The following is a 56423-nucleotide window of genomic DNA, read 5'->3' as shown; positions in this document are numbered from 1 at the left end:
CGCCCTCGGCGACGGCTCCTGCCTCATAGAGGTGTCCGACGAGGGCCGGCTGGAGCCGCGGCTGCGGCTGGTCGGCGAGGGGGAGGAACACGGCCGCGGCCTGCACCTGGTGGAGCACCTCGCCGCCGCATGGGGCGTCTGGGCCAGGGGCCGCCACGGCAAGACGGTCTGGGCCCTGATCACGCCCCCGGGCCTGGGAGCCCACGCCTAGCGCCTTCGGCGGCGGTGGACCCTCAGGGGCAGATCTTCGGGCGTGTCGGCAGTTCCACCGTCACTTCCAGGCCCTCGCCCCGTGCCGTGCGCACGCTCACCTCGCCGCCGTGGGCCTCGACGACGCCCTGCACGATCGCCAGGCCCAGCCCGCTGCCCGCGCCGCCGCCGGCCCGGAAGAAGCGGTCGAACACCCGCGCCGCGTCCTCCGCGCCCAGCCCCGGCCCCTTGTCCTGGACCGACAGCCGTACGACCCCGTCCACGCGCTCCGCCCCGAGCCGCACCGGCACATCGACGGGCGTGTGGGTGCGCACGTTGGCGACCAGGTTGCCCAGCACCTGCCGCAGCCCCGACTCGTCGGCCCGCAGCAGCAGCGCCCCGTCGGCCTCGACCGTGACCGGCCGCTCGGGCTGCTGTGCCCGCAGGTCCTGCGCCGCGTCCCGCATCAGCCGGCTCACGTCCACGTTGCGCAGCCGCAGCTCGGGCCGCTGGTCGAGCCGGGCCAGCGTGAGCAGCTCGTCGACGAGCCGGCCCATGCGGCCCACCTCGCCGTTCATCCGGTCCCAGGCGCGCTGCCGCTCGTCCGGCTCGACCAGCATCCCCTGGTCGTACAGCTGGAGATAGCCGCGGATCGCGGAGAGCGGGGTGCGCAGCTCGTGCGAGGCGTCGGCGACGAACCGGCGCAGCTGTGCCGCGCTGCGCTCGCGCGTGCGGTACGCCGACTCCACCTGGTGGAGCATGGAGTTCAGCGCGACCCGCAGCTGCTCCACCTCCTGGGTGGGATGGTGGCTGGAGGGCACCCGCCGGGTCAGATCCCCCTCGGCTATCGCCGTCGACGTCTCCACCATGTCCTCCAGCGGCCGCATCCGCCGTCTCACGCTCCACATCGTCAGACAGGCGAGCAGGGCCAGCAGCAGGGTGCCGACCGCGAGGTCGAGCTTCAGGGCCCGCGCTATGCCCTTGTCGAGGGCGTCCGTGGAGGTCGCCAGCAGGATGTACGTGCCGTCGGAGAGCCGCGTCGCGGTCACCCGGTAGGCGGCGCCGTGCACGGTCACGTCGTGCGGGTCGGAGTCCCGGATGAGCGCGCCCGGGTCGTCCACGGCGTCCGCGAGGCCGAGCTGCGCGTCGGTCGGCCGGATGCCGAAGAGGGGCATGGCCGTGCCCTTGCCGTCCACGGCGGTGAACAGGGACTCCGGCGCCGGCCGGTCGTCCCCGTACTCGGGCAGCAGCCGGTCGCGGACGAAGCCGAGGACGCTGAGCGAGTCGATCTGCCGCATGGTGAGCTGCGTACTGCCCAGGGACGCACGAGTCTTGACCAGCCCGGAGTCGACCTGGTCCAGAAGGTAGTGCCGCATCGTCATGAGGCTGATCGCGGTCGCGGCGACGATGCCGAGCGCGAGCAGCCCCACGTTCGCCGCCGTCAACTTGCCCCACAGGGAGCGCAAGCCGTGGTGGACCCGCCTCATGCCAGCCCGTATCCCACGCCCCGCCGGGTGGTGATCACCGGCGGTCCCAGGGTGTCCAGCTTGCGCCGCAGATAGCTGATGTAGGTCTCGACGACCGTCGACTCCGGCGGGGTGTGCTCGTACTGCCAGACATGGCGCAGGAGTTGCTCCTTGGGGACGACCCGGCCGCCGTTGCGGACCAGGAAGCGCAGTAACGCGTACTCGGTGGGGGTCAGCTCGACCGAGCGGCCCGCGCGGTGCACGCTGTACGTGGTCTCGTCCAGCTCCAGGTCGCCGTAGCGCAGCGGCGGCCGCTGCGGCAGGACGTCGGCCGGCCGGGTGCGCCGCAGGACCGCCGTGATGCGGGCGACCACTATGTCGAGGTCGAACGGCTTGGTGATGTAGTCGTCGCCGAAGCCGAGGGCGCCGACGATCTCCGCCGGCGCGTCCCGCGCGGTGAGGAACACCAGCGCCAGGTCCGGCCTGCGGGCGCGCAGTTCACGGCCGAGCGCCCGGCCGTCGCCGTCCGGCAGCATCACGTCCAGCAGGGCCACGTCCGGCCGGGTGCGGTCGGCGAACGCGAGGGCCTCGCGGACGGTGCCCGCCGTCATGACCTCGAAGCGGTGGTAGCGCAGGGCGATAGCGAGGACGTCCGCGATACTCGGTTCGTCCTCCACGACCAACACGGTGCCGGAAGCCGTCGTCATGCCCTCAGTATCGGCGGGCCCACCGACAATCCGGGCCGGTTCGCGCTTTGGAGTTCCTTGAGAGTCATGGCCGTTGCATGTCCCCACGCGTGCGCAACCGCCAATCCTGTTGCCCAGGACCTGGGGGACGAACCGACTCTGAGTGAGGAGCTCGAACGTGGCGGCATTAGCACGCTGGTGCTACAGGCATCGGCTGGCGGTCCTGTTGCTGTGGGTGGGGGCGCTGTTGGGCTTGGGATTCTCGGCCTCGGCGGCGGGCACGGACTATGCGAGCACCTTCTCCCTCCCCGGCACGGACTCCATGAAGGCGTACCACCTGATGGAGAAGGCGTTTCCCGCGCGCGCGGGCGACACCGACACGGTCGTGTGGAAGGTCGACGACGGCTCGGTACGGGACCAGGACGTCTCCTCCCGGATCCAGCCCGCGCTCGACGAGATCGCGAAGATGAAGGGCGTCGGCGAGGTCAAGAGCCCCTATGCGGCGGCGGGGGAGGCGGGGCAGGTCAGCCGCGACGGCCGCACCGCCTACGCGCAGATCACCTTCACCGAGGACGTCAACGCCCTGCCCAAGGAACTCGTCCAGGACGTTCTCGACACTGCCCAGAAGGCTGAACAGAAGGGCCTGGAAGTCGAGTTGGGCGGCCTGGCCATCCAGCGGGTGGAGGAGCCGCCATCCGGCCTCGCCGAGATGGTCGGCCTCGCGGCGGCCGCGGTGGTCCTGTTCCTGGCCTTCGGATCCCTCCTCTCGATGCTGCTGCCGCTCGCCGTGGCGATCTTCGGCGTCGGCATGGGCATGTTCTCCGTCCAGCTGCTCAGCCACGTCACCGACATCCCGGAGCTGGCGCCGCTGCTGTCCTCTCTGATCGGCCTCGGCGTCGGCATCGACTACGCCCTGTTCATCGTCACCCGGCACCGCAAGGGCATCCTGCGTGGAATGAACCCGGAGGAGTCGGCGGTCATCGCCCTCAACACCTCCGGTCGGGCCGTGCTGTTCGCGGGCGGCACGGTGTGCATCGCGCTCGCCGGCATGTTGGTGACGAACCTGCGCTTCCTGGACGGCGTCGTCATCGGCACCTCCCTGACGGTGATCCTGAGCGTCCTCGCCGCGACGACCCTGCTGCCCGCGCTGCTCGGCTTCCTCGGCTCGCGCGTGCTGAGCCGCAAGCAGCGCAAGCGGCTGGCCGCGAACGGCCCGGAGCCGGAGGGGGCGAGCGGCCCCGCGGCCCGCTGGTCGGCGAACGTGCAGCGCCGCCCCCGTCGGATCGCAGCCCTCGCGCTCGTCGTCATGGCCGTCCTCGCCCTCCCCGTGCTGTCGCTGCGCCTCGGCGTCAGCGACCAGGGCAACGACGACGCCTCGACGACCACCCGCAAGGCCTACGACCTGCTCGCGGAGGGCTTCGGACCGGGCTTCAACGGCCCCCTCCAGGTGGTCATGGAGGGCGGCGACACCACCGCGGTCGTCAACGGCATCAAGGACACGCCGGGCGTCGCCCAGGTGGCCGCGCTGCCGCCGGCCGGGGGCGTCACGGTCATCCAGGTGGTCCCGACGACCTCGCCGCAGTCAAAGCAGACGGACACCCTGATCGACCGTCTGCGCGACGACGTCCTCCCACAGGCCGGCGCGACGGGGCATGTGGGCGGTGTCACTGCCGTCTCCAAGGACTTCGCCACGGTCACCGGCGATCGCCTGCCGCTGTTCGTCGCCACCATCATCGGCCTGGGATTCCTGCTGCTGATGGTCGCCTTCCGCTCCCTGGTGGTGCCGCTGACGGCGGCCGTGATGAACCTGATCGCGGCGGCGGCCTCGTTCGGCGTCCTCGTCGCCGTCTTCCAGTACGGCTGGGGCCTGGACCTGCTCGGCCTCGGCAAGGAGGGCCCGATCAACGCCTTCCTGCCGGTCATCATGCTGTCGCTGCTCTTCGGTCTGTCGATGGACTACCAGGTGTTCCTGGTCAGCCGGATGCACGAGGAGTGGGTCCATACCAAGGACAACGCGCGCGCGGTCCGCGTCGGCCTGGCCGAGACCAGCCGGGTCATCAACTCCGCGGCCCTGATCATGGTGTGCGTGTTCCTCGCGTTCGTCCTGAGCGGCGACTCGGGCGGCGCGATGGCGGGCGTGGGTCTCGCGGCGGCGGTGGCGCTGGACGCGTTCATCCTGCGCACGGCTCTCGTACCGGCCGCGATGCATCTGCTCGGCAACTCCAACTGGTGGCTGCCGGCGGGGCTGGAGAAGCGGCTGCCGCATCTGGCGGTCGAACCGAAGGAGGACGAGCTGGACGCGGCTGCCGCGCGCGGCGAGGGCCCCGCCTCGGCCGTCCACGGCTTCGTACGGGACACGACCGGCGACCCGGTCGAGGGCGCCACGGTGACCCTTCTGACGAAGGGCGGAAACCAACTCGACCGCGTCACGTCCCTCGCCGACGGCTCCTACATCCTCTCGGTCCCGGTCCCGGGAACGTACCTCCTGGCGGCGACGGCCCCGTCGTATGCCTCCGGTGCGCGCCAGGTCACGGTCGCGGCCGAACCGCTGGCGTTCGACGTCGAGTTGGCCGAGGGCGAGATGGACGTGGACGCACCCAGGTGACCTGACCTGCCCGAACTGCCCGACCTGCTCGCCGTGCTGCGGCCTAGTCGCCGTGCTCGACCTGTTCGGCGCGCTGGTCCGCCGGACCCGGTGAAGACTTCTTCTGGCTCTTCTTCACCGGGTCCGGCACCGCGTTGGTCATGCCGGGCAGGAAGTCCGTGAACAGGTCGTGCACCTCAAGGACGAGCGGCCGCAGTACCCGGAACCGGGCCAGCGCCACACCCCGCGCGGTGAGCCGCGCCCCCCGTCCGGCCAGCCGGTAACTGCGCTCGCGCCCCGCCGTACGGTCGTAGATCCAGTACATGACCAGGCCCATCTGGGAGAGCCACATCAACTCGGGCAGCACCTCCCGCAGCTCCTCCGGCACCTTCGCCTTCGAGCCCGCGAGCACCTCCTTGTGGACGGCGATGGCCTCCACGCGCGCGTGCTCCGACTCGGCGGAGAAGGGGCTGAGCGGGCTGTCCGGATCGGCGGCCGTCTTGAAGAACTGCACCGCGAACTCGTGGTACGGCGTGGCCACGTCCAGCCAGGTCCGCAGCACACCCGCGAGCCGCGCCTCCAGGCTGGTCTCCCGCGCCAGGATGCCCCGGACCGCCTCCCGGTGTTCGGCCGCGAGCCGGTCGTAGAAGCCCTGGATCAGGTGTTCCTTGCCGGCGAAGTAGTAGTACGCGTTGCCGACCGAGACCCCGGCTTCCTTGGCGATGGCCCGCATCGTCGTCTTGTCGTAACCGCGCTCCTGGAACAGCCGCATCGCCGTCTCCAGGATCAGCGCACGGGTCTGCTCGGACTTGGACGCGGGAGCACCTTCAGGGGACTCCTGAGGTTCCCGGTGCTGGGTCGGGGGCTCGGCCTCGGCGGGACCGTCGTTGTTCGCGGACACGGAAGGAGCCTAACCAGTGGAGCAGGCGCCGTCGGCACAGGTGGGGGGAGTGTAGCTCCAGCCCTGACCCGGGTCGTAGGACCAACCGTCGCCCCGCCGGTAGACGCCCCCGCCCCAGCCCGCGCCCTGCCCGTGCCCGTCGCGCCACTTGGCGGCGGCGAGCACGGCCGCCCGTGCGAGCTTCGCCCCGGCGGGCGTGCTCAGCCGGTGCGCGAGCGGGCGGTGCTCGCGCAGCGCCCACAGGGTGACGATCCAGGCGGCGGCGCCCGTGTAGACCTGACCGGCGTCGCCGACGACGGTGATCTCGTCGAGGGTGGCGCGATGGTCGAGGCCGGGAAAGCGGGCGCGGGCCTCGGCGGAGCCCGCCGGGACGAACTCCAGCGGCACCAGCTGTGGTTGCCGGCCCAGCCAGTCGCGCAGGAAGCCGCACAGGGAGCACTCGGCGTCGAAGAGGACGGTGAGCCGGCGAACCGGGACGCGAAGAGCGTCCCGGCCGACGGCGGCCTGTTCTGTCCCTCGGGCGGCCATGGCGCTCAGGCTCCCGCGGTGGGCGCCGCGGGGGCGGCCCAGCCCTGCGGGGCGACCGGCGGGAGCTGCTCGCGCTCCATGACCCCGCGCCGCCGGATCCGGTTGAGCACGTACACGTTGGCCAGGTGCATCGCGCCGAGCACCAGCAGGACCACGCCCAGCTTGGTCGACAGGGCCTCGAAGATCCCGCGGGTGTCCTCGACGGTGCCGTCGCTGCTCAGGTAGAGGGCGACGAAGCCGAGGTTGACGAGGTAGAACCCGACCACCAGGAGGTGGTTGACGGCGTCGGCGAGCTTCTCGTTCCCCCGCAGCACATCGGCGAGGAAGACCCGCCCGTTGCTGCTCAGGGTCCTGGCCACCCAGACGGTCAGACCGATGCTGACGATCAGGTAGACGACGTAGGCGATGACCGTGCGATCCATGTTCCCCACCTCATGTTGAGCTAGTTGAACGCGTTCAAAACGCTGTCGGGAGTGACTGTAGCCCGAGTTTTGAACACGTTCAACATGAGGGTCGGTCCGCGAGGAGCGGCTCCTGACACCTCCCCAGTTCGGGCCGCTTGGAGTAGTCCGTGAACCCGAGGACGTTCCCCCAGGGATCGGCGACCTCGACGGTCCACCCGGTGGCCACGGAGAACGGCGGGTCGATCGGCACGATCCCGACCTCGGCCAGCCGTCGCGCCAACGCCCGGGCGTCCGGCACCTCCACCCACACCCGCGTGGCCGGCCAGGGCGGCGCCCGATGCCCCAACGCCTCTTCCCGCCGCAACAGAATCCCGGGAGTCTCACCCCCGACCTTCAACAGGGCGATTCCGCCCTCGTCGAACCGAAAGCCCATCACGAACCCGGCCCGCTCATAGAACCCCACGGCCTCCCCGAGATCCCCGACAGGCACCAACACGTTGTCGAACCCGAGGGGCTCGTGCGACCGATGATCTGAGAAGCTGTTGTCTTTCCGGGCTTGAAGGCTGCGTTCTCGCTGGTCATGCATAGGGGCGGTGGTTCGGTGGGAGGTGCGGCTTGTCGGGTTGTTACTCGTCGGGGAGGCCGGGATGCCGTCGGTTGTCGGATTGCTGGAAGAGCGGGAGTTGAGTGCTCGCCGTCGGGTGGACGGGCTGCGTGAGGAGGCCGGCCGGATCCAGGCCGAACTGGCCGCGGCCGAGTTGGAATGGCAGGAGTGGGTGATCGCCCGCAGGCGGGTCGACACGGTGCTGGCTCCGGACGGCCTCGACACCGCCGAGGCGGAGATCACCCCGGGTGTGCGGGATGCGGACGTGCCGCCGGCGCCCGGGGATGCGGTGAAGCCGAAGTCGCAGGTGCCGGTGTGGCGTGAGGGGCTGGCCTGGTCTGTGCTGTCGGGGGACTACCAGCGCATTCTCACCGTGCTCGCGGACCGGGCCCGGCTCCGTCAAGGACCTTTGACCTGCCAGGAGATGGCTGCGGCGTTCGGCATGGATGTGGTGCCGGCACGGGTGGAGGCGCTGCGGTCGAAGGCGAAGCGCCTGGTCGTGCGGGGCTGGCTGGCGGAGCCCGCGCCCGGCCGGTTCACGCCTGCTGCGGGCGTGAGCGGGCCAGGCGGCGCGTCATGAGCAGGATCATCGACCAGCAGACCATCGCCTCGGCGCTTGTGGTGCGGCGTTCGTAGTCGCGCGCCAGTCGGCGGGTGAGCATCAGCCAGGCGTTGGTACGCTCCACGATCCACCGTTTGGGCAGCACCACGAACCCCTTCTGACTGTCGCTGCGTTTGACGACCTCTAGGACCAGCGCGAGTACGGCCAGGCAGTGTCCGACGAGGCTGCCGGTGTAGCCGCCGTCGGCCCAGACCAGCTCCAACCGGTGGTGCGCGTCGGCCACCCGCTGGAGCAGGACCTTAGCGGCGGTGCGCTCGCCGATATCCGCGGCAGTGACCATCGCCGCGAGCAGCAGGCCGAGCGTGTCGACCACAAGGTGCCGTTTGCGCCCGTTGATCAGCTTGCCGCCGTCGAAGCCGCGGCTGTCCGTGCTGACCACGGCGTCGGCCTTGACCGACTGCGAGTCGATCACCCCAGCGGTCGGCTCGCTGTCCCGGCCCGCACGGATCCGGACCCGGTCACGCAGCCGGTCGTGGAACTCCCCGATCAGGCCGTGATCGCGCCAGCGGCGGAAAAACGCGTAGACCCGGTCCCACGGCGGGAAATCGGCCGGCATCGCCCGCCACTTGATTCCGTTGTCGACCAGATACCGCACCGCGTCCAGCATGGCCCGGTGGCAGTACGCCTCCGGCTGGCCGCCCCGGCCCCGCATCCATGCCGGCACCGGCAGCAGCGGCCGAACCACCGCCCACTCAGCGTCCGTCATGTCCGACGGATAACGCCGCTGCCGCGACTTGTTGTCGGCGGCGTTTCCGAACCGGTGCGCCAGGCAGTCACACCCCGGAGTGAACGAACTGGACTGCCGGGCCGTCGACACGGAGGGCTGCGGCACCGGGGCGTCCTGGTGTTGCTCGGTGATTTGACACCAGCGAGCTGTTCAGGAGGGCCCCACCTCTATGCGCCCAAGCATCAGGGACCAGCCAATCGGGACTTCCGTTCGACACGTATCCCTCAAGACTGGAACGACAACGATGGCTTACCCACGGTCAGCTGCCAGGGGCTCGAACCCTGAATTCACGGATCGGAGAACCTGAGGGCCGGAGTTCGCCGGTGTCAGGAGATGGAGAAGATCGACGCCCAGTTCTGGCTGGCCGAGCCGGCGGAGGCGGTGTTCGCGGTGACCGCCTGGCCAGCGGTCGCGTTGCCGTCCAGGACCAAGCCGGTGGCGGGGTTGGTCAGGGTGTAGGTTCCGGCGGCGTTCTGCGTCACCTGCCAGCGCTGGTTGGCTGTACCGAGGTAGAGGACCTGCAGGGAGACCTGGCCGCCGGCGGTGGTCGGTGCGGTCAGGTAGAGCGGGGTCAGGCAGCTGTCGTAGATCCGCACGGTGCCGTCGCCGTTGGGGGTGAACTTCCAACGCTGCGAGGCCAGGGTGGTGTCCAGTGCGGCGAACACCCCCACCGTCGAGACAGTGACACTGCAGGTCCCGCTGTGCTGGAGAGCGACACCGCCCCCGTTGCTGAGCGCGTGGTAGGCGTTGTCACCCACAATCGTGGGGCCGTAGTTGATGGCGTGCGTGTCCAGCGCGGTCAGCGCGGTGCCAGTGGTGGACAGCGGCGGCACGGCCGTCGGGCGGACGTTCTTGAACCAGTCGGCGAAGGTCGCGGGGGTGTGCGAGGCGAGGCCGGTGATGGTGCGGTCCCAGCTGCCGTCCACCTGGTTCCACAGCTGGAGCAGCGCTCCGTCCACGTTGCCCTGCACCTGGTCACCGGTCTGCCAGTTCGCGGCGGCAGTGAACGGGTAGGACGAGCCGTCCGGGAACACGTAGCGCTGGTCGCCCAGCAGGTAGGCGGCCACCGAGTCGCCGAAGCCCTCGGTCCAGGCGCAGGTGGCGGACGACACCCTCTCGATGTAATGCGGGTTGCAGTTGACGACGGCCGGGAACGTGCCGTTGTACAGCCGGTTCTGGAAGAAGTGACCCGATTCGTGCAGCACGGTGTGCTCGGAGTCCGGGTCGGTATCAGCCAGGTGCACGGTATTCGCCAGGTCGTAGTACGGGCCGTCGGTGGATCCGGCCTGCCAGCGCACCGTCAGCGTGGTGCAGCTCGCGGCGTTCGCCTCAGCGGTCGTCCAGCACGGAGTCGTCGAGTTGGCCCGACGCGACCAGAGCAGGTTGACGGTGTCGAAGGCGTGCCAGGCGCGGGTCGCCGTGGTCGGTTTGACGGTGCCGAGAGCGACGCTCGCCGACACGTTCGACAGAGTCGGCGTGTTGTAGGTGTAAACCGTGCCGGTGGAGTCGGCGACCCTCCACACCTGGTTGTTGCGGGTGGCGAAGTGCACGGAGAGGTGATCCATCGTGGTGGTGGTGACTGGGGTGTAGCAGAGGTTGAACGAGCCGTTGGCCGCACCGGTCAGCTGGGTGTCGGTGTTCAGCTTGTGATCGGTGTCGGTCGACTTCTCCCGGCCCCAGAGCTCGACGGAGGCGTTGCGGGCGGCTCGGGTCAGAGTCGGCTTGGGGATGCCCCCCTCGGCGGACAGGTAGTCGAACTGCAGGCTGCCGGACAGACAGATCGGGCTCGTGGCGGAGGCGACGCCTGCCGACAGCGGCACGATGACGCCTGCGGCGAGCAGCGCCGCCGGTATCAGCAGGCGGAGCAGGGCGGTGGGTCTGCGTAACATGGACGTCCTTCCAAAAGGCGCCCGGACCCGCCAACCGGCAGACCTGGCGCGCAGGGGGCCGGGCCTTCCCCGGCCCGGCTCGTGAGACGCCGCCAGGTACCGGCGGTCTGAACCGTGAGCCATCGTCAGTTCAGTGCGGCCCCGCCCACAAGGGGGGCGCACACAATAACTGCTATTAGTCTGAAATTCGCGTGTACGTCCGGCGGAAAGGTGGCATGTCCGCCCGGTGCATGCGCGGACCGGCCGTGCACCCCTCATGCGCCGCAGTCTCGTCCAACCTCGCCGGCGGGCGGCGGGCGGCGGGCGGCGGGTAGAGCATGAAGGCTAAACTCGGCGCAGTGGCAGGGCCATTCGCAGGGCGCGGACCCGAATGCTGGGACCCATCGTCGGCACCCTGGCAGAGCCGGTGGTGCCAGCCAGTCATAATCCGGCGTGACGGAACGCGGCTGCCCGCGCATCGAGACGGAGCACCAAGGCGCCAGGGTTTCCTGATGTTGCACGCTGATTCAACATCAACGAGCAGTTCAGGCGGCCTTGCTCGCATGCGCCAGGTACCCGCAACCACCCGATTGGAATCTTCGTTCGATCAACAAACCCCAAGATCGGTACGACAACAGGCTCTGACATGCGGTCAGATTAGGGAGGAGTGCGGGGGGACGGCTTGACCGGCGGGTCACTCGGCCGGGGGAGAGGCGGCCGGGGGAGGGGCGACCGGGGGAGGGGCGACCGGTGGAGAAGCGACCGGTGGAGTGGGCCGTCGAGATGCCGCGAGGGTTGTGCAGGGGGCGGATCTGTGAAAGATGACCCTATGTGGATCGAGCTGATCTCCTCGCTCTCGGGGGACGTGGACCTTGCCGGGCCCGGCTGTGAGCAGGAAATGCGGGCGGCCGAGGTGGTGTTGGGGCATCCTCTGCCTGCCGCGCTCAAGGAACTCTGGCGGGTCGCGGACGGCGCTCGCGACAAGTACGGGGCCGGCATCGTGGGCTCGGTCGGTGAAGTCGTGGACCGGAACCTGGAGTTCAGGAGCTCGGTCGACTTCCGGGGCCTGTACATGCCGTTCGATCCGCTGCTGCTGTTCGGGGAGAGCAGCGGCGGTGATCTGTTCGCCTTCGTCGTCAAGCCCGACCGGCCGGACATCTTCGTCTGGGACCACGAGAGCGACAGCCGTCGCTGGGTGGCGAACAACCTGGAGGACTACCTGCGGCGGCGGCTCGGCAGCGGTGATCCGCAGTGGTACGCGTCGTGGTGACAGCGGGTCAGTCGGTCTTTCGCGGCCGGCCGGCCGCGAGGATTTCGGCGGCGTCCAGGGTGACCTTGGCTCCGATGGAATCCGGGAGGGTCAGGGACTGGCCGGGGGCGTAGAACTGGTGGCTTTCGTAGCCGCCCACAGTCGGCTGGGTGAGAACGTGCACGCGCTGGTGCTTGCGGTCGACGATGACGTACACCGGCACCTTGGCCTGGGCGTACGCGGCGACCTTGGTCTTGAGGTCGTCCTTCCAGTTGCCTGACGTCACCTCCAGGACCAGACGGAAGGGGGCCGGATCGTACGCGTTGTTCTCCACCAGGTGGTCGTCGATGTCGGAGTCCACGATCACCAGGTCGGGGATGGCGTAGTCCTCCTCGCCGGTCGGCAGCCACAGGCCGACGTTCTGCAGGACCTCGGTTTCCCCATCGTCGAGCCCTGCTGCGATGAACGGGCGCATGAGCTTCGTGAGGGCGCGGGCGTGCGGGGCATCCGGTGAGGGGGTCACGAGGAGGTGGCCTCCGATGATCTCGACGCGGTAGCCCGGATGGCGCTCCATGATCTCGTCGGCGATGGCCGTGAGGGAGAACGGCTCTTCGTCGAAGGGCTGCTCGACGGATGCAGCGGACATCGCGTGCCTCCTTGGGGCTGGTGTCGAGAACATCATCGTAGGCCGGACGCCACCCCGATGTCCCTCTTGATCACGTTCGCCCGATCGTGGGGTTTGAACGCCCGAGGGCCCCGCCTCCGGTGACGAAACCGGGAAACGGGGCCCTCGACGACGTGCCGGAGAGACGGAGTCAGAAGCGGCGCGTGATCAGCGCCTTCTTCACCTCGGCGATCGCCTTCGTCACCTCGATGCCGCGCGGGCAGGCGTCCGTGCAGTTGAACGTGGTGCGGCAGCGCCAGACGCCGTCCTTGTCGTTCAGGATCTCCAGGCGCTGCTCGCCCGCTTCGTCACGGCTGTCGAAGATGAAGCGGTGGGCGTTCACGATGGCGGCCGGCCCGAAGTACTGGCCGTCGTTCCAGAACACCGGGCAGGACGAGGTGCAGGCCGCGCACAGGATGCACTTCGTCGTGTCGTCGAAGCGCTCGCGGTCCTCCGCCGTCTGGAGGCGTTCGCGCGTGGGCTCGTTCGTGTCCTTGGTGATCAGGAACGGCATCACGTCGCGGTACGCCTGGAAGAACGGCTCCATGTCGACGACCAGGTCCTTCAGGACCGTCAGGCCCTTGATGGGCTCGACCGTGATCGGCTTCGCGGGGTCGAGGTCCTTGATCAGCGTCTTGCACGCGAGGCGGTTCTTGCCGTTGATCCGCATCGCGTCCGAACCGCAGATCCCGTGGGCGCAGGAGCGGCGGAACGTCAGGGTGCCGTCCTGGTCCCACTTGATCTTGTGGAGGGCGTCGAGGACGCGCTCCTTCGGGTCGATCTCCAGCTGGAAGTCTTCCCACACCGCTTCCGCCGAGACCTCGGAGTTGAAGCGGCGGATGCGGAAGGTGGCCGTGATGTACGGCGAGTCGGCGAAGCCGGGCTCGGGCGTGCCGGCCGCGTCCGCCTTGTCCAGGGTCGGGGTTGCCATCAGTACTTACGCTCCATCGGCTGGTAGCGGGTCTGGACGACCGGCTTGTAGTCGAGACGGATGGACTCGGTGCCGTCGTCGCCCACCTCGCGGTACGCCATGGTGTGGCGCATGAAGTTGACGTCGTCGCGGTTGGGGTAGTCCTCGCGGTAGTGACCGCCGCGGGACTCCTTGCGGGCGAGGGCGGAGACCGCCATGACCTCGGCGAGGTCGAGCAGGTTGCCGAGCTCGATGGCCTCCAGCAGGTCCGTGTTGAACCGCTTGCCCTTGTCCTGGATCGAGACGTTCTTGTAGCGCTCGCGGAGTTCCGCGATCTTCTCGACCGCCGTCTTGATCGTCTGCTCCGTGCGGAACACCATGACGTTCGCGTCCATGGTCTCCTGCAGCTCGCGGCGCAGGACCGCCACGCGCTCCGTGCCCGTCGACGACCGCAGCCGCTCCACCTGGGAGACGACGAGCTCCGCCGGGTTCTCCGGCAGCTCGACGAAGTCCGCCTTCTGGGAGTACTCGGCGGCGGCGATGCCCGCGCGCTTGCCGAACACGTTGATGTCCAGAAGGCTGTTCGTGCCCAGGCGGTTCGCGCCGTGCACCGAGACGCAGGCGACCTCGCCGGCGGCGTACAGGCCCGGGACGACCGTGGTGTTGTCGGACAGCACCTCACCCTCGACGTTCGTCGGGATGCCGCCCATCGCGTAGTGCGCGGTGGGCTGGATCGGGATCGGGTCCGTGTACGGCTCGATGCCGAGGTAGGTGCGCGCGAACTCGGTGATGTCCGGGAGCTTCGCGTCGAGCTGCTCCGGCGGGAGGTGGGTGAGGTCCAGGTAGACGTGGTCGCCCTCGGGGCCGCAGCCGCGGCCTTCCCGGATCTCCGTGTAGATCGACCGCGAGACCACGTCCCGGGACGCGAGGTCCTTCATGACCGGCGCGTACTTCTCCATGAAGCGCTCGCCGTCCTTGTTGCGGAGGATGCCGCCCTCACCGCGGGCGCCCTCCGTCAGCAGGATGCCCATGCGCCAGATGCCGGTCGGGTGGAACTGGAAGAACTCCATGTCCTCCAGCGGCAGCCCGCGGCGGTAGACGGCGGCCTGGCCGTCGCCCGTCAGCGTGTGCGCGTTCGACGTCACCTTGAAGAACTTGCCGGTGCCGCCGGACGCGTAGATCACGGCCTTCGCCTGGAAGACGTGGATCTCACCGGTGGCGAGTTCGTACGCGACCACACCGGCCGAGCGCTTCACGCCGTCGACCTCGGTGATCAGCTGGTCCAGGACGTAGAACTCGTTGAAGAACTCCACGCCCTCTTTCACGCAGTTCTGGTACAGCGTCTGGAGGATCATGTGGCCGGTGCGGTCGGCCGCGTAGCAGGAGCGGCGGACGGGGGCCTCGCCGTGGTTGCGGCTGTGGCCGCCGAAGCGACGCTGGTCGATCGTCCCGTTGGGCGTCCGGTTGAACGGCAGGCCCATCTTCTCCAGGTCGAGGACCGAGTCGATGGCCTCCTTCGCCAGGATCTCGGCGGCGTCCTGGTCGACCAGGTAGTCACCGCCCTTGATCGTGTCGAAGGTGTGCCACTCCCAGTTGTCCTCCTCCACGTTGGCGAGCGCGGCGGCCATGCCGCCCTGCGCGGCGCCCGTGTGGGAGCGGGTGGGGTAGAGCTTGGTCAGGACCGCCGTGCGGCTGCGCTTCGTCGACTCGATGGCCGCGCGCATGCCCGCGCCGCCGGCGCCGACGATGACTGTGTCGTACTTGTGGATCTTCATGAGTGGTTCTCTCAGTCCCTCGGTCCCGTGCGCCTAGCGGATGTTCGGGTCGAAGGTGAAGATCACCAGCGTGCCCAGCAGGATGGTGAACACCGTGGCGGTGTAGAGCAGGCCCTTCAGCCACAGCCGGGTGTTCGCGCGCTCCGCGTAGTCGTTGATGACCGTACGCAGGCCGTTGGCCCCGTGCAGCATCGCGAGCCACAGCATCAGCAGGTCCCAGACCTGCCAGAACGGGGAGGCCCAGCGGCCGGCCACGAAGGCGAAGCCGATCTTGGACACGCCGCCGTCCAGCACCAGCTGGATCAGCAGGTGGCCCAGGACCAGCACGACCAGCACGACGCCGGACAGCCGCATGAACAGCCACGCGGCCATCTCGAAGTTGCCCCGGGTGGACTTCGGGGTCTTCTTGGTGCGCTTGCGCGGGGCCTCGATGAGGGGCGCCGGGTTGTCGACGTTGTAGATCGAGCCGCCCTCTACGGGGCCGATCCCGGCAGCGGTGGATTCAGTGGTGGCCATCGGTGTCAGCTCCCGAACAGTTCACGAGCGGCGTGCCCGAGGACGGGGTAGATGGCCCCGAGCATCAGCACGAGCCACAGGCCCACGACGCTCCAGAGCATCTGCTTCTGGTACCGCGGGCCCTTCGACCAGAAGTCGACGGCGATGACGCGCAGACCGTTGAGCGCGTGGAAGAGGATGGCGGCGACGAGGCCGTACTCCAGCAGCGCGACGATCGGGGTCTTGTAGGTGGCTACGACCTTGTCGTAGTCCTCGGGGGAGACACGCACGAGCGCGGTGTCGAGCACGTGGACGAACAGGAAGAAGAAGATGAGGACGCCGGTGACTCGGTGAGCCACCCACGACCACATTCCTTCCCGGCCGCGGTACAGCGTTCCAGCCGGCACGGAAGAACCCTCCGGGAGCGGGGATTGGAGCCTGCCGGCTTGGGTGTCGGACGGGCCCGGCCGGGTACGGTCCACCGGCCCCCAGCATCGTAGCCAGCCGCTGGCGCTGGGCTTACAGCGGGCCTACCGGTGTGATCAAACTGGCACGCGTATGGGTGAGCGTCGGCGGCATCCGGGGCGGGTTGTGTGGTTATGTGCCGCGTACGGCGCCGTTGGGGCTGGTCGTGCCCCTACAGGAGCTGTGTCAGCCGTTGTCTTGCCAGGCGGCGGAGTTCTTCTGCCGCGACCACCCGTTCGTCCTCCGGATCGTTCGTCAAACGTGACCGGATGGCTTCCAGGACGTAGTCCAGGGCCTCGTCCGCCGGTACGCCGTCCAGGCAGATGGCGAACGCGTGTCCGAATCTCGCCTCGTATGCCGCGTGGGCCGCGCTCAGCGCCATGTGGGCCGCGCCGTACGCGTCGTCCGGGAGGGCGGGGAGGGACTCTGCCGCCAGGGCCTCCGCCAGGTCTTTCGCGGTCAGGTCGTACGCGGCCTCGTCCGACGCGGCCAGGAGGGCGTCGAGGGTCGGGTAGGGGCGGTGGTCGGCGAGGCGGCGGGCCCAGCGGAGGCTGCGCAGACAGGTGAGGAGGGCGCGGTGGGCCTCTTCGGTGGGCGCGGTGTTGAAGCCGTCCAGCACGGGTGCGGGTGAGGTCCGGATCTGCGCCGGTATGGCGAGGCGGCCGGAGAGGTGGGAAAGACGGTGCGCAGGCAGCGTGGATCCTCGCGTCACGTGTGGTGTGGCAGGGGATGCAGTGAAGGATGTGTCGCCACGTTATCGAGCGCGGTCAGTTCGTGTCCGACGGATGCCCGAATTTCACTCGAACGAGAGAGTTTCGGAAGGTGTCGTGGACACCATCGCGCGGTTTTCGGCGCGCCGGGTGCGGACGGGCGTCGTACGGTTGGCGGAGTGAGCAGGCACAGTCATCGGCGCCGTGCGCCGCAGAGGAACCCACGCCGCGCGTCACAGCGGACGCCGCAGCAGCGGGTGGTGCTGCGGGCGCTGACGGCGGGCGGGTTGGTCGTCGCACTCGGGGCCGGGGTGGGGGTGTGGGCCTCGTCGGGGAACAGCGGCGGGACGCCCGCCGGGTCGGCCGCCTCCCGGCAGGCCGCCGCCGGGACCTCCGCGGGGACCTCCACCGGTAAGGGCGCCGATGCGGCCGCACCGGCCGCGAGCCCGACGCCCACCCGTTCCTACCCCCTGTCGACGACCCCCCGTACCATCCCCGCCGTCAGCTCCCACACCCCGGCGCGCGGTCCCGGCTGGCGTCCGGGGGCCGGGCACCGGGTGGTGGTGAGCGACGCCGATCTCGCCGACGAGGGGCGGCTCGTCGCCGGTGAGCTGGGGCTGACGTACGCCGGGGAGAAGAACGACGTCCGCGCCGGGGACCTGCGGCTGGCGCTGAACGACGACGAGGGCGCGAACCCGGAGTCGTACACCATGACCGTGCGCGGCGGGCGGGTCACCATCAGCGGGCCCTCCGACGCCGGTGTCTTCTACGGCACCCGCACCCTCAAGCAGGAGGTGCACGGCGGTGGTACGGCGTCGGAGGGCGTCGTCCGCGACCAGCCGGCCAAGCCGCAGCGCGGGTTCACGCTGGACATCGCCCGCAAGTACTTCAGCCCCGCCTGGATCGAGGACCGGATCCGTGAGCTCGGCGATCTGAAGTTCAACCAGCTCGGGCTGCACTTCTCCGACGACCAGGCCTTCCGGATCGAGTCCGACACCCACCCGGAGATCGTCGCCCGGCAGCACCTCACCAAGGCCGAGGTGAGGAAGATCGTCGGCCTCGCGGCGAGCCGGCACATCACCGTCGTGCCCGAGATCGACTCGCCGGGGCACCTGGGCGCCGTCCTCGCCGCCCACCCCGAGCTGCAGCTGCGCAATGTGAACGGGGTGGCGACCCGCGGGGCGATCGACATCTCCAAGGACGCCTCCGCGAAGCTCCTCGACGACCTGCTGAACGAGTACGCCGGTCTGTTCCCCGGCGCCTACTGGCACCTCGGCGGCGACGAGTACCAGGCCCTGACGAAGTCGAACCCGGCGGCCTCCTACCCGCAGCTCGCCTCCGCCGCGGCGGCCCGGTACGGCACCGGCGCGACCGTCGCCGACCTCGCCACCGGCTGGCTGAACGACCGCGCCGACACCGTCCGCGCCCACGAGCGCACCATGCGGGTGTGGAACGACGGGTTCTTCCGGGGGACGTCGGTCAAGCCGGCCTCCGATCTCGTGGTCGCGTACTGGACCGGCAAGGAGATCGGGGCGCGCAAGCCGGTGGAGTACCTGAGCGCGGGGCGCAAGGTGCTCAACTACAACGACGAGTACCTGTACTACGTCCTGGGGCAGCCGCAGACCTTCGTCTACCCGACCGGGCGGCGCATCTACGAGCAGTGGACCCCGCGCGTCCTGCGCGGCACGACGCCGGTGGCCGCGCGGTACGACGCCCAGATACTCGGCGGTTCCTTCTCGGTGTGGTGCGACCTCGCCAACTCGCAGACGCAGGCCCAGGTCGCCGCGGGCATACGGATGCCGCTGCGGGCGACCTCGCAGAAGCTGTGGGACGCGAGGACGCCGGTGCTGACCTGGACGCAGTTCAGGGCCCTGGCGAACCGGCTGGGCTAGGCCGCCGCCGGCCCACGGCGCTGTCGACACTGCCGGCGCTGTCGGGGCTGTCGGGGCGTTGGCTGAAATGCGTTCCTTCGGGTCTCCCCTCCTGTCCCCCCTCAGTCCCCCCAGTCCCTCCTGTGACACTCCTGCCCCGTCGCACGCAGTAAGGGGAAGTGCGGGCTCCGTAAGGTAGGCGCCCTGGCGAGGGAGGCGTGGATGAGCCTGGTGGAACTGATCGCTCAGGCCGACGAACGCGGACTGGCTGCCAGCGGGTTGGCTTGTTTGGATCGGTGCGTGCCCCTGCTCGGGGCTGACGACGACATCCTGCGACCACTGTGGGGCAACCTCACCGAGGCCTCCGACGGCGCCGACTGGGGCGAGCTCCTGGAACAGGTGCGCGGCAAGCTGGAGTCCGGCGAAGCGACGGAGGGCGACGGCGGCGTGGCGCAGGGCGGCGACGAGGCCGTGCTCCTGGTCCGCCGGATGCTGGCCGCGGCCCCGGCCGACCGCTTCGCCGGCGAGGTGCGGCTCTGGGCCGACGCCTGCTCCGTCGCCTCCCTCCAGATCCACCGCCTCCTCGACCCGGCCGAGGACGCAGCCCCGGTCGACTCACGCCGCGAGGGTCGTACGGAGGGCATGTCGCCCCTCGTCGCCGCCGAACTGCGCCGCCAGGTCACCGTGCTGGAAGTGCTGGCCGGACATGGCGCGGGCGGACTGCGCCGCGCGCTGGAGGTGTCCGTCGAGGGCCGCCGGGTGCTGCGCGCGGTGGTGTCCCGGCGGGCTCGGAAACGCAGGTGAGCAAGGTGAGCAACCGGATGTGTCCCCCAGCCATTTGACGACCGCGTCCCGGTGCCGGGCCGTCGCGGCGTAGAAGTCCGTCAGGTCCCGGTGCGCCGAGGCGAACGCGGCCCGGGTGCGGGTTTCCTCGGCGGTGCCGCCGTAGCGGGGCAGGAGTTCGGCACGGGCGGGCCGCCACAGGTCGTCGAAGTCGCTCTCCGCCAGGAAGGCGGCGACCCGGGCCGTCTGGGCGACGGTCAGCAGCACGAACGGCGGCTCCTTCGAACGGGCCGGGTACACGCGCTCACCGCCGAGCACCACGTGGGCGTCGGCGTAGAGCACCTGATGGTCGCCGTAACGGCCGTCCAGGGCCGATGCGCAGTTCAGGTGGTCATGGTCTTCGTCGAACAGCTTCCGCAGCCAGGTCGCGCTGTTGCGCAGGGCCGAAGGGGGCACGGCGCGGAGCCGGAGGCACGCGCTCATCACTCAAGGAGCGCGTGAGGGCGCGGAATCATCACTGCTGTGCGCGATCTGCGGTGGAGGCGGGGTGGTCCTGCGCCGGTCTCGCGGAGGGGCCGGATTCGCGTGACGGATCACGGCCGGGCGCCGCTCCTTTCTATGTGACGTGGACAACTCAAGCGACCCAGGCGGCGCACGTGGGCCAGGGACCTCAGCACGCAGGACAGCCGGGCCGGCCCTCCGCCGCCGTGAAACCGGTGCGATGGGCGGCGGAGGCGGTGGCCGCCGCGCGGGAGGGCGTGCGCGAGCATCTCGACTTCTCCGCGCAGAGTCTGTGGCGCGTCGACCGGCTGATCGAGGAGCTGCGCCGAGCGGGCACGGAGCCACCGGCCGCGGAGAACACGCTCCGCGGTTTCGGGGCGTACGCCGGTGAGGTGATCGTCCGGCAGACCGGCGCCGAGTGGTGGGCGGCCGGCGGCGACCACTGGGTCCGCACCCCCGACGGACGCCTGTGGGAGCCCCTCGACGAGGCCCGCCGCTGCCTCGGCGGCCACGGCTCCCTGCGGCTGCTGTGCCTGGACGCGATGCGGGGACGGCGCTAGCCACGAACGACACCTGTGGCCGTGTGACGAGTGACACCTCTGTGACCCGTGATGTTCGAGGGCGCATGTCCGCTGGGACAGCGGGGAGCCGATCCGGTTTCCCGGACCGAGTGGAGGGGTGGGGACCCATGAGCAGCGGGGTGGATGCGGGCACGCCGGACGCGCGGGGGATGCGGGGGTGTGCCACGGGGTTCGTCGCACGGGTCACCGCCCGGCAGCGGCTGCCGCTCGACTACTCCGTCGCCAGTCTGCGGGTCGTCGACTTCCTCGTCGACGGGGTGCGCAAGGGCGGCGCCGACCGGGAGCGGGCGCACGACACGCTCGTCGGGCTCGGGGCGTACGTCGGCGAGGTGCTGGTGCGGCGGGCCGGCGGGGTGTGGGTGGATCTCGACGGCGACCAGCGTGCCTGGTTCGGACAGGCGGTCGGGGTGCGGATGCCGGACGGGCGGGTGTGGAACCCGCTCGGGAAGGTCGTCAACCGGTTCGAGACCGGGAGTCCGGAGGAATCCCTGCGGACCTTCTATCTGACCCTCCATGGGCGCGCCCGGCGGGCGGTGGCCTGACCGTGGAGGCGTCTGCCGCATCCGTCACATCCGTGCGCTGTGACACTTCGGTGCGGCCGGACGCTGATGACCGTGGGGGCGTGACCGCGTCCGGACCGGGTGTCCGGCGGGACGGTCGCGCGCCCGCAACGGACTCCGTACGAACGAGGACAGTCTTGGGCCAGGGAGGGGAATCCCGGCGCGCGCACGCGTACGACGGGGAACTGGGCGCGGCCGTGGCACGGGCCCAGGACGGCGACGAGACCGCGTTCGCCGTCGCGTACCGGATCGTGCAGCCCGGACTGCTCGGCTACCTGCGCGGCATCGTCGGCGACGACGCCGAGGACGTGGCCTCCGACGCCTGGCTGGAGATCTCCCGCGACCTGGGAAGGTTCCGCGGCGACGGCGCCGGTTTCCGGGGCTGGACCGCGACCATCGCCCGGCATCGGGCCCTCGACCACCTGCGCCGGCTGCGGGTGAGGCCCCGGTCGGCGGTGCTGGAACAGGACGTCGTCCTCGACCTGCCGGGGCCGCACAGCACCCACGACCAGGCGCTGGAGTCCCTGTCCACCGCACACGCCCTGGAGCTGGTCCGCGGGCTGCCGCAGGACCAGGCGGAGGCCGTGCTGCTGAGGGTCGTCGTAGGGCTGGACGGACCCGCCGCGGCCCGTGTGCTCGGCAAGCGGCCCGGCGCCGTGCGTACGGCCGCGCACCGCGGTCTGAAGCGGCTGGCCCGCCAGCTGGGCGTCGCCGACGCGAACGGCGAGAGCGGCACAGGTGTGACGGATGGGGGGCCCCGGACGCTGGGGGAGTCGACGTGAACGGCGACGGCCGCGGACCGTATGGATCACTGGTGGGTGCGGCCACCCGGTGGCACGGCCCGATCGGACGGATGGGACAGAGGCGGAAACGAACATGGGTGAACGGCTGAACGACGGCGCGGGCCTCGGCCGTCGGCGCGCGCACCCTGACGACGCCGTCGCCGACCTGTCGGGGCTGGAGGCGCTGCTCGCCCACGCCCTGCGCGAGCCCGGCGACCGTCCGAACACGAACACGAACACGAGCACGAGCACGGACATCGGTATGGGCACGGACGTGGCCGGGGGCAGCGAGGGTGAGCTGCGGGCCGTCGCCGCGTTCCGGGCCGCCCGGGACTCCGGCGCGCACCGGGCGCGTCCCCGGCGCCGCGACGACTGGCGGCCCCGGCCCGCCCGGCGGCACACCGCCCGCTCGCTGCGGGTCACGCTCTCCGCGCTGATCGCCGCCCTCGCGCTGGGCGGCGTCGCGTACGCCGCGATCGGCTCCGTCACGGACGGCGGCGGCGACGACGGCGGGGGGCGCCCGGAGCGGTCGGCGAGCGCGCCGTCCGGTCGGTCCGACACGCCGTCCGGCGCCCCCTCCGCCACGGACGGCGCCGAGCGGGACCGTCCCGCGAACGCCAAGGACACCGAGGCCCACTGCCGCGCCTACGAGAAGGTCCAGGGACGGGGCCAGGCGATGGACTCCACCGCCTGGCAGCGGCTCGTGACGGCGGCGGGCGGCGAGCAGAACGTCGCCGCGTACTGCGCGGCCCACGCTCAGCAGAAGGCCGAGAAGACGCCGAAGGCGGAGAAGAGCCCCAAGGCGGAGAAGACGCCGAAGGCCGAGACGGGCCCCAAGGCGGAGACGAACCCCAAGGCCGAGACGAGCCCCAGGGCCGACCAGAGCCCCAAGGCGGAGAAGACCGTGACGCCCGAGAGGTCCGCGAACTCCGGGAAGACCAGGGCCGCGAACGGCGGATGACCCGTTGCAGCCGAGGCAACGGCCGGGGCCGCCACCCCCCACAGGAGAGGCCCCGGCCGTCGCGCGGCACGGGTCGCGCGGCGGCCCGTACTCCCTACAGCGCCGTGAGTGCGTTTTCTGTCACACCCCCGGGCGCACCCCCTCGCGTCACGAGTCAGTTGCATGTTCTACGGTCGTGGACGTGCGGCGGTTTCAGGTCGTAACGTGCCCTTCGCGCCGGACGGCCAAGCGGCAGACCACCGCAACGACCTGCGGTCCACGGACCGCGAACCATCGACCGAGGAACCACGACGTGGGGGACGACGCGGAGTTGACGGCCGCGGTGCTCGCGGCACAGAACGGGGACGAGAACGCGTTCCGGACTGTGTACCGCACGGTGCACCCGCGGCTGCTCGGGTACGTGCGCACACTCGTCGGCGACCTCGACGCCGAGGACGTCACCTCCGAGGCCTGGCTGCAGATCGCGCGTGACCTGGTGCGGTTCAGCGGCGACGCGGACCGTTTCCGCGGCTGGGCCGCCCGGATCGCCCGCAACCGCGCCCTGGACCACATACGCATGCGGGGACGGCGTCCCGCGATCGGCGGCGACGAGACCGAGCTGACCGGCCGGGCCGGCGAGTCCGACACCGCGGGCGAGGCCATCGAGGCGCTCGCCACCGACCGCACCCTCGGCCTCATCGCCCGGCTGCCGCAGGACCAGGCCGAGGCCGTCGTCCTGCGGGTCGTCATGGGCCTGGACGCCAAGACGGCCGCCGAGACGCTCGGCAAACGGCCCGGCGCGATACGCACGGCCGCGCACCGCGGTCTGAAGAAGCTCGCCGAACTGCTCGGCGACGACGCGGAGACGGCGGGCGCGCTCGACGGCCTGCCGCCCCAGCGTGGAACGCGCTCGCGCGCGGTGACGTCCGCCAGTGTGACGCAAGTGCGCGCGCGGACGCAGAAGGACATGTGATGGCCGACAAGCAGGACAGGTGGCTCGACCGCGAAACGGCGGAGCGTCTGCTGCGCGGTGAGTCACCCGGCCACGCTCTCGACGGTCCGGCCGCCGAGCAGGCCGAACGTCTCGCCAGGACGCTGGCCGCGTTGTCCGCGCCGGCCGCCGAGCCCCTGCCCGCCGACGAGGAACTCCCCGGCGAGGCCGCGGCCCTGGCCGCGTTCCGCAAGACCCACGCGGACCGCGCCGACCTCGCCCGGGGCGCCACCGCCGGACTCGCCGGTGAGGCCGGTGAGGCCGGTGGGGCCGGTGAGGCCGGTGGGGCCGGTGAGGCGCACGCGGTCGACGTCGGGCTGGTGCGCATCGTCGGCGGTGTCCGCGAGGCCGGTCGCCGTCCCCGCCGGATCCGGCCCGCGCGGCTGGGACTGGCCGCGGCGCTGGCCGTGGGGGTGCTCGGCGGGGTCGCGGTCGGGACCGGCGTCCTGCCGTCCCCGTTCGACGGCGCGGAACCGGCGCGCCCCTCCGTCTCGGCGCCCGCGCTCCCCGAACGCCCGCTCGTCTCCCCCTCCCCGGACGCCTCGGGCGGCGCCGCGCCGTCGACGACCCCGGGGGGCGGCGCGGGCGGCCCGGGAGACACCGGCAGCGAGGCCGGCAAGGGCGCCGGGAACGGCGCCGCGGACGACAACGCCACCGCCGCCCCGGACCTGCGCGGCGCCTGGCCGGGCGGCGTGACCTCGTCCTGCCGCGACCTGAGCACCGGCAAGACCCTGGACGCCGGCCGCCGGCGGACCCTGGAGAACCTGGCGGGCGGCTCGAAGCGCGTGCCGACGTTCTGCGCGGGCGTCCTCGACCACACCGCCGGCGGAAACCCCCGCGGCGACGCCCGCACAGGAAACGGCACCGCCGGCCGGGACACCGGAAAGGGCCAGGGGGACCGCGACAGCCAGAGCGGATCGACCCGCGGGAGCGGCACGGACGACAAGCCCGGCCGGGGCGGCGGCACGTCCGACGACGACGATGACGGCGGCCACAGAGGCGGCCGCCACGGTCACGGCCACGCAGGCGGCGGCCACGGCGGCGGCCGCCACGGTCACGGCTGAGACGACCATCGTCAGGACGGCGCCTCCGGCACGCCCGGTGCCGGTTTGCGGGCCGGGGGGACCTCGGGAACCATCGGGAAGTGCAAGGTCCTATCCCATCGCACCGAGGAGAGCCGTCATGGGAGAAGAGACCGAAGTGACGCCCACGATCGATGAACTCGCCGCGGAGTCCAGTGAGTTGGCGGAGATCCTGTCGTCCGACGGGGCATCGTCCAGTGGTGACGGCCAGATGTTCCCGTTCCCCTTCTGCATCCGCTACAACGGTCGCCCGCAGGAGTCCAGGATCATCCACGCTCCCGACCTCAACGGGGCCCTCATCACCGTCAACCAGCTCGTGAGCATCGCCAACCGGGAGGCCTCGCGGCAGGGCTTCCCGCCGCTCTTCTCCTCCACGGGCGGCAGCTGCCCCGACGAGTGACCCTCGCCACACCGCCGCCACACCGCCGCTGACCTGCGACTTCGTAGATCGCAGAAGTTTTTTCGTGAAGGGTGTGACGTTTTTGGCGGCTGGGGCGCAGTAACAAGTGAGCCGACTGGTCATCGGCCCTTGCACTGAGCCGGGGTTCCCCCCGTACCTTCGGCTCGTGCGCTCGGCGCGGGCGGGACACGTTCCCCCGGTCCCGCTCGCGCCCCCAACGTCTACCAGGACACGACGACCTTGTCGCCGTTCCTCACCTGCGCGAAGAGCTCCGCGATGGCCGCCTCGTCCCGGACGTTGACGCAGCCGTGCGAGGCGCCGGCGTAACCGCGGGCCGCGAAGTCGGCCGAGTAGTGCACCGCCTGCCCGCCGCTGAAGAACATCGCGTACGGCATCGGCGAGTGGTAGAGCGTGGACACATGGTCGCGGGACTTCCAGTAGACGTGGAACACACCCTCGCGGGTGGGCGTGTACTGCGAGCCGAAGCGGACCGACACCGTCGACTCGGTCCGGCCGTCGATCATCCAGCGCAGGGTGCGGGTCGTCTTGTCGATGCACAGCACCCGCCCCGTCAGACAGCGGGGGTCGGGCGCGGCGGCCGGCTGACCGCCCATCAGATACAGCTCCCACTGGCCCGGCTCCCGCGTCATGTCCAGCAGCCGCTGCCAGGTGACGGTGTCCGTCTTCCCGGTCCTCGGCAGCCCGCGCTTGCCCTGGAAGCCCTTCACCGCCTCCTCGGTACGCTCGTCGTACGTGCCCGTGGGGCCGTCGTAGAGCCAGGCGACCTGCCGCAGCCGGGCCTGGAGCCCGCGCACCGCGCGTCCGGTGTCGCCGGGCGACCACAGCACGGCGGGGGGCGGGGCGCCGGTGGCCGGGCCGCTCGGCTTGTCGTCGGCGGTCGTCCCGGCCGGGGTCGAGGCCCGGGTCGAGGGGGGCGTCGTCCGGCCGGCGTCGGCGGGGCCGGGCGAGCGCACGCCCCCGTCCGCACCCCCGTCCGCACCCCCGTCCGCGCCCCTGCCCGCGCCGGTGTCCGTCTTCGGGGTCTGCACGCTACAGCCGCCGCACACCGTCACCAGGGCCGCCGCGGCGGCCAGGACGGCGATCGATCTCCGCATCCGCATGCCTGGAATGTTCCCCCCGGATGACGTCTCGCGAACGGACCGGCATGGTTGTGACCGGGACCGCAATCACTCTGTGAGGAAGCTCCCAGCGTGCTCCCCTCCACCGGGTGCACGCACGCCGATACAGTCCGTCGAAGGGTCGGACTGTACTGACGGGTAATTGCTCAGCGGGAGGCATCACACCAATGGCGCGTGAGTCGGAGTCCGGACTGCCCATCGAACCGGTCTACGGGCCTGAGGACCTGGCGGGCTGGGACCCGGCCGAGAAGCTGGGCGAGCCCGGCGCGTACCCCTTCACCCGGGGCGTCTACCCGTCGATGTACACCGGCCGCCCCTGGACGATGCGCCAGTACGCGGGCTTCGGCACGGCGGTGGAGTCCAACGCCCGCTACCAGCAGCTGATCGCCAACGGCACGATGGGCCTGTCGGTCGCCTTCGACCTGCCCACCCAGATGGGCCACGACTCCGACGCGCCGATCGCCTCCGGCGAGGTCGGCAAGGTCGGCGTGGCGATCGACTCGATCGACGACATGCGGGTGCTGTTCGGCGGGATCCCGCTGGACAAGGTGTCGACGTCGATGACGATCAACGCCCCCGCGGCCCTGCTGCTGCTCATGTACCAGCTGGTCGGCGAGGAGCAGGGCGTCCCGGCCGACTGGCTCACGGGCACGATCCAGAACGACGTCCTCAAGGAGTACATCGCGCGCGGGACGTACATCTTCCCGCCGAAGCCCTCGCTGCGCCTCATCGCCGACATCTTCAAGTACTGCAAGGCCGAGATCCCGAAGTGGAACACGATCTCGATCTCCGGCTACCACATGGCGGAGGCGGGCGCGTCCCCGGCGCAGGAGATCGCCTTCACGCTGGCCGACGGCATCGAGTACGTCCGTACGGCGGTGGCCGCGGGGATGGACGTCGACGACTTCGCCCCGCGTCTGTCCTTCTTCTTCGTGGCGCGTACGACGATCCTCGAAGAGGTCGCGAAGTTCCGTGCCGCGCGCCGGATCTGGGCGCGGGTGATGAAGGACGAGTTCGGCGCGAAGAACCCCAAGTCGCTGATGCTGCGGTTCCACACGCAGACGGCGGGCGTCCAGCTGACGGCCCAGCAGCCGGAGGTGAACCTGGTGCGGGTCGCCGTCCAGGGCCTCGCGGCGGTTCTCGGCGGCACCCAGTCCCTGCACACGAACTCCTTCGACGAGGCGATCGCGCTGCCCACGGACAAGAGCGCGCGCCTCGCCCTGCGCACCCAGCAGGTGCTCGCCTACGAGACGGACGTGACGGCGACCGTCGACCCCTTCGCCGGGTCGTACGTCGTGGAGAAGATGACCGACGACGTCGAGACGGCGGCCGTCGAGCTCATGCGGAAGGTCGAGGACCTCGGCGGCGCGGTCGCCGCCATCGAGCACGGCTTCCAGAAGTCCGAGATCGAACGCTCCGCCTACCGGATCGCCCAGGAGACCGACTCCGGCGAGCGGGTCGTCGTCGGCGTCAACCGCTACCAGCTCGACGCCGAGGAGCCCTACGAGCCGCTCCGCGTCGACCCGGCCATCGAGGCCCAGCAGGCGGAGCGGCTCGCGAAGCTGCGCGCCGAGCGCGACCAGGCGGCGGTGGACTCGGCCCTGGACGCCCTGAAGAAGGCGGCGGAGGGCGAGGACAACGTCCTCTACCCGATGAAGGACGCGCTGCGGGCGCGGGCGACGGTGGGCGAGGTCTGCAATGCGTTGCGGGGGGTGTGGGGGACGTATGTGCCTTCGGATGCGTTCTGAGCTGGTGATTCCTCCGAACGGGTGATCGGGGGCGAAACTCTCATGTGCGCGGTTACGCTCGTGTTGGGTGTTCCCCAAAGGAGGGTGCCGTGGCTGTGATGCTGCACGAGTCGTCGCTCGCTGATGCTGCCGACCGGCTGTGGGAGGAGCTGCCCGGGCACCGGGTGGAGATCCTCAACGGGAGCATTGTCGTGACACCGCCGCCGGATGGGCCGCATCAGGAGACGCTGACTTGGCTGATCGAGGAGTTTTCGAGAGTCAAGGCCAGGGAGGCAGGGCTCAGGTACGTCGGTGGTATCGGTTTGTGGCTGCCAACAGGGCCTGACGACTACGCGGTGCCCGACCTCTCGGTGGTCGATGCCGATTACAAGGACGCACTCGTCGAGAAGAACTGCTATGCGCCACATGTCTTCCGTCTGGTCCTGGAAGTGACGTCTTCCAACTGGACGAACGACACCGCAACCAAGGTCGACATCTACGCGCGGGCCAACATCCCGGCCTACCTCATCGCCGACCGCAAACACGACGAGGTCCTCCTCTACACCGACCCGGCCGACGGCAAGTACCCCGACCCCCAGCGTTTCAAGCGGGGCCAGACCGTCCCCGTCCCGGAATCCGTCGGGGTCAGCCTCGGCCTCTCCGTGGACACCCTCCTCGACGGCGAAGACTGACCCGTGGTTCAGGCGCCCACCCGCGCCCGGTAGCTCTCCACCCCCTGCGCCGACTCGCCCGCCCAGCCCACATAACCGTCCGGGCGGACCAGGAACACCCCGTCCTCCAGGCTCAGCAGCGTCCACTCCGGGCCCCTGAGCCGGTCGAAGAGGCGGACGTCGTTCACCGTCAGGTCGGGGACGCGGTCGCCGGCTCGTAGGGCGCCCGGGGTCGGCCTCAGCTCCTCGGTGAGGGACGAGTGGCGGTAGTTCAGGCCCAGCTGGCGGGTGGTCGCGCCGCGTTTCGCCTCGGCGCGGTGGATCGCCGTGGAGAGGCCGAGTACCTGCGCGGCGACCGGCCGGCGCTCCTCCTCGTACGTGTCGAGGAGTGACGTGGGAGCGTGCCCGCCCAGCACCGCGCCCAGTTTCCAGCCCAGGTTGTACGCGTCCTGGACGCTGGTGTTCAGGCCCTGCCCGCCGGCGGGGGAGTGGACGTGGGCCGCGTCCCCGGCGAGGAAGATCCGGCCGTCGCGGAAGCGGTCCGCCAGGGCCGCGCGGGGGCGGAAGTCCGACGACCAGCGGACCTCGGTGACGTCCTCGGGCGTCAGATGCGTGCGCTCGGCGAGCACGGTGCGGATGCCCTCCAGGGAGAGGTCGATGTCCGTGCCCTCGGGGAACTGGGCCACCAGTTGGAAGTCCTCCGTGCCCGCCAGCGGGCGAGCACGCCGAACTGATGGAGGACACCCTGCGCCTGTTCACGGCCGCCGGTTTCACCCTCGCCCAGGCGGTCCGCGCGACCTCGACGACCTACCTGTACACGCTCGGCTTCGTCACCGAGGAGCAGGGCGTCGAGCCGCTGCCCGACGAGCGGCGCGAAGGATACGACGTCGGGGAACGCGCCCGCCTGATGGCCGGCTTCCCGCTGTCGGCCCAGGCGGGCGCGGAGATCTTCGGCGACTACGACCGGCACTTCGAGGAGGGCCTGGCGCTGGTGATCGCGGGCATCGAGGCGGCCTACGGAGTCGACTGACCTCTCAGCGCCAACTGACCTCTCAGCGCGCCCTGGTCAGCGCCGTGCGCAGCCTCGGCGTCAGCGGCTTCTCGACGAAGCGGTTCAGCAGCCAGGCCAGGACCAGCATCGAGACGATGGTCAGCGCGAAGGTCGCCGCCGACGGCACGTGCAGCCCGCGGTGCAGGAAGCGGATGACCACCCAGCCGAGATGCTCGTGGACCAGGTAGAACGGATACGTCAGCGCCCCGGCGACCGTCAGCCAACGCCAGTTCGCCCAGTCCAGCCGGCCCAGCGCGATCGCCCCGACGGCCACGAAGCCGAAGGCGACCACGACGACGATGCCCGCCGTGGTGCGGTGGGCGAAGGCGTTCGGGTCCGAGGCGTTCCACAGGTCGCGCACCGCGTAGTGCTGGCCGATCAGGAAGCCGGCGACGACGATGCCCCAGGCGTAGGCGTCCCGCCGGTCGCGGTGGACGAGGTAGAGGCCGATACCGCCGACGAAGTACGCCGCGTACTCGGGCATCAGCACCAGGTCGAGCAGCGGCTGGTGCGCCGCCTGCGCGAGCGCCGCCGCCAGTGTCCAGCCCGCGCAGAACATGACGACCCGCCGCCGGTTCGCCCCCGGCAGGACGACGCACACCGCGAACAGCGCGTAGAAGCGGACCTCCACCCACAGCGTCCAGCACACACCGAGCACCCGGTCGACGCCCAACGGCTGCTGCATCAGGGTCAGGTTGACCAGCGCGTCGCTCGGCGAGACGGCCTCGTAGACGACCGAGGGCAGGGCGAACACCGCCGTCACCAGCAGGACGGCGACCCAGTAGGCCGGCATCAGCCGGGACACCCGGGAGGCGACGAACGACTGCAGGGGCCGGCCCCAGCCGCTCATGCAGATCACGAACCCGCTGATCACGAAGAAGACCTGGACACCGAGGCAGCCGTAGGCGGCGAACTGGTGCAGCGTGGGGAACTGCCGTTGCGGCGAGCTTCCCCAGGCCCGGGTGACGTCACCGCCGCGCCCGGCGTAGTGGTACACCGCCACCATCAGCGCGGCGACGAGCCGCAGCCCGTCCAGGGCCCGGAGCCTGCCCTCCCGGCCCTCCCGGCCCTCCCGGCGCCCCGGTGACGGCGCCGACGCGGCGGGTTGTGCCTCGGACGTGCTCACGACCGTTGCGGTCATGCCGGTACCCCTTCTTGTACGCGTGTGCGGCTTGTACGCGTGTGCGGCTAGTCCGACTTCAGGAGCCGCGCCGAGCGGTTGCCGAGCTGGACGCGGACGGCTTCCTTGCGTGCGAGCTGCCGGATCGACCGGCCGCGCGGGCCGAGCAGGTTCGCGACCCGGGCGACCTCGTTCCAGACCCGGGCGCGGTCGCCGCCGGCGATCGCCGCGGCGGACAGCAGCCGGCACGCCTCCTCCGGCTCGCCGCGCCGGGCCTGTATCTCCGCCATGCCGATGAGGACGTCCACCGGCTGTCTGCGGCGCAGGATCTCGGTGCCCACGCGCAGCGCGTCGTCGTGCTTGCCCGCGTCGAAGTGCCGGGCGAAGTCCTCGGCGAGGTACGTGCCGTGCCGGGCGAGTACCGCGGAGAACGGCGCGTGGGGCGAACCGCCCGCGGTCTCCTCGTCGGCGTCCTGCCGCCGCACGGCCTCGCCCGGCCCCGGCAGGCCCAGTGCCGTCGTCATCCGGGCGGCGAAGGCGGGGATGTCGAACAGCTCCTCGACGTCGCCGTACTCCGTCTCGGAGACCTCCTCGTCCAGCACCCGGCGCAGCGCGTCGAGCGCCGCGTCGGGCGTGTACTCGGCGAAGGATCGGTAGCCGGGGACGCCCTCCAGCACCTCCCGGGACCCGACCCGGTGGTAGGTGACGGTGCGCAGCCGCTGCTGCACCGCCTCGACCACCGACAGCGGCATCGGGTCGTCGACGCTGGACAGGAAGAAGACGTCGGAGGCGGCCAGCTCCTCGCGCACCCGGTCGCGGGAGAGCGCGCCCATCCACTCGACGCGGTCCGACAGGAGGGTGGAGGCGCCGATGCGCCATGTCCTGTGGCCGATCCAGGCGAACCGCCACGGCAGACCCTGCCCGTAGGCCAGTTCGGCGACCCGGGAGAACAGGTCGAGGCCCTTGCGGTCCTGCATGGAGCCGACCATCACGATCCGCGGCCGCTCACCGGGCGTGCGTCTCGCCCGCGCGCGGTGGGTGTCGCGCGGGACCGTGTTGTAGACCACCACCGGATCGCTCACGCCCAGCTGGCGGAACATGTCGGCCTGCGCCGTCGAGACGCACAGCACCTTCAGCCGCGGCAGCAGAGTGAGCATCTCCTGGTGGCGCAGCGTGTGCTGCCCGCCCTCGAAGTTCATGACGTACTCGGTCTCGTGGGCGTACAGCACCACGGACTTCCCCTGGTCCTGCAACGCCTGCACCAACTCGTTGGCCAGTGCGGAACGCCAGAACGGGGCCAGGCTGTTGACCAGGACGATCTCGGCGCCCGCGAGGTCGGCCAGGACGTCCTCGGCGCGGCTGTAGGCCCCGAGGTCGAAGTAGCGGACGTCGACCGGGCTCTGCGCGAGCAGCGCCTGCGTGTAGGTGAGGACGGGGATCGCCACGCCGGTGACGTAGGAGAAGCCGAGGCCCAGCACGGCCAGCGAGCGCGGCCGGTCCATGCGGCCCTGCACGGCGCGCAGCGCCCGCTCGGCCCGGGTGAGCCCGGCACGTCCGCCGTCGTCGGCGGACGCCCAGCGCGGGGCGGGCGGTTCGGCGGGCACGGCGGCCTGCTCCACGAGGCGCAGGACGCGCTCGGGGACGTCGTCCTGGAAAGCGATGAAGTGCTCGACGGGCTCACCGTGCACATTGGCCGGGAACTTGCCGGAGCGCTGGAGGTCGGCGACCACGTCGACGAGTTCTCCGACGGTGCCCACGTTGCGCAGCAGCGGGTGGTTGACCGTGGGGAAGACGATGTTGAGCGGGGGCGGGCTGAACAGGATCAGCGGAGTGCCCGCCCGCAGAGTCTGCAGATAGGTCGTGGAGAAGAAGGTGACCGCGAGGTCGTAGCCGTCGAGCCCCTCGGCGTCCAGCAGCGCCTTCTCGTCCAGGACCGTCACGTCCGGGAGGGTGCGCAGCCAGGTGAGGTGGCCGTCGAGGGTGGAGGGGTGCGGCTTGATCTCCACCTCGCCGAACGCGGTGAGCGCGGCGCACAGTTCGGTGAGCTGTTCGCGGTGGTCGTCGCGGGAGAGCTTGTTCTGGTTGCTGAGCGGCTGGTCGAGCACCACGACGCGCAGCGGCTCGCCGGGGTCCTTGGCGTGCCGGTGGGTGGTGGAGCGGGCCGCCCGCAGCAGGGCCGGGTCGTCGCTGTGGCCGAGGGCGCCGGTGATGTGGACGGGCGGGTCGGCGTCCGCGGAGCGGAACAGCAGGTGGTGCGCGGTCGCCGGGCCCCAGACGCAGACGGCGGCGGGGGAGGAGGAGCCATAGTACCAGTTCTGGTCGTGCAGCCCCGCGTCGGTCTTCTTGAAGTGGAAGTCGAGGTGGCCGTCCTGGACGAGGATCAGCGGCACGGTGCGGCCGAGCGTGGCGGCGACCCGGCGGCCGCGCTGCGACTGGTCGTTGAAGAACACCAGCCGGTCGATGCCCTCTGCAACTGCGAACGCTCGTATTCGGTGCCCGAGTTCCTCCAGGAACTCCGCGTCGCTGAGCGCCTCGTCCACCGTGAAGAGATTGCGGGCCAAAAGATCGTCGAAACGGGCCCTGGCCTCTTCTTCGATCCATCCCGCGACGTTTCCGTCCCGGTCGGCGGTGACCAGCAGGAACGAGTGGGCGTCGGCCCCCTGAGCACGCATGATCTCAGAGGCGAGGCCGACACCGTTTCGGTTCTCGACAAACACGGCGATGCGCATCGGTGTACCAGTCCACTCCGGGTACGTGGGGCAGCGGGAAGACGCCCTTCTTTTGTGAATGAAATACGACCCTTTACCCAGAGCGCGGAACCCGAAAAGAACGCGCGATGAACGTCCTGCGCAGATGTCATTTCATCCGGCGGACCCTCCTGCGCAGGGCCCTCGCCCGCTGCACCACCCGGCGCGCGGTGGAGTTGTGCGGCAGGAAGGTGAGCCGTTCCGGGATCCCGCCCGGCAGTCCCAGCGAGGTCAGCCGCCTGCGCTTGAAGTACCGCTTGGTGCGCGGCCCCAGACGGGTGCGCAGATACCGCTCGGCGACCGGGCGCAGGCCGGGGTGGAGCTGGGCCTGCATCACGAAGCCGACCGCCCGGACCAGCTCGGTCAGCGTCTGCGGCGGGACGGGCTGCTCCTCCTCGCGGTCCTCCAGGTCGGCCAGCAGCGCGTCGGCCAGCACCAGCGGCACCCGGTTGCTGTTCTGGTACGGGGTGAGCCGCTCCAGCAGCGACCCGGTGCCCACGCGGGCGACCTCCAGCTCGTACAGGGCGGACGCGGTGAACAGAGCGGTGGAGAAGCAGCCGACGACCAGCGCGGGCCGCGCCTTGACGAACAGCACCTCGGCCAGCACCGGCAGCTCCAGGACCGTCAGCCGCACGCCGAGCCGCTCCGCCTCGGTCTCCAGGGCGCGGCTGAAACGGGCCGGGGCGCTCGGATGCGGCTTGAAGACGACGGCGCGGTGACCGCGGGCCACGGCGCCCCGCAGCATCCGCACATGCAGGTCCTCCTCCTCGTCCGGGGAGAGGATCTCCAGCGCCGACAGGTACTGGCCGAGCAGCAGCGCGCAGTCGTCGGGCAGCGGCGGCAGGTCGGGCACGGAGTCGGCGATCTGGCCCAGCACCTTCAGGAACGCCGCCGTCGGCACGATCCGCGCGGGCACCTCGAACTCGGTGAGCAGCAGCGGCACCAGGCCCGGCACCAGGTCCAGGTGGAGCAGCCGCCGCACCCGGGTGCCGATGAGGGGGTCGAGCTTGTTGCGGGTGGGCCCGTAGCTCATCAGCCCGTCGGCGTAGACCTCGACGGGCGCCCCCGGGAACAGCTGGGCGATGGCCTGGGCGGGGTTGACCTGGATGGACTCCAGGACGATCGCCACCCGGTCGTCGCCCAGGCCCCACAGCAGCCGCAGATGGCGCTCCAGGAGGGGGACGTCGTCGGGGCGCGGCGACCAGGCGCTCGGGTGGAAGGGGCTGATGGCCTCGTTCCAGGAGAGCACCTCGTCGAAACGGTCCCGCAGCGGCTCGAAGCCGGCCATCTCGTCGAGGGCAGGGGCGGTCTCCGGCGTCGGCGCGGTGTTGCACACCAGCAGCAGCCGCCGGTCCGCCGCCGGGAAGCAGCCGGCGTCGAGCGCGGCGGCGAGGGTGGCGGCGCCGTAGAGGGTCGAGGCGCAGAAGATCTGGGTCGTACGGCTCGCGGCGGAGGGGATGGCGGAGGGGGTGTGGGTCATCAGGCGGCCGCCTTGGCGGAGGTGATCTGGCGGCGCAGTCGCCGCAGCTTGGAGGAGCGCCGCAGGTCCATGCGGTCGAGGACGTCGGTGAGGAGTTCCTGCGGCATCCGCTTTATCGCGGCCGAGCTCATCGTGCGCAACTGCCTGGCGACGGCCGGCTCGAACTTGTCGGTCTCCGCGAGGTGGTGGGCGATGATCGCGCAGTACGTGCGCACCGCCTTCGGCAGCAGCCTCTCGGCGTCCGGGTCGGCGGCCGTCTCCTCGATGACCTGGTCGAAGGCGCGGATGAAGTCCAGCTGGCGGACGTCGCCGATCTGGGTGAGGGAGGAGGCGACGCCGCGGCGGTAGAAGACGCCGTGCAGGTTCACCACGGCGAACGAGTCCGCCCGCCGGTGCAGTTTCCAGATCCAGGGCCGGTCCTCGGCGGTGCGCAGCCCGTCGGTGAAGTGCAGCAGGCCGCGGTCGAGGAGGCGGCGGTGGTAGACGCCGGCCCAGGCGTAGGCGTAGTCGACGGACGTGGAGCGGTCGGCGGGCAGGATCGCCGCGCGCGGGTCGAGGACCTCGCCGCGCAGCCCGTGCGGGTGGCGGACGATCGTGCGGGTGCGGCCCGTGGCCTGGACGTGGTCCGTGCGCACGAAGTCGCAGCCCAGCTCCTCGATCGCGGCGACCAGCCGGCCGAGGTGACCGCGGGCGAGCCAGTCGTCGCCGTCCAGAAAAGTCAGGTATTCGCCCTGGGAGGCATCGAGGCCCGTATTGCGTGCGGTGGCCAGACCGCCGTTCTCCTCATGGCGGACATAACGCACCTGGGCGACCTTCGAAAGTCCCTCGACAGCCCGTTCGAGAATGGCCGGAGTTTCATCTTCGGAATGATCATCGACCAGTACGAACTCGAAATCGTGACTGGCGTTCAGATGAAGACTTCTCAGCATGTCCGGGGCGTATTGGCGGACGTTGTAGAACGGCACGATCACAGAAAGCTTTGGCACCTGAGGAACCCTAGAAGGGGCTGCGGCGGCACAACTTTCCGTCGCGGAGACAGGGAGTGAACTGAATGTGTCGGAATAGTGCACCCCATGTTCTCAAGGGTAGTTGACGGGCCAGTTCGGTGTTCGGTGGCGCGTTGTTAACGTCTCGTTGAGTACGGGTTGGGCAAAGCCAGGGATTTGCTTTCTAGCGTCTTCGCCGTGCCAGCAAGTACTGCGAACACCCCACGGATTGCCGTCCTCGCGGACTCCGACACCCGATGGAAATGGGGTGCGCTGACCGCGACCCGTATCGCGCCGTCCATGGAAGCCGGAGCCGGAGCCGGAACCGGAGCCGGACGTCAGGCGCAGGCCGCCCCCGTCCTCGACGGTTTCCTGCTGCGCGGCCGGGCGACCCCCACCCCGCGCCAGCTGGCCGAGGTGGGCGTGCACGCCGACTCCCTGCGCGAGGTCACCGCCGTCGAGTTCCTGCGCGCGATGACGCGGACCTCGTACGACGTCCTCGTCCTCGCGCTCGTCGGCGGCGGCGTCCAGGCGATGCTGCACGGCCTCAAGCGGATCTGGGAGGACGACGCACCGGGCCCCCGCACGCGCCCCGTCGTCGTCACCGGCTATGTCGGCGTCGTCTACGAGAAGCTCACCGACGGTCTGCTGCTGCGGCACGGCGCCGACCTCGTCCTCGCCAACTCCCGCCAGGACGCAGAGCGTTTCCGCGCCGTGTACGAGGGGGTCGGCGCCGACGCCTCAGCCGTGACCGAGGTCGCGCTGCCCTTCCTCGGCGGTACCCCGTACACGGGTGAACACGACCCCTACACGGTCGTCTTCGCCGCGCAGCCCTCCGTGCCGGAGAACCGCAGGGACCGCACCTACCTGCTGAACCGGCTGGTGCAGCACGCGCGGCTGCACCCCGGGCGCGAGGTGCTGCTGAAGCTCCGCTCGAAGCCGGGTGAACACACCACCCACATCGAGGAGCTGCCCTACCAGAAGCTGGCACACAGGGGCGATCTGCCGCCCAACTTCCGCCTGGTGTACGGAAACATGGGCGAGGTCCTGGACCGTGCCGACCTCATGGTCACGGTCAGCTCGACGGCCGCCCTGGAGTCCCTGCACCGCGGTATCCCCACGGTCGTCCTCACCGACCTCGGGGTGCGCGAGGCGCTCGGCAACCACCACTTCGCCGGCTCCGGCTGCCTCGCCTCCTGGGACCAGCTCGACGCCGGGCACCGCCCCGCCCCCGACGCGGCGTGGGTGGCCCGCCAGGGCGTCGTCCCGGGGGGCGCCCCCTCCGGGGGAGGCTCGTACGCCTCCTCCTGGGATGTGGCCCGCGAACGCATCGCCGAACTGCTCCACCGGCCCGGCGGCCTCCCGCCCCTGACCTCCTACTACACGCCCGCCACCGCCCCCGGCTACCTCCCCGGCATCCTCGCCCGCCACCACCTCGGCCCCGACGGCAGCCCCCTGTCCGGCGCCCCGTCCACCGACAAGGACCCGGGCCCGGTCCGCCGCGTGGTGCGCCGAGCCGCCCGCGGCGCCTACCGCCATGGAGTCCAGCGCGTCGCCCCGGTGATCCGGCGGATGGGGGAGCTGTGACCTCCGTGACCGCTGCGACCTCTGTGACCGCTGCGACCGTTCAAGGAGAAGTGCCCATGTCCGACTCACCCGCGCGGGCGCGCCGCGTCCTCGCCGTGATCCCCGCGCGCGGCGGCTCCAAGGGCGTCCCCGCGAAGAACCTCGCCCCCGTGGGCGGTGTACCGCTGGTCGCCCGGGCGGTCCGCGAGTGCCGGGCGACCCGGCTCGTCACGGACGTGGTCGTCTCCACCGACGACCAGGCCATCGCCGCCGCGGCGCGCGAGGCCGGCGCCGAGGTCGTGCTGCGCCCGGCCGCCATCGCCGGCGACACCGCCACCTCCGAGGCCGCCGTCCTGCACGCACTGGACGTCCACGAGGCGCTGCACGGGGCGTCCGTCGACGTCGTTCTGCTCGTCCAGTGCACCAGCCCCTTCCTCGTCCGTGAGGACGTCGACGGGGTGGCCGGCGCCGTCGTCGAGCAGGGCGCGGACACCGCGGTGACCGTCGCCCCCTTCCACGGCTTCGTCTGGCGCCACTCGGACGAGGTGAGCGAGGGCGGCTTCGGCGTCAACCACGACAAGTCCTACCGCGCCCGCCGTCAGGACCGCCCCCAGGACTTCCTGGAGACCGGCGCGGCCTACGCGATGGACGCGGCCGGCTTCCGCAAGCACCGGCACCGTTTCTTCGGCCGCACCGAACTCGTGCGCACCGACCCCGCCCGGGTGCTGGAGATCGACGACCCGCACGACCTGGCCCGCGCCAGGGCGTTGGCGCCCCACTTCGACGCCGACCGGCCGGGCGCCCTGCCCACCGCCGACGACATCGACGCCGTCGTCCTCGACTTCGACGGCACCCAGACCGACGACCGGGTGCTGATCGACTCCGACGGACGGGAGTTCGTCTCCGTCCACCGCGGCGACGGCCTCGGCATCGCCGCCCTGCGCCGCAGCGGCCTGCGGATGCTGATCCTGTCCACCGAGCAGAACCCCGTCGTCGCCGCCCGCGCCCGCAAGCTCAAGCTCCCGGTGCTGCACGGCATCGACCGCAAGGACCTCGCCCTGAAGCAGTGGTGCGAGGAACAGGGCGTCGCGCCCGAGCGCGTGCTCTACGTCGGCAACGACGTCAACGACCTCCCCTGCTTCGCCCTCGTCGGCTGGCCGGTGGCGGTCGCGAGCGCCCATGACGTCGTACGCGGCGCCGCCCGCGCGGTCACCACCGTCCCCGGTGGCGACGGCGCGATCCGGGAGATCGCCGGCTGGATCCTCGGCCCCTCCCTCGCCTCTCCCGCTCCCCTCACCCGGTAAGGAACGTCCCGCCATGAGCTCCAGCACTCCCACCAGCACCAGCACCCCCGCCAACACCCCCACCAGCATCAACTCCCGCCTGCGCTTCCTCGGTTCGCGCCCCGTCGGCCCCGGTCACCCCGTCTACGTCACCGGCGAGATCGGCATCAACCACAACGGCGACCTCGACAACGCCTTCAAGCTGATCGACGCCGCCGCCGACGCCGGCTGCGACGCCGTCAAGTTCCAGAAGCGCACCCCCGAGATCTGCACCCCGCGTGACCAGTGGGACATCGAGCGCGACACGCCCTGGGGCCGGATGACGTACATCGACTACCGCCACCGCGTCGAGTTCGGCGAGGACGAGTACCGCCGGATCGACGCGTACTGCAAGGAGAAGGGCATCGCCTGGTTCGCGTCCCCGTGGGACACCGAGGCGGTCGCCTTCCTGGAGAAGTTCGACGTCCCCGCCCACAAGGTGGCCTCCGCCTCCCTCACGGACGACGAACTGCTGCGCGCCCTGCGCGGCACGGGCCGCACGATCATCCTCTCCACCGGCATGTCCACGCCCAAGCAGATCCGCCACGCCGTCGAGGTCCTCGGCTCGGAGAACATCCTGCTCTGCCACGCCACGTCCACCTACCCGGCGAAGGCCGAGGAGCTCAACCTCCGCGTGATCAACACGCTGGAGCGGGAGTACCCCAACGTCCCGATCGGCTACTCCGGCCACGAGACGGGCCTGCAGACCTCCCTCGCCGCCGTCGCCCTCGGCGCCGTCTTCGTCGAGCGCCACATCACCCTCGACCGCGCGATGTGGGGCTCCGACCAGGCGGCCTCCGTCGAACCGGGCGGCCTCAACCGTCTCGTCCGCGACATCCGCACCATCGAGGCGTCCCTCGGCGACGGCGTCAAGAAGGTCTACGACTCCGAGCTCGGCCCCATGAAGAAGCTGCGCCGTGTGTCGGGCGTCGTCGCGGAGGCGGAGATCGCGGCGGCGGCGGGCGAACCGATCGCGGTGTGACCCGAAGTACCCCTCCGATGCCTTACGGGATGGTCGTCCGACGATGAGTCCTCGCGCCGGGAAGAACACCGGCCCCACCCCCCGCACCCTCGCCTTCGTCGAGAGCCCGGTGCAGCTCCTGAACGTCCTGGAGTGGGCGCACGCCCGGCAACTCCACCGGAAGGAGCCCGGCGCGGGGTTCACGCTCGTCGTCCTGTCCCCGACCGACCCGATGACCCGCGGCCAACTGCGTCGCATGGCCGAACTGGCCCGCAAGGAAGGCCACACCGTCCGCTGGGAGGAGGCCCGCGGCGGCGCCATGGCCCCCTTCCGCACGATCGGCGGCCTCACCCGGCTGCTGCGGCGCGCGGAACGGATGGTGATGGGCGACCCGTTCTCCCGTTACGTCCAACTGCTGCTGACGATCACCAGGGCGGCCGAGCTGGTCGTGGTGGACGACGGCACGTCCACGATGGAGTTCGTGGGCCAGCTCGCCCGCGGGGAGCGCCTTGTGCGCTGGCATCGCAAGGGCGGCCGGTCCGGCCTGCGCGACGTGCTGTTCGCCCCGGTCTCCGGCGCGGCCCGCCGCCGCCTCACCCCGAGCGCGGACCACCGCGTCGAGGTCTTCTCCGCCATGCCGATCAAGGACGCCCCCGACGGCGTCACGATCACGGCCAACGACTTCGCCTGGACCCGCGACCGCTTCGGCCCGCCCCGCGTGACGAAGAGCGCGGACCTGGTGGGCACCTCGCTGGTCGAGACCGGGGTCGTGGACGCCGACCGCTACCTCTCGGCGGTCCGGGCGCTGGCCGCGGCCCACGGCGCCACCCGCTATTTCGCGCACCGCCGCGAGAGCGCGGAGAAACTCCACCGAGTGGCGGTCGAGACGGGCCTGGAAGTGGTCCGCCCCGACCTCCCTCTGGAGCTGATCGCCCGCAGAGGCCCGATAGGCCGGACGGTGCTCAGTTTCCCGTCCACGGTCGTCCACACGCTGCCCCTGGCCCTCTACGGGACGGTGGTACGGGTGGCGGTCTGCGACATCGACCCCGCCTGGCTGACGGAACACGCCTCGCCGAGAGCCCGGGACTTCCTGTCCGGCGTCACGGGAACGGCGACGGACGTCCACCGACTGACGGCGGTGACCGTTCCTAGTCAGTGAGCAGGAGTGAGTGTTGTACCCATACCTGGTCACTGCGGACATCCCGAACGGTTTTGGGTGTCCTGGTCGCCCGCGTACTCGCCGCGTCCGGCTGCACGGATCGTGTCCGTGGTCCGGGAACGCGGGGGCGGGGTCCCTCACGCCCAGGAGCCTGCGGCCCGGCCTGGACGGTCCGATGCCCGCGACGATCACTCTGGTCGTCGCGGGGCGGTGCCGTCCGTCGCCGGATCGGGTACCCCTGGGCGCGTCGTCCGATCGCGATGCTCGCTGCATCGTGACGGGTCGTCTTACGAGTCCTGCTGGTGAGGGGCTTCTGCCAGTGCTGGGCGCCCCAGCGGCTGGTGTAGGCCGGATCGACAGCGATGATCGCGATGCCGGTGGCGTCGGCCATCGACGTGAGCCGGGCGCGGAGCCTGCCCGTGGGCATACCGGAGATCAACTGCCTGAAGCGGCGCTTACGGCCGTGCTTCTCGCGGGTCTTCTCCGCCGCGAAGTCCAGATCCTCCACGGCGATGGCCTTCACGCCGCAGGTCCTGGCCCAGTTCAGCAGCCGGGACAGGGCATGCCGCACCTGGGCGTCACGATGATCTGCGGTGCCCGAAAGATCGTAGGAGAAGCGGCGGGGCCGGCCGGTCGGGTTGCCGTGCACGTCGAGCCGCCAGGCGGCGAGGTGGTCGGCATTGGTGTCCACAGCGATCACGCCGTCAGCCAGGGCGGCTTCCAGCGGGATGGTCCTGGCGGGCGGGATCTGCCAGGAGGCAGTCAGGTACCAGCGTCCACGGCCTGCGTCCAGGTGGATGCGGTAGGCGACAGCCCGGTTCGCCTCCACGCGGTCGGCCCACTCCTGCCCCCGGTGCGCAAAGCGCACCGGGGCGGCGAGCACGTACCGGCCGTGCTTGGCGTTCGCCAGCTCCCTGAGGGGCGCGGGGAGCTTGATGCTCACCTCTCCGTCCGCGGTGACGCGGATCGTCTCGTTGCCGAAGCGCTTGCCGGACTCACCGTCCGCCTGAAGAAACCAGCGCCCGGCTTCCCACCGCTTTCGCCACTGGTCCTCGGTGAGCTGCGCGGCGTCGAGGTTGTGGCGGGTGCCCAGCAGACGTCTACCGCCTCGTGCCACGCGGACGACACCGGCCTCACGGTCAGCTCGTGCCTGGTTGAGCCGGTCTTCGAGGACATGCAGGCGGCGGGACTTGTTAAACCACTCGTGCGCGGAGCGGTAGCCCCCCCCGGAGCCCGCTTGGCGCCCTTGTGGCCGACCGGCAGCGACAGGCGGTGCGTGATCGTACGGACACCGGCCTCAAGAGACTGGATGTGCGCGGTCTGCCCGCGACGGGCCAGCGCCCATTGATCGTGCGTGGCCTTCGTCATCGCACCTGCCCACCGCGATGACGACTCGGCCGTCAGATCCGCTTGCGGGCCGCCCACGTGTCGGTGGAGTGCTCCAGCCCGTCAGCGCACCGTGCCTTGAGATCACGGGAGGCGAGCGAGCCGAGATGCGCACCGACCAGAGCGAGCACCTTCTCATCGGCGGGTGCGAGCTGCTTCAACCGCGTACGGACTGCCACCCCCGAGGGGCCGGCGGCAACGAACGACGCCGCAAGCTCCCGCAACCCGCCCACCCCCCGTACGGCCCCTCGAAAACCCGATCACCCCGCCCAACGAGCACCGCCCGGAAAGGTCACACATTCGACAGGCGAACCTGATTTCCCATCCCGGGACAGCGGCACCCCAGCCCCGGGCCGGGAGCATCAGCACGCACTCACACACGCTCGTACTCGGGGTGCCGGTAAGAACGCTGTCACCAGCCGCAAACGGTGGTGATCTTGCGAGGGTGTCACCCGTGTGGGTGAGTCCGGGGTCGTACAGCTGCGCGGGGTGAGGCCTCGGGAGGACGATCGACAACCGTGGCCCGTACCCCTTTGGACCTGGACGACCTGGTCGAGCACTGGACGCTGTTGAAGGACGAGCAGCGGCTCGTGTCCGGCAAGCGCGGTGCGACGCGGCTGGGCTTCGCCGTGCTGCTGAAGTTCTACACGCAGTACGGCCGGTTTCCCCGGGGCCGGTTCGAATTGCCGGGCGAGGCGGTGGAGTTCGTCGCTCGGCAGGTACAGGTGCCCGCCGCCGAGCTGGAGGCGTATGAGTGGAGCGGTCGGACGGTCGAGTACCACCGCGCGCAGATCCGCGGGCACCTGGGCTTTCGTGAGTGCAGCGTTGCGGACGCGGACAAGCTGACCGCCTGGCTCGCAGAGCACCTCGCGTGCAAGGAGCGGCGGCCGGAGCAGGTACGGGTGGAACTGCTGGCTCGCTGCCGCACGGAGAGCATTGAGCCGCCGACTCCGGGGCGGTGCGACCGGATCGTGGGCGCCGCGCTGCGAGTGGCCGAGGAGACGCTGACGGCGAGGATTTCAGCGCGGCTCACGGTGGAGAGCACAGAGCGGATCGTCGCCCTGGTCGCCGGCGCCGACCAGGAGGACGACGCCGTACCGGGTGAAGCCGGTACGGGTGAGGGCGAGGACGGCCCGCCGGTCCTGGGGAAGATCAAGGAGGCTCCGGGCAATGTGAGCCTGGAGACGATGCTCACCGAGATCGACAAGCTGCTCACGGTCCGGGCGGTCGGGCTGCCGGCGGACCTGTTCGCCGACGTCGCGCCGAAGGTGGTGGCCGGGTGGCGGGCGCGGGCCGCAGTGGAATCGCCGTCCCACCTGCGAACGCACCCGCTGCCGCTGCGGGTGACGCTGCTGGCCGCGCTGCTGCACGAGCGGGAGCGGGAGATCACCGACACGCTGGTCGAGTTGCTGATCTCCACGGTGCACCGGATCGGGGCGCGGGCGGAGAGGAAGGTCACCGAGCAGCTGGTCAACGCGTTCAAGAAGGTGTCGGGCAAGGAGAACATCCTCTTCAAGCTCGCCGAGGCGTCGATCGGCGAGCCGGAGGGAACGGTCCGCGAGGTCGTCTACCCGGCGGTCTTGGGCGGGGAGCAGACTCTGCGGGAGCTGGTCCACGAGTTCAAGACCCGCGGCCCGGTCTACCGGCGCACGGTGCAGACCACCTTGAAGGCGTCCTACACCAACCACTACCGGCGCGGGCTGATCAAGCTGCTCGACGTACTGGAGTTCCGTTCGTCCAACCACACCCACCAGCCGGTGATCGAGGCATTGGCACTGGTGGCCCGGTACGCGGCGGCGGGCAACACCACGTACTACCCGCTGGACGAGACGGTACCGGTGCACAAGGCGATGGGCGGGGACTGGGCGGAGGTCGTCCACCGCACCGACAAGCGGGGCCGGCGCCGGGTGGTGCGGATGGTCTACGAGGTCGTCGCCTTCCAGGCCCTGCGCGACCAGCTCAAGTGCAAGGAGATCTGGGTCGTCGGCGCCGACAAATGGCGCAACCCTGATGAGGACCTGCCCCACGACTTCGCCGAGCGGCGCGAGGAGAACTACCGCGAGCTGCGCAAACCGCTCGACCCCGCCGACTTCGTCGACGAGCTGCGCGAGCAGATGACCACTGAGCTGACGCTGCTGAATGACCGGATGCCCAAGCTGTCCTGGCTGGACATCGCTGAGCGGAAGTCCGGGGCGATCCGGCTGACCCCGGCCGAGGCCCAGCCCGAGCCGAAGAACCTGCGAAGGATCAAGGGCGAGGTACAGCGCCGGTGGGGCATCGTGCCGCTCATCGACATGCTCAAGGAAGCGATGCTGCGTACGGGCTGCCTGGACGCGGTCACCTCGGTCTCCGGCGGCGGCTCCCTCTCGGCGGAGGTCCTGGCCGAGCGCCTGCTGCTGGTGATCTACGCCTACGGCACCAACACCGGAATCAAGGCCGTCGCCTCCGGCGGCCACGGCCACACCGAGGAACAACTGCGCTATGTACGGCGTCGCTACCTGTCCGCCGAGGCCGCCAGCGCCATCGCCATCCAGATCGCGAACGCCACCTTCGCTGCTCGCAGCCCCGACCTGTGGGGCCAGGGCTCGACCGCGGTCGCCTCCGACTCCACACACGTGCGCGCCTACGACCAGAACCTGTTCACCGAGTGGCACTCCCGCTACGGCGGCCGGGGGGTGCTCATCTACTGGCACGTGGAGAAGAAGTCCCTGGCCATCCACTCCCAGCTGATCAACTGCACCGCCTCCGAGGTCGCCGCGATGGTCGAGGGCGCCATGCGGCACGGCACCACCATGGACGTCGAGGCCAACTACACCGACTCGCACGGCCATCTTGTTACCTGGACACCTCACGCCCCGTTAGCCCGGATAGACGGTCAGATGCACCGTCAGGCGGGGCTGTTGCGGAGGTGGCGGTGCAGGTGTTGCAGCAGCGTGGCGAGGATGGCAGGCACCGGGTCGTACTCCTCGACGACCGGGGTGAGCCGATTGAAGTCGTCTCGGGGTTCCTGCGGTTCCTGGCCGCTCGTGAGTGCTCGCCGAACACGCTCGTGTCGTACGCGTACGACCTCCGTCATCTGTGGCGCTTCTTCGGTGAACGTGGGCTGACCTGGGACGCTTTCGCCCCGCCGCACGCGATCCCGCTGCTGGAGTACCTACGCTCGGTCCCGTCACGCCGTCCGCGCCAGCGAATGACGCTGACCACGGTGACGACCGCCGCGGACGGGCCGGCCACGAAGCTCGCGGCGACCACGGTGAACCGCATCCTGGCGGCGGTGTCCTCCTTCTACGAGTACGCCATCCTCGCCGGGCTGCTGGACCGGACGAACCCGATCGAGAAGCGTCCCGACCCTGCGTTGCAGCGGGTTTCCGACCGGCACCGCCCGTTCATGGGCCGGGCCAGCCGCCAGCGCCCAGTACGCCGCGCAGTCCGGGTCAAGACCGTCCAGGCCCTACCCCGGCCATTGGACGACGCCCAGGTCGAGGCCCTGCTCGCCGAGATGCGGTCAACACGTGACCGGGCGTTGGTGCTGCTGATGCTCCAAGGCGGCCTGCGTCCCGGCGAAGCCCTCGGGCTGCACCTGGAGGACATCGCCTACGGCCGCCGCCGCGTCGTGGTCCGACACCGCGACGACCATCCCAAGGGAGCGCGGTCGAAGTCCCGTTACGAGCGCGTCGTGGACCTGCATGAGCCCGAGGCCCTGGCCGCGGTCAGCGCCTACGTGTTGGGCGACCGGCCCGCCGAGGCGGAGACCCCGCTGGTGTTCCTCATCGGCGGTCGCGGCGCCCGGAGGCTGGAGCCGCTCGGCTACGACGGCCTGGTGCGGATGTTCGCCCGAGCCTGCACCCGGGCCGGGATCCGCGAGCCCTGGGTGACCCCGCACGCCCTGCGCCACACGCACGCCACGCGCATGTGGGAGGGCGGGATGAGGGAGCTCACGCTGCAGAAGCGACTCGGTCACGCCTCTCCGGAATCAACTCGTATTTACACCCGGGTCTCCGATCCGGCCGTGGTCGCCGAGTACAACCGCGCTCTGGTCAGGAACGACGCACCGACGCAGGAGGCGAAGTGAGGTCGAAAGGGGTGTCCACGGCGGCGATGCTGGCCAGCCCCGGTCTCATTCCCCAGCAACGGCGTCACCGTCGGCACTGCCCGGACGAAGAATGGCGTTCCTACGTCCAGGACCAGGGCGGCAACCGGCAGTACCAGCTTCAGAAGCTGCGGTTCCGGCGCCAGTTCATCGACCGCTGGCCCAAGCTGGCCGGCTGGTTCGGTGCCCCGCTGGTCGAGCGGGTCGGGCGTCTGCACGGCGAGCCCTTCCACCGCCCGTCTTACCCGGTGTCCTTCCGGGCCCGCACCTACCTGGTCTATCTCGGGCTGCGCGGCTACACCACGTTCGACTACCCGTGGCTGTTCGCCCCTGGACAGCTCGCCATCGTCGAGCCGGCCGCCGTTCTGGGCATCGATCTGGGCGCCAAAGAACTCGTCGAGGACGCGATCGGCCTGGGGTTCAACCCGAACTCCGCACGTCAGGCCATGCACTGGTCGGTCAGCCGCATCACCTTGCACACTGGCGTCTTCGACGTCACCGCGATCACCGAGGACCACATCGCCGAGGCACTGCAGGCCATCCGGTTCTTCGCCGACCACCCTGACCTGGAACGCTTCTACCCGTCCCGGCAGCGCTATCTGGAGGGCGCCGCCAAGAACTGGGTCACCCACCTCCACCAGCTCCAGGTCGTGCTCTTCCACCGCGGCCAGGTGGCCACCCAGCCCCGCAAGCTGATGCCCTCGTGGAAACCGCCACTGGTGCTGCCTCCGCGGATGCAGGCAGTCGCCGAGAAGTGGCTCGCGGCCCGCAGGCTGACCGACCGCCCGGTCACGGTGGACAAGCTGGAACTCGCGGTCCGCCGCTTCGGTAACTGGCTCGGCGAACACCACCCCGAGGTCGCCACATTCGCCGACGTCACCCGTGAGCACTGCCTCGCCTGGCTCCAGCACATCGCCGAGGAACCGACCGAGCGGACCGGCAAACCCCTCGGCGTCATCTCCCGGATCCAGCGGACCTCCGGCCTGGGACAGTTCTTCCGCGATACCGCAGCCTGGCAGTGGGACGACGTCCCCGGACACAGCCTCATCGGCCCCGGCGACTCACCGAAGTCGCCGATCAAGGTCCCCCGGTTCATCCCGGACGACGAGCTGGACCGTTTGATGCCCGTCATCGACACCATCGCCTGCCCTTTCCAGCGAGCCGCCCTGCTGGTCGCCCGCTGGTCCGGAGCCCGCCGGGACGAAATCCGCCGCCTGCCCCTCGACTGCCTGGACCGCTACCCGGACGGCACCGCCCGGCTGCGGCTGCCCGCCCGCAAGACCTACAAGGAGCGCGTCGTGCCCCTGCACGACGACGCGGCGGACGCCCTCCAGAAGGTCATCGACCTGCGCAGACAGAGGCGGGAACGACCTTTCACCGACGAACTGACAGGGCAGCCGGTGCGCTATCTGTTCATGCAGCACGGCAAGCTGCTGTCGACGTACTACCTGTTCGAGACCCCGATCCAGGCCGCTTGCAAGGCCGTTGGACTGGTCCGCCCCGGCGGACGCGGCGGCACCGTCACCGCCCACCGCTTCCGTCACACCGTCGGCACACAGCTCGCCGAGCGCGGCGCGAAACTCCACACGATCATGAAGGTTCTCGGGCACTCCAGCGTGTCCATGGCCCTCGTCTATGCGCAGATCAGCGACCAGGAAGTCCTCCGCGACTACAAGGCCGTCCTCGAACCGGGCGCCAACATCGCCGGCCCCGCCTCCGAGGAGCTGAAGTCAGGCGCTCTGCCGGAGGAAGCCGTCGACTGGCTGAAGACGAACTTCTTCAAGACTGAACTCGAACTCGGGCACTGCCTGCGGCTCCCCGCCGAGGGGCCCTGCGAGTGCGATCTCTACCTGACCTGCGCGAAGTTCGTCACGACCCCGGCCTATGCACCACGGCTACGGGCGAGACGCAAGGTCGAGAATGCCCTCGCCACCGATGCCGCCAATCACGGCTGGGCACGCGAAGTCGAGCGCCACCACTGCACCGCCGGCCGCATCGAGAAGCTCCTGAACGACCTCGGCCAGCCCCTCGAAGACCCCACCGACACCCTGGAGAAGGATCACTGCTGATCAGCGAGTCGGGAAGGAAGCCAGAGCAAGGTCCCAATGGTCAGCTGCGTGAAGCAGCGCAGCCGTATCCACCCGCACCTCCACGACGTACTGGTAAATGTCCGCCCGGTCATCGCCCTGCTGCCATGGGGGTGCCGCCTCCAAGGACAGGTGAACGCGAATCACCGTCCCACTGTCACTTCGATCGGCGAGGCTAACGGCCAGGACCGGCTCCACGAACCACGTGTCCGGGGACAACCAGCCCTCGGTGTCAGGTCCGGTCACAGCCACCTTCCCCGCGGCCACCGCGCGCAACCAATCTGACACCTCACGGGCTTCATCGGTCAGCAGACACGGGTCGGCAAAGGACCAGCTGCCCTCGGGAGTCGTCACCGCTCCACCGACGACCAGCCAGTTGTCGTCGTATGAGTCACCCCGAACCTCGGAGAACTGATAACGCAGCAGGCGGAGCTCGACACTGCTGTCGTGATCGCTCAAAAGCACTGCCACAGGATGTCACGGGCCCACCTGGGTCTGCACAGCGAGGTGATCACCCTCAAATGTGCACCCCGGGGCCCAGCCGCCCGCCGAGTGGCACCGGCCATCTGGGACGGAATGGCCGAATGCGACCGCCCCTCCAGCACTCCGAAGACACACGGAAGGATGATCAACTTGAACTGTCCATATAAAGTCGGAAATCGGCTTCGGCGTCACGAGACTGCTGAACTTCGACCTACTGCCCAGGATCAAGCGGATCAACAAGGTGAAGCTCTACCGTCCGGCGGCCGGCGAGGCGGACGCCTACCCGCGCCTGACCCCAGCGCTGACCCGCCCGATCCGCTGGGAACTCATCGCCCAGCAATACGACCAGATGATCAAATATGCCACCGCGATGCCACCGCGATCCGTACACGGACCGCATCCACCGAGGCGATCCTGCGGCGCTTCACTCGCAACGCCTCCCACCCCACCTACGCGGCCATGCTGGAGGTCGGCCGCGCCCAGAAGACCATCTTCGTCGCCCGCTACCTGCGGCTGCGCGACCTTCAGCGGGAGATCGAGGAGGGCCTGAACGTGATGGAGTCCTCCAACGGCGCCAACTCCGTGATCGCCTACGGCAAGGGCGGCGAGATCGCCTCGAACCGGCGCGACGAACAGGAGATGTTCGTCCTGTGCCTACGGATCCTCCAGTCGGCTTTGGTCTTCGTGAACACCCTGATGCTCCAGGACATCCTCGGCGAACCGGCGTGGGCCGACCTCCTCACGCCCGCCGACCGGCGCGGCCTGACCCCGCTGTTCTGGTCCCACGTGCGCCCGTACGGGGAGGTAAACCTCAACATGGCCGCCCGCCTGAACCTTGCTTCCACCACCACGGTGCCCGGACCCCGTGCTGTGGAAGAGACGGACGACAGAAAGCCGGCTGAGGATCGTATGGGCATGTGGCCACACCCTGAGGGTGTTCAGACGTCGTGAAGCGGCTGGTCACATTTGCTGCTGACCGGTGGGCGGCGGCGAAGCGGGCTCGGTTCCGCCGACGCTGACCAGGCCCGTTTCGTAGGCGACGACGACAACTTGGGCGCGATCGCGGAGTCCGAGCTTGGCGAGGATGCGGGAGACGTGGGTCTTGACGGTCGCCTCGGAGAGGCGGAGGCGGTCGGCGAGCTCGGAGTTGCTCAGCCCCCGGGCGAGCAGGCGCATGACTTCGAGTTCGCGCGGGGTGAGCGCTGCAATGTCGCGGTGGACCGCCGCGGTTGCGGAGTCTCGGTGGGCGAACCGCTCGACCAGGCGCCGGGTGATGGCGGGGGCCAGCAGCGCGTCGCCGGTGCGTACCATGCGGACGGCGGCTGTGAGATGTTCGGGGCTGACGTCCTTGAGGAGGAAGCCGCTGGCCCCTGCGGACAGCGCGGCGTAGACGTACCGGTCGAGGTCGAAGGTGGTCAGGATGATCACGCGCAGGCCGTCTGCGCCCATATCGGTGCCGGTGAGGATGCGCCGGGTGGCCTCCAGGCCGTCCATTTCCGGCATTCGGATGTCCATCAGGACCACGTCGGGCAGGGTGCGCCTGACCGCGTCGACGGCCTCAACGCCGTTGTCCGCTTCGGCAACCACTTCGATGCCCTCGGACGCCAGGATCATCCTGAAGCCGGTACGCACCAGCGCCTGGTCGTCGGCAACCACTACGCGCAGCGCCTCGGTCACAATGCCTCCAGGGGCACCAGTGCGGTGACGCGGAAGCCGCCGCGGGGTCTGGGGCCGGTGTGCAGGCTTCCACCGTAGACGGCGAGGCGCTCGCGCAGGCCGATGAGTCCGCGCCCGTTACCAGCGGTCGCGGAGGCGCTCGGGCGGCCACCAGTGTCGGCGACCTCCACGCGCAGCTGGTCGGCGGCATATTCGACGATCACTGCCGAGGCCGCGCCGCTCGCGTGCTTCACGGTGTTCGTCAGCGCTTCCTGTACCACCCGGTAGGCAGCGAGTTCGACGCCGGGCGGGATGGGGCGGGGCTGCCCCCTCAAGGTCAACTCGACCGCCATCCCGGACTGCCGCACTCCTGCGACCAGGGCCTCCAGCCGGTCGAGGCCCGGCTGCGGCGTGAGATCCACCGACGCGTCCGCATCGGGGCCTTCGGCGTCCGTCGTGAGCAGCCCCATGACCTGACGCAGCTCGCTCATAGCTGCCCGGCCGCCGCTCTCGACTGCGAGCAGCGCCTCGCGGGCCTGGTCGGGGGCCGTATCCATGGCCTTGCGTGCGGCGCCGGCCTGGATGACCATCACGCTGACGTTGTGCGTCACCACGTCGTGCAACTCGCGGGCGATGCGGGCGCGTTCCAGCTCGACCGCCCGGTCCAGCGCCGCGACCTGCTCGCGTTCCAGCGCGGACAGCTGTGCGCGCCCCTCATCGACCCGCCGCCGCCACATGCGAAACTCGTACGCTGCGGCGAAGACCGGGACGAGGACCAGGACCGCGATGACACCGTTCGGGAACTCGGGCAGTTGCGCGTTGGTGAACAGGACCGCCAGGACCGTGGCTGCCACCGGCAGGCTCACCAGCGTAGGCACCCGGTGCGGGCAGTAGGCCGCAGCGCTGTAGACGGCGACGAGGCAGACCATGCCGCCGTAGAAGGCGATGTCGCCGGAGTCGCGCATGATCAGCGGAGTCACAGCCATCACGGTCCACAGCACCGTCAGCGGATACCGGCGACGGAGGGCCAAGGGCGCCGAGACGAGCGGCACGAGGAGCACGGAGCCGGCCCAGGAGGCAGGCCCAGCCCCCTCGTTCATGATCGTGATGTAGCGGATGCCGTCGGTGGCGAGGAGCAGAGCCAATGCTGCGTCGAATGCCCGGCTGCGCCGAGCGGGCCGGGGCAGCTGACCGGTCGGGCGTACCGTGCGGCCGGTCAGTTCTCGCAGTCGGTCCGCTGTCGGCAGGTTCACCATCTGCTCATTCTCACCGCTGCTCCCGGCCTCGCGACATCCACCTGGATGATCATCTGCGATACATCCGTGGACTACATCGCAGGGATGACACGGGTCGGCCTCACCCTGGCGCGGTATGGGGAATGCCTCCTGGGGCCGACGCACTGTGCCCGGCAGCCCACCTAGCGTCGACCAGGCCAGACAGGCCCACCCTGGGAGACGACCATGACCACGCCGTTGATCGAACTGCGCGATGTGAGCCGCAGCTACGACGAGGGGCCGCCCGCCCTGCAAGAGGTGTCCTTGACCGTCGAGTCCGGAGAGGCGGTGGCCATCCTCGGTCCGTCCGGCAGCGGCAAATCCACCATGCTCAACCTGATCGCCGGTCTCGACCGGCCGAGCACGGGCACAGTCACCGTGGCCGGTGTGCGAGTCGACGAGCTCGGTGAGAGCGGCTCGGCGCGGTACCGGAGGGCCAGCGTCGGCATGGTCTTCCAGTTCTTCAACCTTCTCGACGACCTCACCGTTGCCGACAATGTCGTGCTGCCGGCGCAACTGGCAGGGATGGGGCGCGGTGAGGCGGACAGACGTGCGGCGGAACTGCTCCAAGCGCTCGGAATCGACCGCCATGCCCGCGCCTACCCCGGCCGGCTGTCCGGTGGTGAGCGGCAGCGCGTCGCGGTGGCCAGGGCCCTGATGAACCGCCCGCCACTGCTGTTGGCGGACGAGCCGACCGGTGCGCTGGACACCAAGGCGGGTGAGGGTGTCAGGGAGTTGCTCAACGACCTGCACGCCGACGGGCAGACCATCGTCCTGGTCACCCATGATGTGGCGTTGGCGCGGGCCTGCGCGACGCGCACGATCCAGCTCGTCGACGGCCGGATCGCCGCCGACTTCCCGATGGAGACGGCCCGATGAGCGCCCTGGGGAAGGTCGTCCGCTCGGGGGTCGGCCGCCGCCGGGTGCAGACGCTGGTGACCGGTCTTGCCGCGATGATGGCGGTGACCGCGTCCGTTCTGGGCGGGTCGCTGCTGGTTGCCTCCAGCGCACCCTTCGACACTGCTTTTGCCGGGCAGCACGGGGCGCATCTGACCGCGCAGTTCGACGCGGGCAAGGCCGCGGCCGGGCAGCTGTCCGCCTCCGCGCACGCGTCCGGCGTCACTGCGGCTTCCGGCCCTTTCCCGACCGTGGTGGTCACCCCGCGCGGTGGGTCCAACGCCGGTGCCCTCGCGGGCGTCGGCCTGCTTCCGATGACGGTGGTCGGCCGCGCCGATCCCGGCGGTCCCGTCGACGACGTCACCTTGACGGCGGGGCGGTGGGTGACCGGCCCGGGCCAGATCGTGCTGTCTTTCTCGGGCCCGGGAACTCGTCTGGGCGCCACCCTTGAGGTCCCTGGCCTTCCCGGCAGCCCGAGGCTGACCGTAGTCGGCGTGGCCCGCTCGGTCAGCGGCACCGCCGACGGCTGGGTGACACCTTCACAGATCGCCTCGCTGACCGCGCCCGGCGCCTCCCGTAGCTACCAGATGCTCTACCGCTTTGCTACGGCCGGCACCACCAAGCAGATCGCCGCTGACCGCGCTGCGGTGACGGCAGCGGTCCCGGCGGGAGCGCTGACCGGGGTGCAGTCCTGGCTCAACGTCAAACAGGGCACCGACCGTAACACCGCGCTGTTCGTGCCGTTCCTCATCGCTTTCGGCATCCTGGGTGTGGTCATGGCGGTCCTCATCGTGGGCAACGTCGTCGCCGGGGCAGTCGGTGTGAGCGTGCGCCGGATCGGCATCCTCAAGGCCATCGGCTTCACCCCGGCCCAGGTCGTGCGGGCCTACATGGGCCAGGCGCTGGTTCCGGCGGCGGTCGGCGCCGCAATCGGCGTCGTCGCGGGCAACCTCCTCGCCGTCCCGGTGCTGTCCACGACCGACCAGGTCTACGGCACGACGGCCTCGGGCGTCGCCCCGTGGGTCGACGTCGCGGTGATCGCCGGGGCGCTGGGCCTGGCGGGCGTGACCGCATGGGCAGCGGCACTGCGGGCCGGACGGCTGCGTACCGTCGACGCGCTCGCGGTCGGACGCACCCCTCGTCCCGGCCGGGGCCGGTGGGCGGCCAGGCTGACCGCCAAGCTCCCGCTTCCGCGACCGGTCAGTCTCGGCCTGGCCCACCCCTTCACCCGTCCCGCCCGCACGGTCGCGATGGTCGCGGCGATCATGTTCGGCGCCACCGCCGTCACCTTCGCCATCGGCATCGGCAGCTCCTTGAGCCAAGTCCAGGCCGCCAAGAACCACGACACCGCCGACGTCGTCATCGGCCCTGAACGCGCGCCCGGTGGTCCCGGCGCCCTCACCCGGCCGCCGATCGGGGCCGATCCCGCCGCGGTCACCGCGGCGGTCAACGCCCAAGCCGGGACCAAGGCGTACTACGGCACCGCCACGACAGAGGTGACTGTCCCGGGGATCAGGGGCACCAGCACGGTCTTCGCGTTCACCGGCGACGCCTCTGGGGCCGGCTACCGGATGGTCTCGGGAAGCTGGTTCCACGGACCGGGCCAGGCCGTCGTGCCGACCACCTTCCTGACCGCCACCGACACCCACATCGGGGACACTGTCACCCTGGACGACCACGGCCTGGCGATCCCAGTCCGGATCACCGGCGAGGTCTTCGACCCCCACACGCAGACCATGGAAGTCCTCACCGACGCCTCCACGCTCGCCACCGCCGAGCCGGACCTGCGTCCCCTCACCTACTCCATCACGGTGAAGCCCGGCACGGACGTGGTCAGCTACAGCAACACCCTGAACACCGCGCTGCGCCCCCTGGGCGTCACCACCCAGCCGCACGAGTCCGGCAAGAGCGATGTGATCCTCGCCCTCAACACACTGACCGCAATCCTCACGCTGATGCTCGTCGTCACCGCCGGCCTGGGCGTGCTCAATGCCGTCGTCCTCGACACCCGCGAACGCGTCCACGACCTCGGCGTCCACAAGGCGCTGGGTATGACCCCCCTGCAGACCATTGCCATGGTCATCTCGTCAGTTGTCGTGAGCGGCCTGATCGGTGGTGCCATCGGGGTACCGACCGGAGCGGCTCTGCAGGCGTTGACCGTGCCCTCCATGGGACACAGCGCCGGAATCAACATGCCCGCCTCCGTCATCGACGTCTACCACACGCCCGAACTGGTCCTGCTTGGACTCGGCGGCCTGCTCATTGCCAGCCTGGGCGCACTCCTGCCCGCCGGATGGGCCGCCCGCACTCGCGCCGCAACCGCCCTGCGTACCGAATAGGGTGCGGGGAAAAATGACAGGGTGCAGGGTGCTGTCCGCGAGGCACGCGCGGACAGCACCCGAGAAGCGCCGCGGGGCGAGTGTCGGCAAACGAACGTCTGCCGACACTCGGACTCGTGTTGACGAACCCGCAGGTGGGCACTGTCGGCAACTCGCGTCGGAAATCAACGTCGGCGAACGGTCGTTGCGGTAGTTTCCGACAATGCTTCTCGGCTACTGCCGCACATCGACGGCCGACCAGAACCCTGATCATCAGATCGACGCACTTCTCCGGAACGGCGTCGACCGTGACAACATCCACGTCGAGGTCGCCAGCGGCGCGAAAGCTTCCCGCCCCAAACTCGATCTCGTCATGCAGCTGATGCGCGAGGGCGACACGTTGAAGGTCACCCGGCTCGACCGGCTTTCCCGCTCCGTCCTGCACCTGGTCACTCTCGGCGCCGAGCTGCGCGAACGCGGGATCGGCCTGCACGTCATCGAGCAGGGCATCGACACCGCCACCATGGAGGGCCGCGCGATGTTCGGCGTGCTGTCCGTACTGGCCGAACTCCAGCGGGAGCTGATCGTGGCGAATACGAACGATGGGCTCGCCTCCGCGCGGGCCCGCGGCCGCGTCGGGGGTCGCCGCCCGAAGCTCACCGAGGACCAGGCCGCGCTTGCTCAACGGCTCTACGACGAGCGAGAGAAGACCGTCCAGCAGATCGCCGACATGTTCGGCGTGCCCAGGTCGACGGTGTACGGGCACCTCGACAAGACCAAAACCGTCCCCCGCCAGCCCAAGAAGACCGTGGTCACGAAGCCCTGACCGCTCGTTTGCGGCTGGTGACACGGTTCTTACCGGCACCCCTAGATCCCCGTGGGTTCAAGGAAGCCGAAGGTCCTTCAGCTTGAACCCACGGGTCCGCCGGTCTGCTTCAGGTGGGTAGATCCGTGGGTTCGGTTGG

At 70.4% G+C, this 56423-nt stretch carries 48 protein-coding genes and 5 pseudogenes (1 of these 53 running past the window's edge); 28 read left to right on the top strand and 25 right to left on the bottom strand.

The features are described 5' to 3' along the window. On the top strand, nucleotides 1-211 hold the 3' portion of the coding sequence (locus tag ACZ5SK_RS38445; RefSeq protein ID WP_334577679.1) for an ATP-binding protein. Its footprint begins 206 nt before the window's first position; 211 of the gene's 417 nt are visible here — the last part of the coding sequence; the start codon falls outside the window, past its left edge; it ends in the stop codon at nucleotides 209-211. Nucleotides 212-233: 22 nt separating this feature from the next. On the opposite strand, the gene ACZ5SK_RS38440 is transcribed toward ACZ5SK_RS38445, so the two are convergent. Next, nucleotides 234-1676, bottom strand: a complete 1443-nt coding sequence (locus ACZ5SK_RS38440; protein WP_334577678.1) for a sensor histidine kinase — start codon at nucleotides 1674-1676, stop codon at nucleotides 234-236. After that, entirely contained in the window at nucleotides 1673-2362 is a 690-nt protein-coding gene (locus ACZ5SK_RS38435) for a response regulator transcription factor (RefSeq protein WP_334577677.1), read from the bottom strand. Before ACZ5SK_RS38435 ends, ACZ5SK_RS38440 begins: the two co-directional genes overlap by 4 nt. A gap of 157 nt (nucleotides 2363-2519) precedes the next feature. On the opposite strand from ACZ5SK_RS38435, the gene ACZ5SK_RS38430 reads away from it, so the two are divergent. Next, nucleotides 2520-4946 carry an MMPL family transporter gene (locus tag ACZ5SK_RS38430; protein ID WP_334577676.1) on the top strand — a complete coding sequence of 809 codons (2427 nt, stop codon included), beginning with the start codon at nucleotides 2520-2522 and terminating at the stop codon, nucleotides 4944-4946. Between the two features lie 43 nt (nucleotides 4947-4989). Here the strand turns inward: ACZ5SK_RS38430 and ACZ5SK_RS38425 are convergent, their stop codons facing one another. The 4 genes from ACZ5SK_RS38425 to ACZ5SK_RS38410 form a co-directional block, all read right to left on the bottom strand. After that, a complete protein-coding gene (locus ACZ5SK_RS38425) occupies nucleotides 4990-5826 on the bottom strand; it encodes a TetR/AcrR family transcriptional regulator (protein WP_334577675.1) in 837 nt (278 codons plus the stop codon). A 9-nt stretch (nucleotides 5827-5835) separates the two neighbouring features. Then, nucleotides 5836-6354, bottom strand: a complete 519-nt coding sequence (locus ACZ5SK_RS38420; RefSeq protein WP_334577674.1) for a thiol-disulfide oxidoreductase DCC family protein — start codon at nucleotides 6352-6354, stop codon at nucleotides 5836-5838. A gap of 5 nt (nucleotides 6355-6359) precedes the next feature. Beyond that, on the bottom strand, nucleotides 6360-6776 hold the full coding sequence (locus ACZ5SK_RS38415; RefSeq protein WP_334577673.1) for a hypothetical protein: 417 nt from the start codon (nucleotides 6774-6776) through the stop codon (nucleotides 6360-6362). 79 nt (nucleotides 6777-6855) lie between these two features. Further along, nucleotides 6856-7344: a VOC family protein gene (locus ACZ5SK_RS38410; protein WP_468577186.1), complete on the bottom strand. Its 489-nt coding sequence runs from the start codon at nucleotides 7342-7344 to the stop codon at nucleotides 6856-6858. 61 nt (nucleotides 7345-7405) lie between these two features. On the opposite strand from ACZ5SK_RS38410, the gene ACZ5SK_RS38405 reads away from it, so the two are divergent. Further along, nucleotides 7406-7942, top strand: a complete 537-nt coding sequence (locus ACZ5SK_RS38405) for a hypothetical protein (RefSeq protein ID WP_334577671.1) — start codon at nucleotides 7406-7408, stop codon at nucleotides 7940-7942. Here ACZ5SK_RS38405 and ACZ5SK_RS38400 read toward each other — a convergent pair. Further along, nucleotides 7899-8690, bottom strand: a complete 792-nt coding sequence (locus ACZ5SK_RS38400; protein ID WP_468577184.1) for an IS5 family transposase — start codon at nucleotides 8688-8690, stop codon at nucleotides 7899-7901. The genes ACZ5SK_RS38405 and ACZ5SK_RS38400 overlap by 44 nt on opposite strands. Before the next feature lie 347 nt (nucleotides 8691-9037). Then, the gene (locus tag ACZ5SK_RS38395) at nucleotides 9038-10600 is read right to left on the bottom strand and encodes an RICIN domain-containing protein (RefSeq protein ID WP_457494670.1); all 1563 of its coding nucleotides are present in this window, start codon (nucleotides 10598-10600) and stop codon (nucleotides 9038-9040) included. Between the two features lie 793 nt (nucleotides 10601-11393). On the opposite strand from ACZ5SK_RS38395, the gene ACZ5SK_RS38390 reads away from it, so the two are divergent. Beyond that, nucleotides 11394-11849 (top strand): SMI1/KNR4 family protein, encoded by a 456-nt coding sequence (locus tag ACZ5SK_RS38390; RefSeq protein ID WP_334577669.1) that lies wholly within the window; start codon nucleotides 11394-11396, stop codon nucleotides 11847-11849. Between the two features lie 7 nt (nucleotides 11850-11856). On the opposite strand, the gene ACZ5SK_RS38385 is transcribed toward ACZ5SK_RS38390, so the two are convergent. From ACZ5SK_RS38385 to ACZ5SK_RS38360, 6 genes are all read right to left on the bottom strand, one after another. Continuing rightward, complete coding sequence (locus ACZ5SK_RS38385; protein WP_334577668.1) at nucleotides 11857-12474, bottom strand: Uma2 family endonuclease; 618 nt, start codon at nucleotides 12472-12474, stop codon at nucleotides 11857-11859. A 169-nt stretch (nucleotides 12475-12643) separates the two neighbouring features. Next, the gene (locus ACZ5SK_RS38380) at nucleotides 12644-13423 is read right to left on the bottom strand and encodes a succinate dehydrogenase iron-sulfur subunit (protein WP_327317410.1); all 780 of its coding nucleotides are present in this window, start codon (nucleotides 13421-13423) and stop codon (nucleotides 12644-12646) included. Further along, a complete protein-coding gene (gene sdhA, locus ACZ5SK_RS38375; RefSeq protein WP_361707111.1) occupies nucleotides 13423-15177 on the bottom strand; it encodes a succinate dehydrogenase flavoprotein subunit in 1755 nt (584 codons plus the stop codon). Before sdhA ends, ACZ5SK_RS38380 begins: the two co-directional genes overlap by 1 nt. Nucleotides 15178-15210: 33 nt before the next feature. After that, the gene (locus ACZ5SK_RS38370; protein ID WP_334577666.1) at nucleotides 15211-15693 is read right to left on the bottom strand and encodes a succinate dehydrogenase hydrophobic membrane anchor subunit; all 483 of its coding nucleotides are present in this window, start codon (nucleotides 15691-15693) and stop codon (nucleotides 15211-15213) included. 5 nt (nucleotides 15694-15698) lie between these two features. Further along, a complete protein-coding gene (sdhC, locus tag ACZ5SK_RS38365; RefSeq protein ID WP_078504082.1) occupies nucleotides 15699-16079 on the bottom strand; it encodes a succinate dehydrogenase, cytochrome b556 subunit in 381 nt (126 codons plus the stop codon). A 230-nt stretch (nucleotides 16080-16309) separates the two neighbouring features. After that, entirely contained in the window at nucleotides 16310-16849 is a 540-nt protein-coding gene (locus tag ACZ5SK_RS38360; protein WP_468418155.1) for a 2-oxo-4-hydroxy-4-carboxy-5-ureidoimidazoline decarboxylase, read from the bottom strand. 258 nt (nucleotides 16850-17107) lie between these two features. Between ACZ5SK_RS38360 and ACZ5SK_RS38355 the strand changes: the two genes are divergently transcribed. Beyond that, a complete protein-coding gene (locus ACZ5SK_RS38355; protein ID WP_468418236.1) occupies nucleotides 17108-18739 on the top strand; it encodes a beta-N-acetylhexosaminidase in 1632 nt (543 codons plus the stop codon). Nucleotides 18740-18940: 201 nt separating this feature from the next. After that, the gene (locus ACZ5SK_RS38350) at nucleotides 18941-19522 is read left to right on the top strand and encodes a hypothetical protein (RefSeq protein ID WP_334577664.1); all 582 of its coding nucleotides are present in this window, start codon (nucleotides 18941-18943) and stop codon (nucleotides 19520-19522) included. A gap of 48 nt (nucleotides 19523-19570) precedes the next feature. Here the strand turns inward: ACZ5SK_RS38350 and ACZ5SK_RS38345 are convergent. After that, nucleotides 19571-19984, bottom strand: a pseudogene (locus ACZ5SK_RS38345) (DUF1877 family protein); the annotation flags it as partial. Between the two features lie 173 nt (nucleotides 19985-20157). Between ACZ5SK_RS38345 and ACZ5SK_RS38340 the strand changes: the two are divergent. From ACZ5SK_RS38340 to ACZ5SK_RS38310, 7 genes are all read left to right on the top strand, one after another. Beyond that, on the top strand, nucleotides 20158-20562 hold the full coding sequence (locus ACZ5SK_RS38340; protein WP_334577663.1) for a hypothetical protein: 405 nt from the start codon (nucleotides 20158-20160) through the stop codon (nucleotides 20560-20562). Between the two features lie 128 nt (nucleotides 20563-20690). Continuing rightward, nucleotides 20691-21125 (top strand): hypothetical protein, encoded by a 435-nt coding sequence (locus ACZ5SK_RS38335; protein WP_457494675.1) that lies wholly within the window; start codon nucleotides 20691-20693, stop codon nucleotides 21123-21125. Nucleotides 21126-21280: 155 nt separating this feature from the next. Then, entirely contained in the window at nucleotides 21281-21925 is a 645-nt protein-coding gene (locus ACZ5SK_RS38330; protein ID WP_334577662.1) for an RNA polymerase sigma factor, read from the top strand. 94 nt (nucleotides 21926-22019) lie between these two features. Then, on the top strand, nucleotides 22020-22886 hold the full coding sequence (locus ACZ5SK_RS38325; protein WP_334577661.1) for a hypothetical protein: 867 nt from the start codon (nucleotides 22020-22022) through the stop codon (nucleotides 22884-22886). 292 nt (nucleotides 22887-23178) lie between these two features. Then, nucleotides 23179-23838, top strand: coding sequence for an RNA polymerase sigma factor (locus ACZ5SK_RS38320; RefSeq protein ID WP_334577660.1), 660 nt, complete (start codon nucleotides 23179-23181; stop codon nucleotides 23836-23838). Further along, nucleotides 23838-24920 carry a hypothetical protein gene (locus tag ACZ5SK_RS38315; protein ID WP_361707098.1) on the top strand — a complete coding sequence of 361 codons (1083 nt, stop codon included), beginning with the start codon at nucleotides 23838-23840 and terminating at the stop codon, nucleotides 24918-24920. Before ACZ5SK_RS38320 ends, ACZ5SK_RS38315 begins: the two co-directional genes overlap by 1 nt. A gap of 118 nt (nucleotides 24921-25038) precedes the next feature. Continuing rightward, nucleotides 25039-25338, top strand: a complete 300-nt coding sequence (locus tag ACZ5SK_RS38310; RefSeq protein ID WP_334577658.1) for a hypothetical protein — start codon at nucleotides 25039-25041, stop codon at nucleotides 25336-25338. 221 nt (nucleotides 25339-25559) lie between these two features. Here the strand turns inward: ACZ5SK_RS38310 and ACZ5SK_RS38305 are convergent, their stop codons facing one another. Then, nucleotides 25560-26453, bottom strand: coding sequence for a L,D-transpeptidase family protein (locus ACZ5SK_RS38305; RefSeq protein WP_457494686.1), 894 nt, complete (start codon nucleotides 26451-26453; stop codon nucleotides 25560-25562). A gap of 191 nt (nucleotides 26454-26644) precedes the next feature. On the opposite strand from ACZ5SK_RS38305, the gene ACZ5SK_RS38300 reads away from it, so the two are divergent. Beyond that, nucleotides 26645-28225 carry an acyl-CoA mutase large subunit family protein gene (locus ACZ5SK_RS38300; protein ID WP_468156679.1) on the top strand — a complete coding sequence of 527 codons (1581 nt, stop codon included), beginning with the start codon at nucleotides 26645-26647 and terminating at the stop codon, nucleotides 28223-28225. Nucleotides 28226-28323: 98 nt separating this feature from the next. Next, complete coding sequence (locus ACZ5SK_RS38295; RefSeq protein WP_468156843.1) at nucleotides 28324-28896, top strand: Uma2 family endonuclease; 573 nt, start codon at nucleotides 28324-28326, stop codon at nucleotides 28894-28896. Between the two features lie 8 nt (nucleotides 28897-28904). Here the strand turns inward: ACZ5SK_RS38295 and ACZ5SK_RS38290 are convergent. Beyond that, nucleotides 28905-29591, bottom strand: a pseudogene (locus tag ACZ5SK_RS38290) (FAD-dependent monooxygenase); the annotation flags it as partial. A 5-nt stretch (nucleotides 29592-29596) separates the two neighbouring features. Between ACZ5SK_RS38290 and ACZ5SK_RS38285 the strand changes: the two are divergent. Beyond that, a pseudogene (locus ACZ5SK_RS38285) lies at nucleotides 29597-29905 on the top strand (TetR/AcrR family transcriptional regulator C-terminal domain-containing protein); the annotation flags it as partial. Between the two features lie 22 nt (nucleotides 29906-29927). On the opposite strand, the gene ACZ5SK_RS38280 reads toward ACZ5SK_RS38285, so the two are convergent. The 4 genes from ACZ5SK_RS38280 to ACZ5SK_RS38265 form a co-directional block, all read right to left on the bottom strand. Beyond that, entirely contained in the window at nucleotides 29928-31067 is a 1140-nt protein-coding gene (locus ACZ5SK_RS38280) for an acyltransferase family protein (protein WP_468577178.1), read from the bottom strand. A 47-nt stretch (nucleotides 31068-31114) separates the two neighbouring features. Next, nucleotides 31115-33718 carry a glycosyltransferase family 4 protein gene (locus tag ACZ5SK_RS38275; RefSeq protein WP_361707092.1) on the bottom strand — a complete coding sequence of 868 codons (2604 nt, stop codon included), beginning with the start codon at nucleotides 33716-33718 and terminating at the stop codon, nucleotides 31115-31117. A 184-nt stretch (nucleotides 33719-33902) separates the two neighbouring features. After that, nucleotides 33903-35273, bottom strand: coding sequence for a polysialyltransferase family glycosyltransferase (locus ACZ5SK_RS38270; protein ID WP_457494679.1), 1371 nt, complete (start codon nucleotides 35271-35273; stop codon nucleotides 33903-33905). After that, nucleotides 35273-36259: a glycosyltransferase family 2 protein gene (locus ACZ5SK_RS38265; protein WP_334577652.1), complete on the bottom strand. Its 987-nt coding sequence runs from the start codon at nucleotides 36257-36259 to the stop codon at nucleotides 35273-35275. Before ACZ5SK_RS38265 ends, ACZ5SK_RS38270 begins: the two co-directional genes overlap by 1 nt. A 198-nt stretch (nucleotides 36260-36457) precedes the next feature. Between ACZ5SK_RS38265 and ACZ5SK_RS38260 the strand changes: the two genes are divergently transcribed. The 4 genes from ACZ5SK_RS38260 to ACZ5SK_RS38245 are packed head-to-tail and all read left to right on the top strand — an operon-like array spanning nucleotide 36458 to nucleotide 41267. Continuing rightward, nucleotides 36458-37846 carry a DUF6716 putative glycosyltransferase gene (locus ACZ5SK_RS38260; protein ID WP_361707088.1) on the top strand — a complete coding sequence of 463 codons (1389 nt, stop codon included), beginning with the start codon at nucleotides 36458-36460 and terminating at the stop codon, nucleotides 37844-37846. A gap of 56 nt (nucleotides 37847-37902) precedes the next feature. Then, nucleotides 37903-39129, top strand: a complete 1227-nt coding sequence (locus ACZ5SK_RS38255) for an N-acylneuraminate cytidylyltransferase (RefSeq protein WP_334577650.1) — start codon at nucleotides 37903-37905, stop codon at nucleotides 39127-39129. Nucleotides 39130-39142: 13 nt separating this feature from the next. After that, nucleotides 39143-40129 carry an N-acetylneuraminate synthase family protein gene (locus ACZ5SK_RS38250; RefSeq protein ID WP_468577175.1) on the top strand — a complete coding sequence of 329 codons (987 nt, stop codon included), beginning with the start codon at nucleotides 39143-39145 and terminating at the stop codon, nucleotides 40127-40129. A 43-nt stretch (nucleotides 40130-40172) separates the two neighbouring features. After that, nucleotides 40173-41267 (top strand): hypothetical protein, encoded by a 1095-nt coding sequence (locus ACZ5SK_RS38245; protein WP_468577174.1) that lies wholly within the window; start codon nucleotides 40173-40175, stop codon nucleotides 41265-41267. Here ACZ5SK_RS38245 and ACZ5SK_RS38240 read toward each other — a convergent pair. Then, nucleotides 41257-42886, bottom strand: a pseudogene (locus ACZ5SK_RS38240) (nuclease/transposase family protein). The gene ACZ5SK_RS38245 and the pseudogene ACZ5SK_RS38240 sit on opposite strands and share 11 nt — an antisense overlap. Nucleotides 42887-43171: 285 nt before the next feature. Between ACZ5SK_RS38240 and ACZ5SK_RS38235 the strand changes: the two are divergent. Genes ACZ5SK_RS38235 through ACZ5SK_RS38225 form a run of 3 tightly spaced genes read left to right on the top strand, consistent with a single transcriptional unit; the run spans nucleotide 43172 to nucleotide 48812 of the window. Further along, nucleotides 43172-45760 carry a Tn3 family transposase gene (locus tag ACZ5SK_RS38235; protein ID WP_334577647.1) on the top strand — a complete coding sequence of 863 codons (2589 nt, stop codon included), beginning with the start codon at nucleotides 43172-43174 and terminating at the stop codon, nucleotides 45758-45760. After that, nucleotides 45703-46725 (top strand): tyrosine-type recombinase/integrase, encoded by a 1023-nt coding sequence (locus tag ACZ5SK_RS38230; protein WP_468577172.1) that lies wholly within the window; start codon nucleotides 45703-45705, stop codon nucleotides 46723-46725. Before ACZ5SK_RS38235 ends, ACZ5SK_RS38230 begins: the two co-directional genes overlap by 58 nt. Continuing rightward, nucleotides 46722-48812, top strand: a complete 2091-nt coding sequence (locus ACZ5SK_RS38225) for a site-specific integrase (RefSeq protein ID WP_334577644.1) — start codon at nucleotides 46722-46724, stop codon at nucleotides 48810-48812. The genes ACZ5SK_RS38230 and ACZ5SK_RS38225 overlap by 4 nt, the downstream gene beginning before the upstream one ends. Here the strand turns inward: ACZ5SK_RS38225 and ACZ5SK_RS38220 are convergent, their stop codons facing one another. Further along, on the bottom strand, nucleotides 48813-49295 hold the full coding sequence (locus tag ACZ5SK_RS38220) for a WapI family immunity protein (protein WP_307049162.1): 483 nt from the start codon (nucleotides 49293-49295) through the stop codon (nucleotides 48813-48815). A gap of 181 nt (nucleotides 49296-49476) precedes the next feature. On the opposite strand from ACZ5SK_RS38220, the pseudogene ACZ5SK_RS38215 reads away from it, so the two are divergent. After that, nucleotides 49477-49686, top strand: a pseudogene (locus ACZ5SK_RS38215) (Tn3 family transposase); the annotation flags it as partial. After that, complete coding sequence (locus ACZ5SK_RS38210) at nucleotides 49632-50264, top strand: Tn3 family transposase (protein WP_361707268.1); 633 nt, start codon at nucleotides 49632-49634, stop codon at nucleotides 50262-50264. The pseudogene ACZ5SK_RS38215 and the gene ACZ5SK_RS38210, both read left to right, overlap by 55 nt. Nucleotides 50265-50273: 9 nt before the next feature. On the opposite strand, the gene ACZ5SK_RS38205 is transcribed toward ACZ5SK_RS38210, so the two are convergent. Together ACZ5SK_RS38205 and ACZ5SK_RS38200 are read right to left on the bottom strand one after the other, a co-directional pair. Continuing rightward, nucleotides 50274-50990, bottom strand: a complete 717-nt coding sequence (locus tag ACZ5SK_RS38205) for a response regulator transcription factor (protein ID WP_334577643.1) — start codon at nucleotides 50988-50990, stop codon at nucleotides 50274-50276. Next, on the bottom strand, nucleotides 50987-52225 hold the full coding sequence (locus tag ACZ5SK_RS38200; protein WP_334577642.1) for a sensor histidine kinase: 1239 nt from the start codon (nucleotides 52223-52225) through the stop codon (nucleotides 50987-50989). The genes ACZ5SK_RS38205 and ACZ5SK_RS38200 overlap by 4 nt, the downstream gene beginning before the upstream one ends. 204 nt (nucleotides 52226-52429) lie before the next feature. Between ACZ5SK_RS38200 and ACZ5SK_RS38195 the strand changes: the two genes are divergently transcribed. The 3 genes from ACZ5SK_RS38195 to ACZ5SK_RS38185 all read left to right on the top strand — a co-directional run bounded on the left by ACZ5SK_RS38195 (nucleotide 52430) and on the right by ACZ5SK_RS38185 (nucleotide 56284). Continuing rightward, a complete protein-coding gene (locus tag ACZ5SK_RS38195) occupies nucleotides 52430-53122 on the top strand; it encodes an ABC transporter ATP-binding protein (protein ID WP_334577641.1) in 693 nt (230 codons plus the stop codon). After that, nucleotides 53119-55479, top strand: coding sequence for an ABC transporter permease (locus ACZ5SK_RS38190; protein WP_468577170.1), 2361 nt, complete (start codon nucleotides 53119-53121; stop codon nucleotides 55477-55479). Before ACZ5SK_RS38195 ends, ACZ5SK_RS38190 begins: the two co-directional genes overlap by 4 nt. 202 nt (nucleotides 55480-55681) lie before the next feature. Then, entirely contained in the window at nucleotides 55682-56284 is a 603-nt protein-coding gene (locus ACZ5SK_RS38185; RefSeq protein WP_334577633.1) for a recombinase family protein, read from the top strand. Nucleotides 56285-56423: the final 139 nt, after the last annotated feature.

The organism is Streptomyces sp. NPDC031474, from assembly GCF_055581185.1.
The sequence above is the reverse complement of the archived record's forward strand: the minus strand, read 5'-3'. Positions and strand labels throughout refer to the sequence as shown.

Excerpts from the sequence above, each read along its gene's own strand:
- ACZ5SK_RS38440 (WP_334577678.1), bottom strand. The coding sequence starts at position 1,676 with ATGAGGCGGGTCCACCACGGCTTGCGCTCCCTGTGGGGCAAGTTGACG.
- ACZ5SK_RS38435 (WP_334577677.1), bottom strand. The coding sequence starts at position 2,362 with ATGACGACGGCTTCCGGCACCGTGTTGGTCGTGGAGGACGAACCGAGT.
- ACZ5SK_RS38420 (WP_334577674.1), bottom strand. The coding sequence starts at position 6,354 with ATGGCCGCCCGAGGGACAGAACAGGCCGCCGTCGGCCGGGACGCTCTT.
- ACZ5SK_RS38415 (WP_334577673.1), bottom strand. The coding sequence starts at position 6,776 with ATGGATCGCACGGTCATCGCCTACGTCGTCTACCTGATCGTCAGCATC.
- ACZ5SK_RS38410 (WP_468577186.1), bottom strand. The coding sequence starts at position 7,344 with ATGCATGACCAGCGAGAACGCAGCCTTCAAGCCCGGAAAGACAACAGC.
- ACZ5SK_RS38405 (WP_334577671.1), top strand. The coding sequence starts at position 7,406 with ATGCCGTCGGTTGTCGGATTGCTGGAAGAGCGGGAGTTGAGTGCTCGC.
- ACZ5SK_RS38400 (WP_468577184.1), bottom strand. The coding sequence starts at position 8,690 with ATGACGGACGCTGAGTGGGCGGTGGTTCGGCCGCTGCTGCCGGTGCCG.
- ACZ5SK_RS38395 (WP_457494670.1), bottom strand. The coding sequence starts at position 10,600 with ATGTTACGCAGACCCACCGCCCTGCTCCGCCTGCTGATACCGGCGGCG.
- ACZ5SK_RS38385 (WP_334577668.1), bottom strand. The coding sequence starts at position 12,474 with ATGTCCGCTGCATCCGTCGAGCAGCCCTTCGACGAAGAGCCGTTCTCC.
- ACZ5SK_RS38380 (WP_327317410.1), bottom strand. The coding sequence starts at position 13,423 with ATGGCAACCCCGACCCTGGACAAGGCGGACGCGGCCGGCACGCCCGAG.
- sdhA (WP_361707111.1), bottom strand. The coding sequence starts at position 15,177 with ATGAAGATCCACAAGTACGACACAGTCATCGTCGGCGCCGGCGGCGCG.
- ACZ5SK_RS38370 (WP_334577666.1), bottom strand. The coding sequence starts at position 15,693 with ATGGCCACCACTGAATCCACCGCTGCCGGGATCGGCCCCGTAGAGGGC.
- ACZ5SK_RS38350 (WP_334577664.1), top strand. The coding sequence starts at position 18,941 with ATGAGCCTGGTGGAACTGATCGCTCAGGCCGACGAACGCGGACTGGCT.
- ACZ5SK_RS38335 (WP_457494675.1), top strand. The coding sequence starts at position 20,691 with ATGAGCAGCGGGGTGGATGCGGGCACGCCGGACGCGCGGGGGATGCGG.
- ACZ5SK_RS38325 (WP_334577661.1), top strand. The coding sequence starts at position 22,020 with ATGGGTGAACGGCTGAACGACGGCGCGGGCCTCGGCCGTCGGCGCGCG.
- ACZ5SK_RS38315 (WP_361707098.1), top strand. The coding sequence starts at position 23,838 with ATGGCCGACAAGCAGGACAGGTGGCTCGACCGCGAAACGGCGGAGCGT.
- ACZ5SK_RS38310 (WP_334577658.1), top strand. The coding sequence starts at position 25,039 with ATGGGAGAAGAGACCGAAGTGACGCCCACGATCGATGAACTCGCCGCG.
- ACZ5SK_RS38305 (WP_457494686.1), bottom strand. The coding sequence starts at position 26,453 with ATGCGGAGATCGATCGCCGTCCTGGCCGCCGCGGCGGCCCTGGTGACG.
- ACZ5SK_RS38300 (WP_468156679.1), top strand. The coding sequence starts at position 26,645 with ATGGCGCGTGAGTCGGAGTCCGGACTGCCCATCGAACCGGTCTACGGG.
- ACZ5SK_RS38295 (WP_468156843.1), top strand. The coding sequence starts at position 28,324 with ATGCTGCACGAGTCGTCGCTCGCTGATGCTGCCGACCGGCTGTGGGAG.
- ACZ5SK_RS38280 (WP_468577178.1), bottom strand. The coding sequence starts at position 31,067 with ATGACCGCAACGGTCGTGAGCACGTCCGAGGCACAACCCGCCGCGTCG.
- ACZ5SK_RS38275 (WP_361707092.1), bottom strand. The coding sequence starts at position 33,718 with ATGCGTGCTCAGGGGGCCGACGCCCACTCGTTCCTGCTGGTCACCGCC.
- ACZ5SK_RS38270 (WP_457494679.1), bottom strand. The coding sequence starts at position 35,273 with ATGACCCACACCCCCTCCGCCATCCCCTCCGCCGCGAGCCGTACGACC.
- ACZ5SK_RS38255 (WP_334577650.1), top strand. The coding sequence starts at position 37,903 with ATGTCCGACTCACCCGCGCGGGCGCGCCGCGTCCTCGCCGTGATCCCC.
- ACZ5SK_RS38250 (WP_468577175.1), top strand. The coding sequence starts at position 39,143 with ATGAGCTCCAGCACTCCCACCAGCACCAGCACCCCCGCCAACACCCCC.
- ACZ5SK_RS38245 (WP_468577174.1), top strand. The coding sequence starts at position 40,173 with ATGAGTCCTCGCGCCGGGAAGAACACCGGCCCCACCCCCCGCACCCTC.
- ACZ5SK_RS38200 (WP_334577642.1), bottom strand. The coding sequence starts at position 52,225 with ATGGTGAACCTGCCGACAGCGGACCGACTGCGAGAACTGACCGGCCGC.
- ACZ5SK_RS38195 (WP_334577641.1), top strand. The coding sequence starts at position 52,430 with ATGACCACGCCGTTGATCGAACTGCGCGATGTGAGCCGCAGCTACGAC.
- ACZ5SK_RS38190 (WP_468577170.1), top strand. The coding sequence starts at position 53,119 with ATGAGCGCCCTGGGGAAGGTCGTCCGCTCGGGGGTCGGCCGCCGCCGG.
- ACZ5SK_RS38185 (WP_334577633.1), top strand. The coding sequence starts at position 55,682 with ATGCTTCTCGGCTACTGCCGCACATCGACGGCCGACCAGAACCCTGAT.